At 41.8% G+C, this 57,671-nt stretch carries 39 protein-coding genes (2 of these 39 running past the window's edge); 21 read left to right on the top strand and 18 right to left on the bottom strand.

What is annotated here, in order from left to right:
* The 4 genes from OCU77_RS09195 to potA all read right to left on the bottom strand — a co-directional run.
* Window positions 1–619: the 5' portion of an extracellular solute-binding protein gene (locus OCU77_RS09195; protein ID WP_048898401.1), read on the bottom strand. It extends 413 nt beyond the left edge of the window; only the first 619 of its 1,032 coding nucleotides appear in the window; its start codon is at window positions 617–619; its stop codon lies beyond the left edge, outside the window.
* Between the two features lie 127 nt (window positions 620–746).
* Window positions 747–1,517 carry a spermidine/putrescine ABC transporter permease PotC gene (gene potC, locus OCU77_RS09190; protein WP_048898400.1) on the bottom strand — a complete coding sequence of 257 codons (771 nt, stop codon included), beginning with the start codon at window positions 1,515–1,517 and terminating at the stop codon, window positions 747–749.
* Window positions 1,517–2,374, bottom strand: coding sequence for a spermidine/putrescine ABC transporter permease PotB (gene potB / locus OCU77_RS09185; RefSeq protein WP_048898399.1), 858 nt, complete (start codon window positions 2,372–2,374; stop codon window positions 1,517–1,519). Before potB ends, potC begins: the two co-directional genes overlap by 1 nt.
* Window positions 2,358–3,476 carry a spermidine/putrescine ABC transporter ATP-binding protein PotA gene (gene potA, locus OCU77_RS09180; RefSeq protein ID WP_048898398.1) on the bottom strand — a complete coding sequence of 373 codons (1,119 nt, stop codon included), beginning with the start codon at window positions 3,474–3,476 and terminating at the stop codon, window positions 2,358–2,360. The genes potB and potA overlap by 17 nt, the downstream gene beginning before the upstream one ends.
* Window positions 3,477–3,846: 370 nt before the next feature.
* Between potA and OCU77_RS09175 the strand changes: the two genes are divergently transcribed.
* The 3 genes from OCU77_RS09175 (at window position 3,847) to pepT (ending at window position 7,092) form a co-directional block, all read left to right on the top strand.
* Window positions 3,847–4,665: a hypothetical protein gene (locus tag OCU77_RS09175; RefSeq protein ID WP_107302871.1), complete on the top strand. Its 819-nt coding sequence runs from the start codon at window positions 3,847–3,849 to the stop codon at window positions 4,663–4,665.
* A 172-nt stretch (window positions 4,666–4,837) separates the two neighbouring features.
* Window positions 4,838–5,497 (top strand): DUF2987 domain-containing protein, encoded by a 660-nt coding sequence (locus OCU77_RS09170; RefSeq protein WP_048898397.1) that lies wholly within the window; start codon window positions 4,838–4,840, stop codon window positions 5,495–5,497.
* Between the two features lie 362 nt (window positions 5,498–5,859).
* Window positions 5,860–7,092, top strand: coding sequence for a peptidase T (gene pepT, locus OCU77_RS09165; RefSeq protein WP_107302870.1), 1,233 nt, complete (start codon window positions 5,860–5,862; stop codon window positions 7,090–7,092).
* A gap of 84 nt (window positions 7,093–7,176) precedes the next feature.
* Here the strand turns inward: pepT and OCU77_RS09160 are convergent, their stop codons facing one another.
* Window positions 7,177–7,476, bottom strand: a complete 300-nt coding sequence (locus tag OCU77_RS09160; protein ID WP_371701326.1) for a hypothetical protein — start codon at window positions 7,474–7,476, stop codon at window positions 7,177–7,179.
* A gap of 292 nt (window positions 7,477–7,768) precedes the next feature.
* On the opposite strand from OCU77_RS09160, the gene OCU77_RS09155 reads away from it, so the two are divergent.
* The 11 genes from OCU77_RS09155 to OCU77_RS09105 all read left to right on the top strand — a co-directional run bounded on the left by OCU77_RS09155 (window position 7,769) and on the right by OCU77_RS09105 (window position 37,873).
* On the top strand, window positions 7,769–8,542 hold the full coding sequence (locus OCU77_RS09155; RefSeq protein WP_048898395.1) for a TerC family protein: 774 nt from the start codon (window positions 7,769–7,771) through the stop codon (window positions 8,540–8,542).
* Window positions 8,543–8,725: 183 nt separating this feature from the next.
* Window positions 8,726–9,826: a Fic family protein gene (locus OCU77_RS09150; protein ID WP_048898394.1), complete on the top strand. Its 1,101-nt coding sequence runs from the start codon at window positions 8,726–8,728 to the stop codon at window positions 9,824–9,826.
* Between the two features lie 241 nt (window positions 9,827–10,067).
* Window positions 10,068–11,693: an NAD(P)/FAD-dependent oxidoreductase gene (locus OCU77_RS09145; RefSeq protein WP_107302869.1), complete on the top strand. Its 1,626-nt coding sequence runs from the start codon at window positions 10,068–10,070 to the stop codon at window positions 11,691–11,693.
* Window positions 11,694–12,350: 657 nt separating this feature from the next.
* Window positions 12,351–14,429 (top strand): TonB-dependent receptor, encoded by a 2,079-nt coding sequence (locus tag OCU77_RS09140; protein WP_048898393.1) that lies wholly within the window; start codon window positions 12,351–12,353, stop codon window positions 14,427–14,429.
* 69 nt (window positions 14,430–14,498) lie between these two features.
* Window positions 14,499–25,856, top strand: coding sequence for a non-ribosomal peptide synthetase (locus tag OCU77_RS09135; RefSeq protein WP_107302868.1), 11,358 nt, complete (start codon window positions 14,499–14,501; stop codon window positions 25,854–25,856).
* Window positions 25,853–31,363, top strand: coding sequence for a non-ribosomal peptide synthetase (locus tag OCU77_RS09130; protein ID WP_048898390.1), 5,511 nt, complete (start codon window positions 25,853–25,855; stop codon window positions 31,361–31,363). The genes OCU77_RS09135 and OCU77_RS09130 overlap by 4 nt, the downstream gene beginning before the upstream one ends.
* Complete coding sequence (locus OCU77_RS09125) at window positions 31,356–32,426, top strand: NAD-dependent epimerase/dehydratase family protein (RefSeq protein ID WP_048898389.1); 1,071 nt, start codon at window positions 31,356–31,358, stop codon at window positions 32,424–32,426. Before OCU77_RS09130 ends, OCU77_RS09125 begins: the two co-directional genes overlap by 8 nt.
* The gene (locus tag OCU77_RS09120) at window positions 32,426–33,553 is read left to right on the top strand and encodes a Gfo/Idh/MocA family oxidoreductase (RefSeq protein ID WP_084711761.1); all 1,128 of its coding nucleotides are present in this window, start codon (window positions 32,426–32,428) and stop codon (window positions 33,551–33,553) included. Before OCU77_RS09125 ends, OCU77_RS09120 begins: the two co-directional genes overlap by 1 nt.
* Window positions 33,546–34,265 carry a thioesterase II family protein gene (locus OCU77_RS09115; RefSeq protein WP_048898387.1) on the top strand — a complete coding sequence of 240 codons (720 nt, stop codon included), beginning with the start codon at window positions 33,546–33,548 and terminating at the stop codon, window positions 34,263–34,265. Before OCU77_RS09120 ends, OCU77_RS09115 begins: the two co-directional genes overlap by 8 nt.
* A 69-nt stretch (window positions 34,266–34,334) precedes the next feature.
* Entirely contained in the window at window positions 34,335–36,128 is a 1,794-nt protein-coding gene (locus OCU77_RS09110; protein ID WP_084711760.1) for an ABC transporter ATP-binding protein, read from the top strand.
* The gene (locus OCU77_RS09105; RefSeq protein ID WP_048898385.1) at window positions 36,122–37,873 is read left to right on the top strand and encodes an ABC transporter ATP-binding protein; all 1,752 of its coding nucleotides are present in this window, start codon (window positions 36,122–36,124) and stop codon (window positions 37,871–37,873) included. The genes OCU77_RS09110 and OCU77_RS09105 overlap by 7 nt, the downstream gene beginning before the upstream one ends.
* Before the next feature lie 52 nt (window positions 37,874–37,925).
* Here OCU77_RS09105 and OCU77_RS09100 read toward each other — a convergent pair whose 3' ends face one another.
* Window positions 37,926–38,708 carry a 4'-phosphopantetheinyl transferase family protein gene (locus tag OCU77_RS09100; protein ID WP_048898384.1) on the bottom strand — a complete coding sequence of 261 codons (783 nt, stop codon included), beginning with the start codon at window positions 38,706–38,708 and terminating at the stop codon, window positions 37,926–37,928.
* A gap of 135 nt (window positions 38,709–38,843) precedes the next feature.
* Here OCU77_RS09100 and OCU77_RS09095 point away from each other — a divergent pair, with 135 nt between their 5' ends.
* Window positions 38,844–40,103, top strand: a complete 1,260-nt coding sequence (locus tag OCU77_RS09095) for an MFS transporter (RefSeq protein ID WP_048898383.1) — start codon at window positions 38,844–38,846, stop codon at window positions 40,101–40,103.
* Between the two features lie 75 nt (window positions 40,104–40,178).
* Here the strand turns inward: OCU77_RS09095 and OCU77_RS09090 are convergent, their stop codons facing one another.
* Window positions 40,179–41,663: a carboxypeptidase M32 gene (locus tag OCU77_RS09090; protein ID WP_048898382.1), complete on the bottom strand. Its 1,485-nt coding sequence runs from the start codon at window positions 41,661–41,663 to the stop codon at window positions 40,179–40,181.
* Window positions 41,664–41,999: 336 nt separating this feature from the next.
* Between OCU77_RS09090 and OCU77_RS09085 the strand changes: the two genes are divergently transcribed.
* From OCU77_RS09085 to OCU77_RS09075, 3 genes are all read left to right on the top strand, one after another.
* Window positions 42,000–43,190: a D-alanyl-D-alanine carboxypeptidase family protein gene (locus tag OCU77_RS09085; protein ID WP_048898381.1), complete on the top strand. Its 1,191-nt coding sequence runs from the start codon at window positions 42,000–42,002 to the stop codon at window positions 43,188–43,190.
* Window positions 43,191–43,346: 156 nt separating this feature from the next.
* Window positions 43,347–44,240: a tRNA 2-thiocytidine(32) synthetase TtcA gene (ttcA, locus tag OCU77_RS09080; protein ID WP_048898380.1), complete on the top strand. Its 894-nt coding sequence runs from the start codon at window positions 43,347–43,349 to the stop codon at window positions 44,238–44,240.
* A 210-nt stretch (window positions 44,241–44,450) separates the two neighbouring features.
* Window positions 44,451–44,822, top strand: a complete 372-nt coding sequence (locus tag OCU77_RS09075; RefSeq protein WP_239685920.1) for a hypothetical protein — start codon at window positions 44,451–44,453, stop codon at window positions 44,820–44,822.
* A gap of 84 nt (window positions 44,823–44,906) precedes the next feature.
* Here the strand turns inward: OCU77_RS09075 and uspE are convergent, their stop codons facing one another.
* From uspE to ccoN, 10 genes are all read right to left on the bottom strand, one after another.
* Entirely contained in the window at window positions 44,907–45,848 is a 942-nt protein-coding gene (gene uspE, locus OCU77_RS09070; protein WP_048898379.1) for a universal stress protein UspE, read from the bottom strand.
* A gap of 215 nt (window positions 45,849–46,063) precedes the next feature.
* Window positions 46,064–46,819 (bottom strand): FNR family transcription factor, encoded by a 756-nt coding sequence (locus tag OCU77_RS09065; protein WP_048898378.1) that lies wholly within the window; start codon window positions 46,817–46,819, stop codon window positions 46,064–46,066.
* A 73-nt stretch (window positions 46,820–46,892) separates the two neighbouring features.
* On the bottom strand, window positions 46,893–47,570 hold the full coding sequence (locus OCU77_RS09060; RefSeq protein ID WP_107302867.1) for a sulfite exporter TauE/SafE family protein: 678 nt from the start codon (window positions 47,568–47,570) through the stop codon (window positions 46,893–46,895).
* A gap of 3 nt (window positions 47,571–47,573) precedes the next feature.
* Window positions 47,574–47,774 carry a cbb3-type cytochrome oxidase assembly protein CcoS gene (ccoS, locus tag OCU77_RS09055; protein ID WP_048898377.1) on the bottom strand — a complete coding sequence of 67 codons (201 nt, stop codon included), beginning with the start codon at window positions 47,772–47,774 and terminating at the stop codon, window positions 47,574–47,576.
* Window positions 47,775–50,159, bottom strand: coding sequence for a heavy metal translocating P-type ATPase (locus OCU77_RS09050; RefSeq protein ID WP_048898376.1), 2,385 nt, complete (start codon window positions 50,157–50,159; stop codon window positions 47,775–47,777).
* A complete protein-coding gene (locus OCU77_RS09045) occupies window positions 50,156–50,647 on the bottom strand; it encodes a FixH family protein (protein ID WP_048898375.1) in 492 nt (163 codons plus the stop codon). Before OCU77_RS09045 ends, OCU77_RS09050 begins: the two co-directional genes overlap by 4 nt.
* 120 nt (window positions 50,648–50,767) lie before the next feature.
* A complete protein-coding gene (gene ccoP / locus OCU77_RS09040; RefSeq protein ID WP_048898374.1) occupies window positions 50,768–51,748 on the bottom strand; it encodes a cytochrome-c oxidase, cbb3-type subunit III in 981 nt (326 codons plus the stop codon).
* A 5-nt stretch (window positions 51,749–51,753) separates the two neighbouring features.
* Window positions 51,754–51,927, bottom strand: a complete 174-nt coding sequence (locus OCU77_RS09035; RefSeq protein ID WP_048898373.1) for a cbb3-type cytochrome oxidase subunit 3 — start codon at window positions 51,925–51,927, stop codon at window positions 51,754–51,756.
* An 11-nt stretch (window positions 51,928–51,938) separates the two neighbouring features.
* Window positions 51,939–52,547 (bottom strand): cytochrome-c oxidase, cbb3-type subunit II, encoded by a 609-nt coding sequence (gene ccoO, locus OCU77_RS09030; RefSeq protein WP_048898372.1) that lies wholly within the window; start codon window positions 52,545–52,547, stop codon window positions 51,939–51,941.
* Window positions 52,548–52,559: 12 nt separating this feature from the next.
* A complete protein-coding gene (gene ccoN, locus OCU77_RS09025) occupies window positions 52,560–53,987 on the bottom strand; it encodes a cytochrome-c oxidase, cbb3-type subunit I (protein ID WP_048898476.1) in 1,428 nt (475 codons plus the stop codon).
* A 277-nt stretch (window positions 53,988–54,264) separates the two neighbouring features.
* Between ccoN and OCU77_RS09020 the strand changes: the two genes are divergently transcribed.
* Window positions 54,265–54,708 (top strand): hypothetical protein, encoded by a 444-nt coding sequence (locus OCU77_RS09020; protein WP_048898371.1) that lies wholly within the window; start codon window positions 54,265–54,267, stop codon window positions 54,706–54,708.
* Window positions 54,709–54,813: 105 nt separating this feature from the next.
* On the opposite strand, the gene OCU77_RS09015 is transcribed toward OCU77_RS09020, so the two are convergent.
* A complete protein-coding gene (locus OCU77_RS09015; RefSeq protein ID WP_193391649.1) occupies window positions 54,814–55,542 on the bottom strand; it encodes an SDR family oxidoreductase in 729 nt (242 codons plus the stop codon).
* A 161-nt stretch (window positions 55,543–55,703) separates the two neighbouring features.
* Between OCU77_RS09015 and OCU77_RS09010 the strand changes: the two genes are divergently transcribed.
* Both OCU77_RS09010 and OCU77_RS09005 read left to right on the top strand, forming a co-directional pair.
* On the top strand, window positions 55,704–56,876 hold the full coding sequence (locus tag OCU77_RS09010; protein ID WP_048898370.1) for an FIST signal transduction protein: 1,173 nt from the start codon (window positions 55,704–55,706) through the stop codon (window positions 56,874–56,876).
* A gap of 3 nt (window positions 56,877–56,879) precedes the next feature.
* Window positions 56,880–57,671: the start of an ATP-binding protein gene (locus OCU77_RS09005; RefSeq protein WP_107302866.1), read on the top strand. The gene runs 1,296 nt beyond the window's last position; only the first 792 of its 2,088 coding nucleotides appear in the window; the start codon lies at window positions 56,880–56,882; the stop codon falls past the right edge of the window.

Genomic DNA, 57,671 nt, shown 5'->3' with positions numbered 1-57,671 from the left:
CCAATACGTTTGGCATTAGTTTCTCTAGCTCTTTTTTCGCTTCATCGATTTGTTTTGGATCGGTCGTGTTACCTGAGTAGCCCAGTTTACGTAATGCGATGTGGAATACTTCACGCGTATCGTCCATCAGCATTAGTTGACCTTTTAGTTCAGGGTTCCACAGATCAGCCCAGCTATCGAAATCTTCTGGAGCGTACATATCTGTGTTAACCGCTAAACCTGTCATCGCGATAACGTGTGGGATAGAGTAGTCGTTATTCGGATCAAAAGGTTTGTCTAAGTAGTTTTTATCGAGTTCTTGGAAGTTAGATAACTTCGATTTATCGATCTTCTGTAACATGCCTTCGTCGCGCATTTTTGCAACGAAGTAAGTTGATGGTACAACTAAATCGTAACCTTGTGGGTGTGCACGTAGTTTAGCGTACATTGTCTCATTCGATTCGTAAGTCGAATAAATCACTTTAATGCCTGTTTCTTTAGTGAACTGTTCACGTAGTTCAGTTGAGATATACGGACCCCAGTTCATAAAGACAAGTTCCTGATCTGCAGCTGTTGCCATGTTAGAGAACAAAGCAGCAGCACACGCAGTGCCGGCTAGAAAAGCGGACAATTTTTTCATGTTTGTATCAACTCCAAAACCTCAATGAGGTGTTAATAAAAAACAAGTGGCTCATAACGAATTATGAAGCCACTTGCATTTGCTTGGCTAACGCCAAATTTAAAACGGTTGTCTTAGAATAGACGAATTACTTTACTTTCTCTCTTGCCAGCAGCTGCGAACAGACCACAAGGAAAAGAGAAACAATCAGCATTACGGTTGCTAGCGCGTTAACTTCTGGCGAAATACCCACTTTAACCATAGAGTAGATCTTCAATGGTAAAATTTCGTACGTCGGCCCTGTCACAAATGAACTCACAATCACGTCATCAAGTGATAGGGTGAAGCTTAGTAACCAGCCACCAGCGATTGCAGGTTTTGCTAGCGGTAGGATAATTTTGCTTAAAATTACCCACTCACTTGCACCTAAATCACGTGCAGCTTCCAGCATTTTTACATCAAAGCCATTTAAGCGGCTATATACTGTTACCACAACGAAGGGTAGACAGAATGTAATATGGGCTAGTAACAAGGTGAGGAAGCCTAGTTCTGCACCCAATAGCAAAAATAGCGCAAGTAGCGAGATAGCCATGACAATGTCAGGTGACATCATGACGATGAACAGCATACCGTTAACAAACTTTTTGCCATGGAATTGGTAACGGTACAAAGCGACTGCCGTTAAACTACCAATTAGTGCGGCTGCAGTTGCTGAAAACACTGCGATGTTGATCGAGTGCCAAGCTGCCTGCATTAGGCTGTCATTCGTAACTAATTGCTCATACCATTTAGTGGTAAAGCCGCCCCATTTCATACCAAATTTGCTGGCATTAAATGAGTTAACAATCAGGATAATGATTGGCATATACAAAAATGCGTATACCAATGTCATAAAACTGAATTTAACAGAACGTCCCATTATTCCAGCTCCACTTTACGGTTTAGCAGTTTGCCTGCACGGTAGTAGGCATAAAGCATAATTGCCATCGCAGTTGTAAGTGCAATACTTGTCGCGGAACCAAACGGCCAATCACGCGCATTAAGAACCTGACTCTTGATAACATTACCAATCAGTAGGTTCTTCGCACCACCCAGTAAATCAGACACGTAGAACATGCCTAATGCTGGTAGCAGCACAAGTAAGCAGCCTGCAATCACGCCAGGCATGGTTAGTGGAATAATCACTTTAACAAACGTCTGTAGCTTGCTTGCACCTAAGTCGCGCGCTGCTTCAATGTAAGTGTTATCAAGCTTCTCAATCGCAGAGTAAAGCGGTAACACCATGAATGGCAGCAGAATGTAAACAAGGCCAACCATTACGGCATACTCGGTGTACATAATGCGTAGCGGTTTATCAATAATGTCGAGGTAGAGTAGGGTGTTGTTAAACACGCCACGGGTACCTAGCATGATTTTTAGACCGTAAGTACGAATTAGCGAGTTTGTCCAAAACGGTACAATCACCAAAAACAACATAAATGGACGCCATTTTTCAGGCATCTTCGCAATCACATAGGCAAACGGGTAACCAATAAGCAAACACAAGAGTGTTGCTATGATTGCCATGTAGAACGAGTGCCACATTACTTTTGCGTAAAGTGGATCGAACAGGCGGATATAGTTATCCAGCGTGAACGTCATCTCGATCAGGTTTGCTTCGGAACGAGTTAAAAAACTGGTGCCGATAATCATCAAGTTTGGGATGAAAACAAACAATAACAGCCATGAAACGATGACTGTAATGATGATATTTTGGAGATTAAGCTTCTTGTTCATCAGCCAATACCACTTCCCAGCTTTCAACCCAGGTAATAGCGACTTTTTGATCCAGAGAGTGATCTACATCAGGATCATCTTCGTTGAAGAATTCGCTAACCATAACTGACTTACCTGATTCAAGTTCTAAAACAGAATCAAGAGTCATACCCTTGTAAGTACGCTCACGGACATAGCCAATAATGCCGTTGGCTTGGTCACCGTTGTTCAGCTCTTCAATACGAATATCTTCAGGGCGGAGCAATACTTTCACTTTATCACCAGCTTGAACATCAAGATCACAGTGAACCAGTGAATCACGGCCTTCAACGTTTGCTCTAATGCGTTTTTCATCAAGACGTTCGATAACAGTGGCATCGAAGACGTTGATTTCACCAATGAAACGAGCAACAAACAAGTTCTTCGGTTCTTCGTAAATCTCACGTGGCGAACCATCTTGTTCAATGTGACCATCTCGCATAACGATAATACGGTCAGACATTGATAGCGCTTCTTCTTGATCGTGCGTAACAAAAATGAATGTAATCCCCAACTTACGTTGAAGTTGTTTTAATTCAATTTGCATCTGCTTACGCAGTTTGTAATCAAGTGCTGATAATGATTCATCAAGCAGGAGCACTTTAGGTTTATTTACGACTGCACGGGCAATGGCAACACGTTGTTGTTGGCCACCAGAAAGTTGGTGTGGCTTACGTGGTGCAAATTTGTCTAGCTGAACCATACGCAATGCTTCCATTACACGTGGTTCGATATCGCTTTCTGCCACTTTCTGCATACGCAAACCGAACGCAACATTTTCAAACACTGTCATGTGCGGGAAAAGTGCATAACTTTGGAATACTGTATTTACATGGCGTTGTTCGGCTGGGATCGCGGTAACATCACTATCAGCAAGAATAATCTGACCATTGTCAGCATTCTCAAATCCAGCAATTAAACGAAGTACCGTGGTTTTACCACAGCCTGAAGGTCCAAGAATGGTAAGAAATTCACCATCATTTACGTTCAGGTCTAAATCCGCGATGATTTGTTTGCCGTCGAAACTCTTACATAGATTCTTAAGTTGAATCACGGGTTTCTTTGAAGTGTGTGCAGCGTTCAATTCTACGTTATCTCCACCTTGGAACTTATGGGGAAGTCCCTAATATTTAGGCTAAAATTCAGGAGGCGCATAATAGACCCCCCGCCCAGCAATTTAAAGCGTTTTTTGCGTAAATTTATGAGAAAAATGTTTCCATTTAAAAGTGACTGATTAATAAAGGTTATTTCCATCTTCAAGATGGCGAATTATCACTATCTATCCACCATTTTGTACAATAAATGAATACAGGTTACATAAACCGTCAACCTTGTTATTATCGGCGAATAATTGAACAATACAAACGAAGTTAACCAACTTTTTATGGCCTTTGGGTGCTTTAGGCGCTTTGGGTGCGTACAATAATGCTCCCTGATGAAAAATGTGATCGGTTATGAGTGATAAAATAAAGAAAAACTTCCACCTTGGTGGCTCAATAGAAAAAGCCTTAAAAGGGGAGGCTGATTTACAAGCAGTGAGTGTGCTCCAAGAAGCATGGAAAATCACCGCACGACATTTTTTGACTTTTTTGCCGGCTATTATCGGGTTGTTTTTAGCACAAGTCGCGTTGCTGATGCTTGGCCTACAGGTGCAATTGGGTAGTCCTGCTGTTTTTTTTGACACCTTTACTAATGGTCAGGAAATGACAGCAGAAATTATTCAAGCTGGCTACATCTCCAATTTCTGGTCAGATGTTCTAAGCGCACCCTTGTATGTCGGTGTAAGTTTGATGGCGTTAAACCACGCAGTTGGCTTACCATCGAAGCCTAGTCATTTAGTGAAGGGGTTCCCATTCGCTATTGTATCTATCATTACTATGTTGCTGACATCGTCAATCCAAGGGATAGGTAATACGCTATTCCCATTAATTGGCTTATTCATGTCGATGGCTTTTGGTATGGCTATTATCTTGGTTTGTGAAAAGCGCACGCCGCCACTCAAAGCTATTCAGTATTCTTTAATGGCAACCATCCGCAAGTTAATGCCGATTACGGCCATTTACCTTGTGGTAATGATCATGTTTATGATCTCGTTTGCAACCGCTGGTCTTGGACTGTTATGGACAATTCCCTTCTTCTTTAACGTGAAAGGAATTATCTATCGCAACTTGTTTGGTATAACGCTACAAGTAACATCTGTCGCGAAGAAAGAGAATGCGAACGATGATGATCAGACTCCACCAAGCGTTAAAGGTGATGTGTTTAATGCTTAAGCTGCGTTGTTAACGCGGTAACCCATGAAGCCTCATCCATGATGAGGCTTTTTTGTGCTCATAGTACGCCTGTATTATCGGGTTTAGTCACGCTTTTATACCTAAGTCACTGCTACCTCAGACAAGAGTGGTATTGTGTGAGCTGAATTATCTTAAGGAGCCAAGTAAAAGGATGAAGGTAAGCCATTGGCTATTAGCGGGTATGTGCGCATCAACGCTATTCATGTCTCAAGCCGCAACCGCGAAAAATATAGAGCTACGCTACAGTGCATTACACGGTAAGCTCAAGCAGAACATCAAAGAAGGGCACGATGATGTCCGTATCGCTTTGTACTTGGTCAATCAAGCGACAGGTAAGGTTTGTGATGTTAAAAAAGGCTGGATGCAAAAAGAAGAGCACTACGAAGAACTAGTTATCCCTGAAAGCAATGAGCTTGTTGTTCCTGTAGATAAAAACCTTCGACAGGCAAACCCTGACGTTACCTTTGTGATTGATGATGGCATCACTTGTGATATGTCGATGCAAGTGATTGCGAATACACAATTTGATGACACGATCAGCAAGAGTGATATCGAAAAACTCGTACCGCAAATGAATAACATGATGTCGGATCTCGGCGGTATGTTCTCATCCTGGTTTATGCCAAGTGTTGAAGGTGTGGTGGTGCATTTTTCCGATGTGGCAAACAAACGAATTGTGACCAATAAAGATAATGCTTACACCATTAAAGATAACAAGTTAGTGCTTCAACTTAGCCAATTGAAAGATAACGAACAGGTTAGGCTACCCTCAGCACCAACTAAAATAACACCTTGGCTTCCTGCGCAATAAGCAAATATATAGGGCTTTCACTGAAAGCCCTTTTTTGTATTAATACGTTGTCTCATTAAATATAAGTGTTTTTCGCAGTAAAAAGGTGCTCTTGTCGTGGCGGATTTAAGCTTAATTTATTGCGAGTCCCCCTAAAAAGTGGTCGCAGTCATAAAAAATGTGAATTTTTATGTGGGTGTTTATGCAGCTTAAAGTGTTATAACATATTAATGAATAAGCACTTTTTATTTAAAGTGTGCTCTGTGTTTAACTTTTGCAGCTTTTTTTTATATAAAACTGACACATCTCAATGTTCATATTTGCTTAAGTTTTAGTATGGTCACTTCGAATTCTGATACATATTGAAACAATAAGAGCGGGACATGGATAAATTAATTGAGCGTTTTTTACGATACGTTAGCTTTGAAACTCAATCTAACCCTTCAGTTGCGCACTGCCCAAGCACGGCTTGCCAATTAGTGCTTGCTGAGCAATTAAAGCGTGAGCTAGAAGAACTAGAGCTTTGCGATGTAACCTTAGACGAACACGGTTACTTAATGGCACGCTTACCATCAAATGTTGATTTCCCAGTGCCAGCAATTGGCTTTATTGCCCATATGGATACAGCACCTGATGCATCAGGTAAAGATGTTAAACCTCAGATCGTAGAAAACTACATCGGTGGTGACATTGCATTAGGTATAGGCGACGAAGTACTTTCTCCAATTCAATACCCAGACCTCAATAAGTTACATGGTCACAATATTATCACTACTGATGGTACTACGCTTCTTGGTGCTGATAATAAAGCAGGTGTAGCGGAGATCATTACTGCGATTGCACACTTAAAAGCAAACCCAGAGATTAAACATGGTGATATCTGCATTGGCTTTACGCCAGATGAAGAAATTGGCCGTGGTGCGAATTTGTTTGATGTTGAAAAATTTAATGCTGAATGGGCATACACAATTGATGGTGGTCCAATCGGTGAGCTTGAATATGAAAACTTTAATGCGACCTCTGCGGATGTGATTTGTCACGGTGTTAACGTTCACCCTGGTACGGCAAAAGGCAAAATGGTTAATGCGATGAACATCGCAGCGCAATTCCAGCTAATGATGCCTGCAGAAGAAACGCCTGAGTGCACTGAAGGTTACGAAGGCTTCTATCACTTAAAATCAATGGAGCCTGCTGTTGCGAAAACTGAGCTTGGCTACATTATTCGTGATTTTGATCGTCAGGGTCTAGAGCAGCGCAAAGCCTTCATGCAGCAAAAAGTGGATGAGCTAAACAGCCGTTTAACAAAAGGCCGCGTTGAACTGAAATTAACAGATAGCTACTACAATATGCGCGAAATGGTTGAGCCACATCCGCACATTATCGAATATGCAAAAGAAGCGATGATTGCGTGCGATGTGCAGCCTGACATTAAACCTATTCGCGGTGGTACCGATGGTGCACGTCTGTCATTTAAAGGCTTACCTTGCCCGAATATCTTTACTGGCGGCTATAACTTCCATGGTATCCATGAATTTATTACTGTGGAAGGCATGGAATTGGCCGTTAAAGTGATTGTTAAACTGGCGGAAACAACAGCTAGCAAATACAGCAAGTAATTATCAGTATTGCTCCATTCAAAAACGTATTTAGGGTGGGGCGAATGCATAAAAAAAAGAGAGCTTTATAAGCTCTCTTTTTTATTATTTTTTTAGCTCGTTTTCAGAAATCTTCGCTAAATCTTCTATCTCTTGGTGTTTACCCAAGCCATCGACAACCCAGTCATTAAGGTGCTTTAAAATTGCAGTGACAGCCTGCTTTTTCGTGCCATGCTCACCTGCATCAATATCTAGCTGCTCTTTAGCATGTAAACCCGTTTGGTCTTCAGCAATGTGCAGCCATTCAGGGTGCCAATAGTAGCTATGACCATCTTGAGTCATCCAGTTGTGAACGCCGCTGCTTTCACCTTTGTAATCTAAATCGTGTGCTTTATATGTCATGATAATCCCTTGAAAGAATGCATATTACCTTATGATTATAGATAAGTTTCTCATTGTAATATGAAACGCACTTAACAGATTACAAATAAATTTGAACTCAGAGAAAGTAAATACTGGCTCGTAACCGTGTGTTCAACGCCTTTGCGAAGTTACAAATGGTTACACTTATCAGATTGCTGAATTTATCAGTAAGTGGATAAATACAGCCTCATTCTAACAAAAGGTTAAATACATATATGGACGACCCCTCGAGTCGCTCACCCCTTAGCAACTCCAGCTCTTTGGAGTACGCAACATGCTAGAACTTTTCCTTCAACCTGAATCACTAGTTATATTGGCGACTTTATTTACCTTAGAGGTAGTATTAGGCGTTGATAACGTAGTGTTTATCTCTGTTTTATGTGAACGTTTGCCTGCGCATCAGCGTAAATTAGCGCGTACTCTCGGTATCGCTTTGGCCGTTATAGCTCGCATTGGTTTAGTGTTCTCTATCAGCTGGGTTATGTCACTGACCGCACCATTATTTACAGTGATGAATAGCGCCTTTACTGGTCGCGATTTGATCATGATTTTAGGTGGCGCATTCTTGTTAGCAAAAAGCTTAAAAGAACTGTGGATGTGGTTAACACAAGATGAGACTCACACTGCAAGCACGGTTCGCGCTGGTATTGCCTTAGTCTTATTGCAAATAGTCGCTGTTGATGCTGTTTTCTCGATGGACTCAGTGATCACTGCAGTTGGTATGACTGATGAAGTACCCTTGATGATTGCTGCGATACTCGCGTCTGCAGTTGTCATGGTGCTATGTGCAGAGAAAATTAACGACTGTGTGACCCGTTACCCTGGGTTTAAAACATTGGCATTATTATTCTTAGTATTGCTTGGTGGTTTGTTAATGGCTGAAGGCTTTGCAATTCATGTTAACAAAGGGTATGTGTATTTCGCGATGGCGTTTGGTTTGATTATGGAAGGCTGCCATATTTTATTAAAACGTAAACGCAAAGCGGTGATTAGCCGTTTGTACCCTCAGCATTCAGGTTGGGCGGTAAAAGCGCGAATTGCGCGGTAACCACATACTGTAGTGTTGAGATGAGAAAAGGCAGAACTTAGGTTCTGCCTTTTTTGTAGAACAAAACCCTATATGATTCGAAAAACACATCTATTTGCTTCATCTTTTGATTTGAATGTGGCTTTCATTTGAATCATACTGTGATTTGAATGTGGGGTTTAATTGCATCATTGAGGTAAAAATATGTGGATATGGCAGCAAGAAAAATGGCCAAGCTTTACTTGGTGTGAGCCTCAGTTAGCTTCGCTATTACGTGATGTCCGCTTTAATCAAGGCATGTTGCTGGGAAAGGTGTTAGCTAAAGGTGAGGATGAACAACAAGCCATGCTTGATACGCTACTGGCAAATATCATTCATTCTAGTGCCATTGAAGGTGAGAAGCTGAATGCGTTTTCTGTTCGTTCATCATTGGCCAATAAATTGGGCGTAACAGAAGACAAACCTTACCCAACCTCAGAGCAAAGTGATGGTCTTGCTGAGATCATGCTAGATGCGGTCAATAATCTTGATTCGGCATTAACACTTGAACGAATTCTTGATTGGCATCGCTTATTGTTCCCTGAAGGCTATACCATGTTTAACCCAGTCGCAGGGGGCAAGCTACGCGGCGATGCACCTATGCAGGTTGTCTCTGGGCGTATTGATAGGCCAGTGATTCATTTTGAAGCACCAGGGCGACATCAGCTTGAACAAGAACTTGAACAATTTATCACTTGGTTTAATCAATCACGTGACAACGTCACGTTAGATCCGTTAATCCGAGCGGCGATCACCCACCTTTGGTTTGTTACTATCCACCCTATGGACGATGGTAATGGCCGTATTACGCGTTTACTTACCGATTTGGCGTTGGCACAAGCAGAGCAACAATCGGTACGCTTTTATGCTATGTCGGTGAGTATTTTGGCAAGGCGAAAATCGTATTACGAAATATTAGAGCAGACTCAAAAGGGTGATTTGGACATAACGGGTTGGTTAACTTGGTTCTTAGAAACCTTAAATCACACGTTCTGCGATGTACTGGCTGAGATAGAACAAACCGTAGCAAAAACCAATTTCTGGCGGCGTATCGATCAGACCCAATTAACAGCTGAGCAGATGAAAGTAATGAACCGAATGCTAGATGGTGATTTTGATATTGGTATTAATGCCAGCCAATACGCCAAAGTAGCCAAGGTGAGCCGTCCTACTGCAACTCGTCACCTTGCGGCGTTAGTTAAACAGGGCTGTTTACAGAAAACGGATGCTGGCGGTCGAAGCACACGGTATATCGTCAATTTTTAAGCTACCTCAAATAATGTCATCGTAAATGTCGCTTTGTTGCTTGTGAGGGCGTTAATGCACAATAAATAGTCTAAACCTGTGGCGTACGCTACTTTATAGGCCGGGTAGGAGGTGATCATCGATGTTATACAAAGCTGGAACAACACTATGTGGTTAATTCGTCAAATAATGTTGATTACATTTTTTATATAGATCACGTAAACTACGCGCTCATTTTTTTCGTCCATATATCAGGTAAATTATGATACGTCTCAACCAAGTGAAATTACCGCTGGATCACGGTGAAAACGCATTACAAGATTATGTTTTAAAAGCACTGTCAATATCTGAACAGCAACTGGTTGATATTCATGTATTTAGACGTGGTTATGACGCACGCAAGAAAAGCCAAATCTTCTTAATTTACACTTTAGATATTACGCTAAAAAATGTTGATGAAGAGTCACTGCTAGCAAATTTTGATAACGATCCAAACGTGCGCCAATCACCAGACACTGAATACAAATATGTTGCTAGTGCGCCGAGTGATTTAACAGAGCGCCCTGTCGTGATCGGCATGGGCCCTTGTGGCATATTTGTAGCGTTAATTCTAGCTCAAATGGGCTTTAAACCAATTCTGTTAGAACGCGGTAAATCAGTACATGAACGTGCTAAAGATACATTCCGTTTTTGGCGTACTAGCAAATTAAATACTGAATCGAATGTTCAATTTGGTGAAGGTGGTGCAGGTACGTTTTCTGACGGCAAGCTCTATAGCCAAGTAAAAGATCCAGGTTTCCTTGGTCTTAAAGTTAAACAAGAGTTTGTTCTTGCAGGTGCGCCTTCTGAAATTATTTACGTTAGTAAACCGCACATTGGTACTTACAAATTAGTAACCATGGTTGAGAAAATTCGCTCTAAGATCATTGAACTTGGCGGCGAGATTCGTTTCGAAACACGTGTTGAAGAGATCAATATCGAAGAAGTAAATGGCGAGCGTCAGGTTGTAGGTGTAACGCTTAACGGTGGCGAAGTGATTAACAGTAAACATGTTGTTGCTGCAATTGGCCATAGTGCGCGTGATACTTTCCAAATGCTGCATGATAAAGGTGTACATCTGGAAGCACAGTCTTTCTCTATTGGTTTCCGAGTTGAACACAAACAAGAGATGATTGACCAAGCGCGTTTTGGTAAAAATGCGGGCCACCCAATTTTAGGTGCTGCAGATTACAAACTTGTGCATCACTGCAAAAACGGTCGCTCTGTATATAGCTTCTGTATGTGCCCAGGTGGTGTTGTGGTTGCTGCAACGTCGGAAGAGCATGCGGTTGTAACCAATGGTATGAGCCAATACTCTCGTAGCGAACGTAATGCGAACAGTGCGATTGTAGTTGGTATTTCTCCTGAAGATTTCAATAACGATCCGCTACAAGGTGTAGAGCTTCAGCGTAAGCTAGAGCGCAATGCTTATGTCATGGGTGGAAGCAACTACGATGCGCCTGCACAAATGGTTGGTGATTTCTTAGCTGCTGGTAAAGGCAAGCCTTTTGAAGCGGTTGAGCCATCTTACAAGCCGAATGTTAAAATGACAGACCTAAGTGATGCATTACCTGATTTTGCTATCGATGCAATTCGTGAAGCACTTCCTGCATTTGCTAAGAAGATTCGCGGCTTTGATAGTAAAGATGCAATGCTAACGGGTGTTGAAACTCGTACATCATCACCTGTCCAAATTAAACGTGGTGCTGATTTCCAAAGTATTAACACACAAGGCTTATACCCTGGTGGTGAAGGTGCAGGTTATGCAGGCGGTATTTTGTCTGCAGGTATTGATGGCATCAAAATCGCTGAAGCGGTTGCGCTTGATATGCTAAAAAAACACAGCTAACGTCGTACCTCGCAAGGCGAGTATCGCTGTAACATTAAAAAAGCCGCTAATTTTAGCGGCTTTTTTACGTTTTGGTTTTTAGTGACCTTATCCTTCGAGGTTGATAGTCATTCGCTTTGAATGCGGCATACATAGGAAGTTTCGTTGTCATTGTGTAAGTTATTTATAAAATGAAAAACACACTTCGTTTGGGAAGAGGGGGATCTGATTGTTTGTGACTCTATTTCATTAATATGTATTTGGGTTGATCTAGTGTTTCTATTTTTTGAGTAGCTTAAGATGAAACGTTAACCTTATTAAATTAATTTTAGAATTATGCGTCGCTTTCATAATTCATGCGTGATTTATAAATTGTGATTATTTACATAAATATAAATAGCTAAATTTATAAATAAAAACGCAATCTTATTGGAAAATAAGATTGCTGGTTTGATAGTGCTTTTCTGCTTTTATTCTGTTTTTGAGAGGAGGATCTTGTTGATGTGATGGCTATGTAATGAGATTGCTTATCATTTACATTGATTTTCATGTTCCATCGATTTAATATTCATATCGAAATGCTTTACCGAAATAATCATAAGTAACTCCAGTTGTATTTAAGTACAGCTGGTGGTGGCATTTTTTATTCGTAATTTGTGTTTTATAAGGAATAGATGCATGAATTTCAACTACACAAAATTAGCTTTAGCAGTTTGTTTATCTTTAAGCCCCACTATTGCTATTTCAGCTGAAAATGGCAATAAACAGTTAGAAACAATTGTAATAACAGCTGAAAAAATAACAGCTGAATCACAAAAAACGCCTCTCAGTGTTTCAGTGTTATCGGATTACGATATTGAAAGAGCGGGTATAGAAAATACTTTCGATGTTGTGAAAAGAACACCTAACGTATCCATGATTAAAGCGGGTAACCCTTCTGATGCAAGCTTCCTTTCTATGCGAGGAATTACGCCAACAATGGAAGGTTCTCAGTCCGTTTTATTCTTGATTGATGGTGCAATGTATCAAACATTTGATACTGAGTTATTAGATATCGAGCGTATTGAAGTATTGCGAGGACCGCAAGGAACATTATATGGAAGAAATGCTTCATCGGGTGTGATAAGTATTCATACAAAAGATCCTGATTTATTTACAGAAGGTAGTGTTGGCTTAACTTACGGCAAATATAATCAGTTAAAAAGTAATATTATTTCTGGTGGCGCTATTGGAAAAAGTGATGAATGGGCGTATCGAACAGCACTTCAATATTCAAAGAATGATGGTTACTTCACTCGAGCCTATGACAATAAAGATGACGTTAATAAGGTTAAGGACTTTAATGGGCGAGTTAAAATTCGCTGGATGCCTTTAGATCAACCTTGGGATGTTATTGCGACTGTAGATGCGCAAAATCGTCGCAATGGGAATATGTCATTTGCTTCGTTAGAGCAAATTGAGAAAGATAGTCATAAGGTTTATTCTAACTTTGAAGGGGAAGCAAAAGCTGATATTTATACTAGCTCTATTCGTGCAACCTATGCTGCAGATAACTTCGACGTAACTTCTATTACGGTATATACCAAAGAGGATAAAGTTGATAATCAAGACCTTGACTTTACTCCGGCAGATGCTCAAGAACTCTTTATTGATTCCAACTTTTCTCGCGTTACGCAAGAGCTAAGACTGAGCTCTAATCAGGATGATTCGATTCGTTGGGTTGGAGGGCTGTACTTCTTTGATGAAACAGCAAAAAATAACATCGATATGAAGATGAAAGCCTTTGGGATGTTCAACACAACCAAAACGGAGTCAAAAGTAAGTAACTACGCTGTGTTTGGTAATATCAATTATCAATTTGCTGAAAAATGGGAAGCTATTGCTGGTTTACGTTTTGATTATCAAAAAGTTAAATTCAATTATGATGACAAATGGAATATGGGCTTCCCGAATTCAGAGGGTTCAGATGAAGCTAATTTCAATGAGTGGCTGCCTAAAGTTGGTTTGAATTATTACGCGACTAATGATGTGATGATGTACGCAAGTATATCTCGTGGTTATAAAAGCGGTGGTTTTAATATGCTAACACCGCCAAATCTTTCACCTAAGTTCGAGCCTGAGTACACAATGAACTATGAACTTGGTATGAAGAGTGAATGGTTTGATAACCGCGTCCGCTTTAATTCTTCCGTATTCTTGATTGATTGGAAAGATCAACAAGTCGAACAACAATTATATCCTAAGTCATTTACTCAAAATGCAGGTAGTACAGTTAGTAAAGGTATTGAATTTGAACTATCTTGGCTAATTCAGCCTGGCTTAACTGCATGGGCCAACGGTGGCTATAATGATGCAAGTTTTAATGACTTCATTAGTAAGGTATATGACAACAGCGGAAATGTTATTGGGCAAAATGATTACAACGGTAATCGCCCTGCTAATGCGCCTAAATATACCTATAGTTTAGGTATGGATTATAACTTCTTAGAAAATTACTTCGTGTATGCAGATTATAATGTCACTGGTGATTTTTACTTCGATAATGCCAATACCACCAAGCAAGATGCTTATGGAATTCTTAATTTAAGAGGCGGTTATACTAGTGATAACCTAGATCTTATCTTATGGGCGAAAAACGCACTTGATGAAGAATACCTTACTCGTGCCTTCCCTATGGGGGATGGAGCAAATAAAAAATGGTATGGCCGTTCAGGTGATCCAATGACATTTGGTGCCACAGTCAACCTTAAGTGGTAACCCCTCAATAAATATCCCCCTTCAAATATTGAGGGGGGAAACCATTACTCGCTAGTATAGGAAATTAAAATGCAAGGAATTGTAGCTGGTTGGGTGCAGCAAAGATTGCTACATCATTTTGAAAATAATGCATCAGAGATTGCACTGAATGATTGTACTGGTGAGAGTCATCAGAGTTATAGCTACCAAGATCTTTATTGTGAAGTTAGTAAAATTGCTCAGAAAATTAAACACCTAAATAGTGAACGAGCTTTATTACTATTACCAGGTGACACAAATTTTATTTTTGGTTATTTGGCGTGTTTGATGACGGGTATTACGGCTGTGCCAGTTAATTTACCTGGTGTTAAACGCCTTCAGCGGGTTAAATCCAACCTAGATCATATTTTGGTTGACTGTGAGCCAAGTTTAATTCTTTCTTTATCTTCGACTAAGGGAGAGATAGAAAAATACGGTTGGGGTAACAATCGAGAGGTTGTTTATCTTGATAAATTGTCAAATGATCATAATTTGCTTGAGTGGGATGATCTTTGTCCGCCGCTTGGGCCCGTTATGTTGCAATATTCATCGGGTTCAACGGGAAGCCCAAAGGCTGTTTGTAACTACGATAAAAATATTTACCATCAACTTGAAGTTATGCTTCGTATTGATCCGCAACTAAAGCGTATTCATACAGCAAATTGGTTACCGTTTTATCATGATTTAGGTCTGTTCTATGGTCTGATGTTTCCCTTGTTATGTGGGGGGAGCTGTAGCTTTATTCGCCCAAGTCAGTTTTCTGCTGAGCCAATAAAGTGGTTGAAAATAATAGAGCAATATCAAGCAACAATCACAGCGGCACCTGACTTTGCGTATAAACTTTGCGTAGATTCTATTTCAGCTCTTGAAGTAAAAGAGCTGAACCTTTCATCTTTGAAAGTTGCGATGAATGCTGCTGAGCCTATTCGCCCAACAACCATCCGAAGTTTCTCTCGCAAGTTCGAATCATCAGGGTTCGATTCATCCATGTTTTTACCAGCATACGGTATGGCAGAAGCCACTCTTATTGTGAGTCATAAACCAGCCAATACTTCGATGGTGATGAAAACCTTCGACATTAATCGCCTTGCGGAAGGATATGCTGTTGAGTCGGTTTCAGGGCGTGAATTGGTGAGTAGTGGCAGCCAGTTCAATTCTTGGCAAGTTGAGATTGTTGACCCCCATACAGGTATTGTTTGTGAATCGGGTCAGATTGGTGAAGTTTGGGTTCATGGTAATAGTGTTGCGAGAGGTTATTGGAATAAAGCTTCGCTAACGCAAGAAACGTTTAAAGCATGTATTCATTCGAGCAATGAGAGTGGTGAATATCTGCGCACCGGAGATCTCGCTTTCAAGTGGGATGGCGAGCTATATATTTGTGGTCGCAGCAAAGATGTCATTATCGTTTCTGGTGAAAACCATATGCCTAATGACTTAGAGGCTACGATTGAGAAAGAGTGTAGTGAAGTAGAGGTAGGTGGTGCTTGTTTCGTTCAAGATATTGAATCGGGTCAAATATATGGCTTGTGTGAAGTACATCGTCATACCGAAAAAGAGCAATTAAGAAAAATCACAAATACGATTAAGTCACTCATAGCTAAGCACCATCAACTACCAGTTAGTCAAGTAGCATTAGTCGTTAAAGGGAGCTTGAAAAAGACATCTAGCGGTAAAATTCGTCGTAGTTTTATGCTGTCAGAGCTTCAAACTCGAAAATTAAAACCATTATATATTTCGTTACAATCAGTATCCCCTGAGTTTATTACAGATATTTCAGATTACTTACGTCGTTCTCTTAAAGCGCTTATCGGCATTGAAAATGTTGATGATAAGCAAGGGTTCACCGATTTAGGGCTGACAAGCTTACTTGCGACACAGTGGTGCGCACAAATTTCAAGTCAACTTGGCTTTTCTATTTCACCAATTCAGTTATTTGCTTATCCAAATCTTGCCGCTTTTAGCCAATTTGTTAAACAACAGCAACAGAATCTACCTAAAGAATCACCAAGAGAAGAGGTTAAATCACGTTCTACTGATGTTGCGATTATTGCGATTAGCAGTCGTTTGCCAAAGCAGCAGAGAGCAAGTTGGTGTGATTACGCAGATTGGCTTGTTAAAGGTGAGTCAGCACTAGCGCCGATAAATGATGGGTTACGCAACTTCAATTTACCTGTAGGCACGATCGAGAATATTGATAAGTTCGATGCTAATTTCTTTTCAATTTCGTCTCGAGAAGCTTGTTTGCTAGATCCACAACAGCGCTGGTTAATGGAATCAAGTTGGCATCTTTTTGAACAAGCAGGTTGGTTACCATCGCAATTGAAAGGATTGCCATTAGGTATTTTTGTAGGTCAGGGAAGCCAAGATTACGGTGATTTATTAGTAAGTCAAAATGATCCGGAGTACTTAAAAAGTTACTTAATTACGGGTACGAGTCGCAGCGGAAGTTCTGGGCGTCTCGCTAAATATTACGGTACGAGTGGCCCGGCTATTACGTTAGATACCGCTTGTTCGTCATCTCTCGTTGCTATTGATATGGCTGTTCAACATATTCAATCAAAACGCTGTGAATCTGCAATTGCCGGTGGGGTAAACCTACTTCTTTCATCTCAAATAGAGCAAGCCTTACAAAAGGCTGGGATGCTTTCTCCTAAAGGGCGATGTGCCACTTTTAGTGATGATGCTGATGGTTATGCGCGTGCTGAAGGTTTGGGGTTGCTGCTGCTAAAAGATTATGACGCAGCGATGCGCGACGGGGATCCTATTTTAGCTGTTATTGAGGCGACAGGTGTTGCGCAAGATGGTGAAAGTAGCAGCTTGACGGCACCTAACCCTGTTGCGCAGCAAAAACTATTGAAAGAAGTATTAGAACGTAGTGGAAGAGCAGAGGCTGATATTGATGCAATTGAAATGCATGGCACAGGTACAGCGTTGGGCGATCCTATTGAGCTTAGTGCTATTGACGGTGTTTATCAGACACGCAGTCAACCGCTGCATTTGACTGCCGGTAAAGCTCAGTTTGGTCACCTTGAATCTGCAGCAGGTGTAGCAGGAGTGATTCGAGCTATTGCCCAAATGCGAGCGCAAACTGTTTTCCCTCATCCAACGTTTAAGTCGTTTAATATTGAGCTATCACCTTGGGTTGATCGTTATATCTTTAATCGTGGCGCTCGTCCCGCCCAGTTAGGGCGAATGGGGGTTAGTTCCTTTAGTTTTACTGGGACTTTAGCTCACCTGATCATTCGTCATCATCAAAGCGTTATGGATGCATCTGAGCAAACACTGCCACACGTTGGATACCTCCCGTTGACGGCAAGTCATATTGATAGTCTTAGCCAATTGGCAAATGCTTGGATTCAGACAATACAGTCACATCGTCGCAATGCTGTTGAACTCCTTCATGCTTGGCGAGGTAAACGTGAACACCACTTACCAATCAGACAATGTGTTCAATTTACTGATATTGAAGACTTGCTTTGTAAACTGGCCCAAATTGCTGAAGGTCATTTTCTTGCTACGTCAGCATTACCACCTGAGCTGGAACTGTGGTGCAATGGGGCTGATTGCGATTGGTCGCAATTTAGTGAGAAAGTGGCTTATCCAACCGAAATTTTATTGGCTTTACCGTTATACCCATTTAAACGGGAAAAATATTGGATTGAACAGCAAGGCACTGATACCAAAAGTAATATAGAGGAAGCCAGTTTACCCACGAAAGTAATCACTGATCATCAAACATTCTTAACTGAATGGCTGAGCGATGTGCTATTTATCGAGCCAGGAGACATCGGTCTGGACGATGACTTGATTAACCTAGGCTTGGATTCATTACAGATGATGGATCTTGTTGATGAAGCGAAAAAGCACGGTGTTATATTTGAACTTGCTCGGATGTATGAAGCGCCAACTTTAGCGGCTTGGGCTGCATTGTGGCAATCATCAGTAAGTTGTAACCAAGTTGCTGAAAAACATCTAGATGCTAAAAAAGTACAAGATACTGAAACAGTATTAACTCAGCCTTTCGCGTTGACTAGTGTTCAGCAAGCGTATTGGCAAGGTAGGAAGAGCGCACAAATTCTTGGTGGTGTTGCATGCCAGGTCTACTTAGAGCTTGATAGTGAGTGGATTAATAGTGACAAACTTCGTGTAGCGCTTGAGCGTCTATACATCCGTCACAGCATGTTACGAATGCGCATGAATAGCGATGGGCTTGGCTATATTACAGCGCATACTTCAGCGCAAATCCATGAGTATGATTGGAGAACCCTTGATCGTGAATTGGCAACAAGTAAACAGGCAGAGCTAAGGCGTAATTTAGAAGCGCAGATTCTGGATTTAGAAAATGAATCTGGCTTGGCAATTAATTTGAGCCATAGTCCGTTAGGTAGTCGTCTTCACTTCAATATTGATATGGTGGTTGCTGATGCATTAAGCATTCAAATCCTGCTTGATGATCTAGCGCAATTTTATCTTGATGAAAATTGCGAGCAACTTGCGCAACCAACACTGCATTTTCCTCAATATTTATCAGCAATACGTGAGCAAGCACAGCTAGAGGCAGATCGTCAATATTGGCTAGAACAACTGCCTGACTTGCCTTCGGCGCCGCAATTACCGTTGGCAAAACGACCCGAAGAAATCAAACAACCTGTGTTTGTTCACCGTGAGTGGTGTTTAGTTGCTGATAAATGGCGAGCATTACAGCAAGTATGCCGTCAACACCGCATTACACCATCAATGATGTTGGCGAGTTGTTATGCGGAGACCTTAAGAGGCTGGAGTGATAATAAAGATTTTTGTTTAAATCTTACGATTTTCAATCGACGTCATGCCGCCTTGGATGTGTCGGATGTTGTTGCTGATTTTACTACGCTGATGTTATTGGCCTGTCGTGACGGTGAAGCATCTAACATCTTAGATAATGCAAGTGCATTGAATCGCCAATTTATGGCGAATCTTGATCATAGTGACTTCGATGCAATTCGCTTGTTAAGAGAGCTCTCCAAGCAGAAAGGCTCACAAGTTGCTATGCCGATAGTTTTCACTAGTAACCTAGGTAATGACTTTCTTGGTGATAGTTGTCTGGGTGAGATGAATTATGTCGTCTCTCAGACGCCTCAGGTTTGGATTGACTGTCAGGTGATGGAGCGAAAAGGGGAGTTGATTATAAGTTGGGATACAGTCGATGATTTATTCCCAGCCAATATGGTCGATCAGATGTTCGCTAGCATGGGAAGGCTAATCACTGAAATATCGCTGCGACCTGACATGCTGAAACAAACGGTGCCCGCGTTTTTAACCGAAGAAGAGCTAAAAGATCGTACTTCGCAAAACAGCAGTGAAGTGATTTCGTACACCCCGCGCACTCTCCATCAACGATTCTTTGACTTGGCAGAGGCGCAACCAGATGCGATTGCGGTTATTGAAGATAAAGCGTCGATGTCTTATCGCCAGTTGTCAGATAATGCTGGTGAACTTGCCTATCGCTTACAGCAACAAGGTGTATTTGCTGGGGATCGTGTCGCGATTCTATTGCCAAAGGGAGCATCACAAGTTGTTGCGGTGTTGGCAATACACTTATTGGGCGCTAGTTATGTACCGCTTGATATTGAGCAACCAGTAGCTCGGTTGAATCAAATTATTGAGCAAGCAGCAATTAAAATCGTTGTAATAAATCAGGATGCAGTGGAGGCGATTGCCAACCAAGAGGTAATGGCTGGTTGGTCATTACTCGATATTGATGAGCGTGGGCAAGAGCACATCATAGCAACACAGATTGCTCCGGTATTACCACACAATGTTGCTTATATTATTTATACCTCTGGCTCTACCGGTATTCCTAAAGGTGTTATTACTACCCATCAAGCAGCGGCCAATACCATTGATGATATTAACCAGCGTTATCAGTTGGCTAGTGATTGTCGAACATTTGCTTTATCGGCACTGAACTTTGATTTGTCTGTCTTTGATATTTTCGGGCCACTTTCTGTGGGGGGCTGCGTTGTTGTTCCTCAACAGTCAGAACGGAAAGAAGCAAAAGCGTGGATTTCATTGATTCATGAATATCAAATTACGGTATGGAATAGTGTGCCTGCACTGTTCGAAATGTTGTTAATTGCTGCTGAAAATGACACTCGTCAATTACCAAGCTCGATGACAAATGTTCTGTTGTCAGGCGACTGGGTTGGTTTGGATTTACAACCAAGATTAAATGCTTTAAATCCATCAATTCAATTGACGGCATTAGGTGGGGCAACAGAAGCTGCGATTTGGTCCAACGCTTTTGATGTCAACTACGTAGAGGCGGATTGGACAAGCATTCCATACGGTTATTCATTGAGTAATCAAAGTTACCGAGTGATGGATGCCTTGGGCCGAGATTGTCCTGATTGGGTGATTGGTGAGCTCTGGATTGGTGGTAAGGGGGTTGCAGAGGGGTACTTTGCTGATCCTGAAAGAAAAGCAGCACAATTTATTTACCATGATGGGCAACAGTATTACCGAACTGGTGATATGGGGCGTTTTTGGTCTAACGGGATCGTTGAGTTTATTGGGCGACGAGATAATCAGGTCAAACTTAATGGCTTTAGGATTGAACTTGGGGACGTTGAGCATGCGGCAGAGCAATTTTCTGGGGTGCAAAAAGCGATAGCGCTATTGCTAGATAAACCACAGAAACATATCCAACTTTTTGTTTCTAGACAGCAAGGTGAGGTGAGTGCTCTTCAAACAGAGTATGAAGCTGATATGATGCTGCTTGATACAAAGATATCGCAACCCACACCACAAGAAACTGTCGATCACACCGCTATTGAGCAAGCAATGGCAACGCATGTTATGCGTTTGGTGCTCGATAAGATGATGATAGCAAATAATGTTAAACCGGATGCGTCACTGACGCTGGATGAGTGGCTATGTAGTTTGCATATTACACCTCGTTTTCAAGCTGTATTTGAAAGCTGGTTGCACGCTCTCGTTGAAACAAAGCAATGGTCAGCTGAGCAGGGGCATTGGCGTCAAGAGCAAGAAGTGGTTAGTCCAATGGCTGCCTACCAAGAGACAGTCGCGAATATGCCTGCTCATGCCTCAATCTTATCGGCATTAGAAAATCGGGTTGATTGGTATGTTGGCTTGATGCAGGGCGAGGTTAGTGAACTTACGCTTATTGATGATCCTGTGTTGACACCTGAAGCGCTAGCGTTAATCCACCCTGATTTTTCAGCAACGGAACAATATATTGTTGAAACAATAGTCTTGCTTTCTAAGCAATTGGGTCGAGCTGTAAACGTTGTCGAACTCAATGGTAGAACGGGTCTTTTAGCATCACAGATATTGAATCAATGTGACGCTAGCCAGATAAGTTATTGCGTAGTTGAGCAAGCTAAGTCGGTTCTTGATCAAGCGACATTCCGATTGGCGGGTTACGGAGAGCATGCTTTTACTTGTGCATTAAGCGACGTTGAAAGTCATCACGCTGATTTGGTGATCAGTAACAATGCACTCCATCGTTTTAATGATGTGAATGAAGGGATTAACCTAATGTCTTCACTTATCGCACCAAGTGGTCATTTTGTTGCGATAGAGACGCAAGCGCTTAGCCCTCTTGCATTATTAACGGTGACATTAATGCAGCCTGAAGCGTTAATGAGAAGCGTAGACCAAAGCCCTTATCAAGACTGTCGCCGAGGGGAGTCTTCACCTCTACTTGATGCCCAACAATGGCAAACTAGTTTACAATCTTCATCACTTAGCTTGAACGTCTTACCTGCAGTAAATAAAGCGAACTTATTAGTGATGACGGGGCGTCAGGCTGAAACCCTTGCTGTGTCTGATAGCTCTCAACTGGCTGATTGGTTAGCATTACAGCTACCCAATTATATGTTGCCTCAACACATTGTCGTGTGTTCATCAATGCCTTTAACAAACAATGGCAAAATTGACCGTGCTCAGCTGCGCTTATCGGCTGCCAATGTTTCTATGGTTACTCGTGAAGATAAACAAGATTGCGTAACCGACAATGAAAAGTGCGTTGCAGAGGTTTGGGCGCAAGTACTTGGTGTAACACCATCACGTGCAGATAATTTCTTCCTGTTAGGAGGCGATAGTCTTCATGCAACAAGAATTACGGCGGCATTAGGCGAGGTTGGCTTTAATAGTGTGAAGTTATCCGATGTCTTTTCGCGTCCAGTGTTGAGTGACTTTGCTCGCCATTTAGAATTTGATGCAGGTGAAATTTCATCACAAATCGCGTTAGTGCATAACGAGAATGAACGTTATGAGCCTTTTGCGCTGACAGACGTTCAACAAGCCTACATTATGGGACGAAACGAAGGCTTTGTGATGGGCGGTGTTGGCACACATTTCTATTCTGAATTTGAAGCTGATGGCTTTGATGTGACGCGTCTAGAGCAAGCGCTTATGTGTTTAATTGAGCGTCATGACACCCTTCGTATTGTGTTTGATGACAAAGGGCAACAAGCTTGTATTCCGTCAGCACTTTACTGTCCGCTGGATATTGTCTCTTGTACTGAAGAACAGTGGGAAGAAGTTGTTACTCATCAACGTGAGGTGCTATCTCATCGAGTGTTAAATCCTCAGGTATGGCCGCTATTCCACCTTACATTTATTGAGTCTGATTGTGGGAAAAAACGGCTATGTATCGGCTTAGACAATGTCATTCTTGATGGTCTTAGCATGCGGATTTTCTTTGCTGAGCTTGGAATTTTATATCGTGATTTGGAAGCCGACTTGCCAGAGTTGGGGATTACGTTCCGTGATTATCAACAGCAAGTTTACCTGCAAGAAGAGCATGAACCCCAAACATTAGCGAAGAATTATTGGTTAAGCAGACTGCCTAGTTTACCGGAGGCTCCGCGTCTGCCGTTAAGGATGGAGCCAAATCAATTAGAGAAACCACGCTTCGTTCGACGCCAATCCTGCTTGTCTAAAGAATTATGGAGCCGTTTAACAGAGAAAGCACGAGAGTGTGCGATCACGCCGTCTTGTTTGCTGCTTAACTGTTATGCGCAAGTATTGGCGAAATGGTCCGAATCATCATCGCATTGTATCAATGTTACTTTGTTTGATCGCAAGCCTGTCCATGACAATATTCAGCACATTATGGGGGATTTCACCTCACTCTTGTTACTCGAGACCAATCAAATTGCAGGTGAAAGTTGGTTGCAAAGTGCTGAGCGTTTGCAACAGCAGTTATGGCAAGACTTGGAATACGCCGATGTTTCTGCTGTTTGGGTGATGCGTGAGTTAGCCAAGTTAAAAGAAGTTACTGATTTGAGTATGCCTGTGGTGTTCACTAGTGCACTAGGTGCAGACACTAGCCTTGATGAGTCTTCTGAGTTAGGCATTACCCGATCTGTATGGGGCGTATCTCAAACACCTCAAGTTTGGATTGACCATCAAGTATTTGAGCAAGATGGAGAATTACACTTTAACTGGGATGTTGTCGAGGCGTTGTTCCCTGACGGCGTAATTGATGCAATGTTTAATGCATATTGCCAATTATTGGAACAACTTGCTGACTGTGATTGGTTACAGCCATCGCCAATAGCGTTACCTGCATCGCAGCGAGAAGTTCGCACTCTTGTTAATAACACTCAAGACGTGGTGCCTCTGCGAGCAATGCACATTAGTGTGTATGAAAAAATGCAAGCAACACCTGAGGCGACGGCGATTGTCGCTAATGGTCAGAGCTATAAGTATCGAGATCTGCATACAAAAGTGAGTCAGGCAGCGTACCAGTTGCAAAAACATGGAATTGCTAAAGGTGATTGCGTTGGTGTCATGTTGCCGCGCTCTATTGAGCAAATTGCTTCTGTCCTTGCAATTCAGTGGATTGGAGCGGCTTATGTACCATTAGCAACTGATTGGCCACAAACTCGGGTTGAGTCTGTATTGGCGCAAGCATGCATCAAGTTCGTGATTTGTGACCGTAATGAGTTGTTTGAGAATAGTGGCCAAGGGATCAATGTTGAAAGCTTGCAGGCTTCCGAAGAAGCTTTGGTTGAGCCGTTTCAGAGCGCGCTTGATGAGTTGGCTTATGTGATTTTCACCTCAGGCAGTACAGGAACACCGAAAGGGGTTGCGATCACTCATGGCGCGGCCATGAATACCATTGAAGCGATCAATCGCCAGCATAATGTAACTGCAGATGACAGTGTCTTAGCGTTATCAGCCTTGTACTTCGATTTATCGGTATATGACATTTTTGGCTTGCTGTCTGTTGGCGGGAAATTGGTGCTTATCAACGATGAACAAACCAGAGACGTTAGCGTTTGGTTAGAGTTGGTTCAGCAGCATCAAATTACCTTGTGGAATACCGTACCAGCATTGTTAGAAATGCTTTTGATGGGGAATGAGTCACAGGCTGAACGTCAGCTATTGACCTCGTTGCGCTGCGTTATGTTGTCAGGTGATTGGATCAATCTGGAATTACCTGAACGCTTACGTCGCAATAGTTGCCTTGCCAAATTCGTGGCGATGGGAGGCGCGACTGAAGCTGCAATTTGGTCGAACTATTGCGTTGTTCAGCAAGTTGAAAAGCAATGGTGTTCAATTCCTTATGGTAAGCCTTTACCAAATCAAAGTTTTAGAGTTGCAAGTGATATTGGTGATGACTGCCCTGATTGGGTTGCCGGTGAGCTATGGATTGGGGGAGATGGTGTCGCCCAAGGTTACATTGGTAATGAGGAATTAACTCAGCAGCAGTTCTGTGAATATCAATCGCAACGTTGGTATCGAACCGGTGATATGGGGCGCTACTGGCCTGATGGAACCATAGAGTTCCTCGGGCGTCGTGACCACCAGGTTAAAGTGGCAGGGCTGCGTATTGAATTAGGTGAAATAGTTAAAGCGCTTAAGTCATGCGCTGAAGTGAAAGATGCGATTGTATTGATTGAGCATCATGATTTTCGTCCTAAGATTCATGCTTATTTGTTGTCGAATATGGCAGTCGAACTGTCGATTATTCAGCAGCAATTATTAAATTATTTACCAAGTTACTCTATGCCTGATGGCTACGCCGTACTTCAAGAATGGCCACTCACAGCTAACGGTAAAGTAGATCGAAATGTATTAAAAACCTTGGAACTTTCAATTTCTAATGAGAGTGAGTTTGTTGCACCAAGTACAGATGAAGAGATTGTTCTGACTCAAGCAATGCAACAAGTTCTTGGTATTAATACGCCAATTAGCGCGAGTGATAACTTCTTTGCCTTAGGCGGAGATTCATTTGTTGCGATTCAGCTAGCCAGCATACTCCAACAACAGCACGGTATTACTTTGCCACTTCACGCTGTGTTTAATTTACAAACTATTTCATGTATTGCACTTGCTCTTGAAACCTCAGAAAAAGAGAGCAACGAGGTTGATTTTGAGGAAGGAACCTTATGACAAAAGGAACAACATTAATGTCACCATTAGCGTTACTGCAACATTTAGAAGCAAAGAAAGCCGAGTTTTGGCTTGAAGCTGAAGCCTTGAAGTTCAGAGCTCCTCAAGGCGTGATGACCAAAGAGGTTGTTGAGCAACTGAAAGCAGTAAAAAGTGAATTAATAACAATACTAAAAGAGCGTGAATTGGGCGCTGTTCTTTGTCCTAGTACAAAAGATAAACATGAGGTTTTTCCGGTAAATGATGTACAGGCCGCTTATCTTATTGGACGGCAAAATGTGTTTGAGTTCGGTGGCACAGGCTGCCACGGTTACTTTGAGCTCGAATTTGCACATCTTGATGTTGAGAAGCTAAACCAAGCTTGGAATAAGCTCATTGAACGTCATGAGATGTTGCGAGCTGTAGTCTTTTCTAATGGTACTCAGCAAATATTGTCACAAGTACCTGAGTATAAAATTGAATGTGATTTGCAAACTGATACGAGGTTAACGTATCGGGCCAACATGTCCCATCGCGTTTATGACACTGAAGCATGGCCTCTGTTTGACTTGAAAGTAAGCGAGTCGGAAGCTAAATCATACCTGCATTTTAGTATTGACCTATTGATTGCAGACTTTATGAGTATTCAGGTGATCTTGTCTGAGTTGATTCATTTTTATCATGAGTCTGAATTGGTGCTAGCGCCTCTTAGCTTATCGTTCAAAGATGTCATGGAGTTTGAAAAGCGACAGAAGCTGACAGACAAATATGCGCAAGCGAGACAATACTGGCAAGAGCGGGTGTCTCATTTGCCAATGGCACCTGAGTTACCACTTCTCGCTGATATTAATGATGTTTTGACGTCGGTAGCTAAAAAAGAAAAACCGCATTTCACTCGCCATGAAATGCAATTAGCGCCAGAGCAATGGGCAGAACTCGAAAGTCAATGTAATCATCAAGGGGTTAGTCCTTCATCGCTATTACTGACGCTCTTTAGTGAAGTGTTAGCTAAGTGGTCTAAATCAAAACATTTTTGCTTGAACATGACGGTAATGAATCGTGAGCCGATCCATCCAGATTTACTCAATATGGTGGGGGATTTCACGAGTGTTAACTTGCTGGAAGTGAATCTTACGGAGTCGCGAACCTTATTAGCACAAGTGAAAGAGCAGCAGAATCAATTGTGGCAAGACTTAGAGTATAAAGCGTTTAGTGGCGTTGAGGTTATGCGTGAAATAGCCCGACAACGTGGTGCTGATTATGCTCGCATGCCAATAGTCTTCACGAGTGCATTAGTCGGTAGTAATAGAGAGCAAGTTTCAGAGACCAAATCTCAGTATGAGATGGGGATGGAGGTTGCATATGGTATTAGTCAAACGCCTCAAGTTTGGATTGATTGCCAACTTATGAATCGAGACCGCTGTTTGTGCATCAATTGGGATGTACTTGACGGCGTATTCCCTGACTCAATGATCGAGTCAATGTTTACATGTTTTGAAGGTGCGATTGAACAAGTCATTGCTGGTGGACTTCAGCAATGGGATCAAGCCACTTGTCTTGCTTTACCTAATAAACAACAACAGGTTCGTGAACAGGTAAACAATACGGTTAAACCTGTTGCTGAATCTATGTTGCATCAACTGGTGTTAGAGCAAGCAGTGTTAACGCCATATGCGACAGCGCTGATTACGCCCGAACAAACACTGACATACGATGAGCTGATTGTTCGCGCAAAGTCACTTGCGAGCAAGTTACCTAAGGGAGCTCGTATTGCGATTGCGATTGATAAAAGTGTTGAACAAGTTGTTTCAACATTAGCAACGTTATTAGCTGATGGGGTGTATTTACCGCTTGACGTTAGTCAGCCGGTTTCTCGTATGAAGCAAATTCTGTTTGATGCCGATGTAGAGTTGGTGTTGACGCGCTCAAATGAACTTGCCCAACAGCTAGCTGACGATGGGTTTGAGGCCGTAGATATTTGTAATGCTCAAGCGCTACAAGGTCGTGTTAATAACATTGGCAGCGCAGAGCTAACTCAGTCATCTGAACGACTGGCTTACATTATTTATACCTCTGGTAGTACAGGAAATCCCAAAGGTGTCATGGTAAGCCATCAAGCGGCTGTGAATACAGTGGTCGATATCAATCGTCGCTTTGACATTACAGCAAGCGATGTGGTGTTTGGCTTGGCTAAATTAAGTTTTGATCTCTCTGTTTATGACATCTTTGGGACCTTGGCTTGTGGTGCTACATTGGTGTTACCTTGCGAGAAAGATATTCAAAACCCAGCAGAATGGACTCGTCAAATTCGAGAACATAACGTCAGTGTTTGGAACTCTGTACCTGCGCAGATGACAATGTTAACGCGATATTTAGCCGACGAATCACTACCTACGCTGGATAGTATTAAATGTGTAATGATGTCTGGTGATTGGATTCCGGTCGCATTACCTAAAGCGATTGCTACCTTGATACCTACCGCCCAACTATACAGCTTAGGTGGCGCGACAGAGGCCGCTATTTGGTCTATTTATTTCCCAATTGATCCTACCTTTGATTATTACACTTCTATTCCTTACGGTACTCCGTTATCAAATCAGATGTTTGCTGTACTGGATGATAAAGGTATGGCCTGCCCTGACTGGGTTGCTGGTGAGCTGTGTATTGGCGGTAACGGGGTAGCGCTTGGGTATTGGCAAGATGATGAGAAAACGGCTGCCCATTTCTTCCAAGATGCGGCTACTGGAACACCTTGGTACCGAACGGGCGACCGAGGTTATTACCGAGATGATGGTGTGATCGTGTTTGTTGGTCGTGATGACAACCAAGTAAAAGTTCGAGGATATCGAGTTGAGCTTGGTGAAATAGAATCAGCGCTTGAGCGTCAATCATCAGTATCTCAAGCTGTCGTCTTAGCGCGAGGGGATAAACATAATTATCACCTTCAGGCCTACGTTGAGCCGGCTATTTACCAAAACGATGCCAAAACTACTTTGTTCTCGCATCAATTTGCAGAGACTGAAACTGAGCTAACTTTGACGGCTGAATCTATTAGGCAAACAATGCCTGAGAAGTCAGTAACAGATTTTGTTTATTATTTAGATAGAGTCGCTTTGCTCCATATGGTTCAAGCATTGCAATCAAGTGGTGGGTTGCTTGATGGGCAACAAAAGACAATCGATGACATGATTGTTGATGGTCATTATGCGCCTCGTCATAAGCAATTATTAAGTCGATGGCTAAAAGCGCTTATTGAAAATCAGTTAGCACGACATGATGGAGAAACATACGCTTTACTTCAGCAAGTGAGCGAAGATGATATCTCGTTATGTTGGAAAGGATGTTACGAAGCACTGGAGTGTTTGGATGGTGATAAAGGCTTAGTTAACTACCTTGAGCGAAGTAGTCAATGTTTACCTGAGTTACTCCAAGATAAGGCCGATCCTCTTGATTTGTTGTTCCCTGATGGCAAGTTAGATGTCGCGACATCAACTTATCAAAATAACTTGATCAGCAAAATGATGAATAAAATGTTGATCACAGCGGCGTTAAGTAAAGTAAAGCATTTAGCTGAGCGTGATCAGCCAATTCATATTCTAGAGATTGGTGCTGGTGTTGGTGGCACAAGTAACGAGCTTATTCCGGCTCTAGCAGCACATAATGTCGAGTATACCTTTACTGATGTTTCATCATTTTTCCTCAATGAAGCCAAGCTTCGTTACCAAGGTTATGATTTTGTCGATTATCGCTTATACGATTTTAACCAACCTGCGTTAGAGCAAGGTTTTGATTGTGGTCAGTATGATCTGGTTGTTTCTTCTAATGTGTTACACAACGCCGTTGTTGCGCGTGGAGGGTTAAATCACTTACGTGAGTTAATGAAGCCAGGGGCTTGGTTACTTGTAATTGAGGCGACAAGAGATAATTACCAACTTATGACCTCAATGGAGTTCAAACATGGCTTGACCGCTCATAATGATGAACGTTTAGCATTAAATTCTCCATTTATGCCTCAGGAACGTTGGTTAAACGCAATGTCGGATGTGGGGGCTGAGCAGTTATTTGCGTTCCCTAATAATCAAGAAGCCTTATATCAATTAGGCCAGAGTTTTATGCTAGCCCAATTCAATGGTCAGAAGCATGAATGTGATAAGACTGAAATCTTAGAACACCTTAGTCAGGATTTACCTAGTTATATGGTACCAGCGCAATTGGCTGTCTTAGACCGTTTTCCGCTTACGAATAACGGCAAAATAGATAGAAAGGCGTTGCCTGAAATTATAGGCCATCAAGAGACTTTACAAAAAGAGGTATCAGAAGATCTTGATCAACTTGAGACGTTATTACTATCGTCATGTCGGGATGTGATTGGTAATCCTAACATGGGGCCAAATGATGATTTCTTTAGTGCGGGTGGTGACTCATTATTGATAACGCAGTGGGTGAGTAGGATCCGCCAAGAGTTAGGGGAAGAATCTGTTCCGTGGGAAGGGACACTTCGCCAAGTATTGCAAACTCCCACTATTAAAGAGCTTGCGATTTTCTTACGAAAACAAACGCCAATTCAGCAGCACAGCAATGCGATTGAAGATAGTTCAACTGCTTTGCAATGTATTAAAGAAGGTGATGGCGCACCTATCATTATTCTTCATGATGGTAGCGGCACTGTAATGCCTTGTTTAGCACTTGTAGAGCACCTTACAGGGCCAGTTTATGGCATAAGTGTTCAAGATAGACAGCAATATTTGACCATTCCAAGTGAGCATCTTATCGTTGAATTAGCTGAACAATACAAAGCCTTGTTGGAAGATAATTTTGACTTGTCTAAATGCCATCTTTTTGGTTTTTGTATGGGGGGATTAATTGCTTTTGAGCTGGCAAGACAAGCGATGGAATGTGGCTCTCCGTTGGCATCATTGACGATTGCAAGTAGTTATCAAATTCCGTACAAAGTAAATGATCCTATGATGACGGATGTTGCTCTTGCTAAAGAACTTAATGTACCAAACCCTTGGAGCGATATTGATCTACTTCAGCTTGAGCAAACTTATTTAGCTTTATTAGCCACTAAGCCTAATCAAATTAATATTGAAGATGTAGTGGCTAAAGCTAAACAGCTCGGTTTTGATAAACTCTCACTAAATTATGCGAGCTACGCAAAAGCAAATGAAGCACAGCGTATCGCTTATTTCCAAACAGTACTTGATATCCAATCAAATCAACAAAAGATAAAAGTTGGAGATATTTCCCAGCTCTATCCAGTGTTCCATCACAGTTTGCAGGCTGTGACTCATTATGAGCCATCTTTTTATAGTGGTGATTTCACATTCGCTTGTCAGCAAGATGAGACTTATTTACTGCCCACGCTTAAAGCCGATATGCATGACTTTTGGCAGCAATATAGTATTGGTGACATTAATGTTATTTCACTTGAAGGTGATCACTTTACCTGTATGCAATCATCTCAAGTTTTACCTCTAGCCAAGCACTTAAACACAGTTGCTATGCAAGGAGGAAAGCATGAATAGAGTCGCCATCTTCGGAGCTTGTGGTGAAGTGGGGCAACATATAGACCAAGCGCTTTGTGCGCTTGGCTATCAAGTTACTCGAATAGGACGACAGTCACGTCGGGACTTAACACATTATAGGGTTGTTGATTTGTTTGATCAGGATGAGGTGGCAGCTGTTTGCCATCATCATGATTTGATCATAAATGCAGCAGGACCTGCGTCGGCGATTAGAGACAATATAGCTCGCGTTGCAATAGACACTCACACCTTATATGTCGATGTGGGTGGTGAGCAGGATGTTTTCGATCACGTTCAACAGCAGTTACTGGGTCGAGACTTACCAGTAAGCTGTGTTTTTGGAGCGGGCTTTGTTCCCGGCTTTACTTCGTTGCTTCCTTTTATTGCCAAAGAGAAGCTACAAGAACTGCACAGTATTGAGCTTTATGTCGGGGGGATTGAAGCATTTACATCAACGTCTGCGATAGATTTTATTTCAAGCTTAGGGGGTAATGATGCTTTAAGCGGGGTGGTAATTAGAGATGATATAAAGGTGAGAGAGGGGACAAGAGAGGGGTATCAGCCACTACCTGAGGTAAAAGAATTTACCGCATTACCTTATTTGAGTGCTGAGCATCAACGCGTCGCTAACACACTTTCAATATCTAACTTCGCGGCCTTTAATTTAGTCGCTGATCGACAGTTACTAATGTCAGCACATGAAAGTGATAAGGAGCAAACTGCGGCGTTAGTTAGTCTGAGTCAATCCATGGTTCAGAAGCATGGTACTCAGCAATATTGCGTAATGGATGCGCAAGGTTGGATTGCTCAACAGCCAGTTAATTTAACGCTTCGTTGTAAGTTTAATGATGGCTATCGAATGACGGGACTGGTCGCCGCTTTTACTGCGCATCAATTGTTAACGCAATCATCGTCTCATTTAAATAATGGGGTGTTTTGGCTTTCTGAAATAATTGAAACAGGTAATTTAATCTCGTTTTTGCACGAACAAAATATGTTTAGTCATTGGGACCTCTCGATTGAGCCTAATTATGAATTGGCGTTTGAAGAGGGGGCTTTGTGATGAAAACATATCGTGTTGTTGTATGTGGAACGCTTTTTGGTCAGGTATACCTTTCCGCATTTAAACGCCAATTCCCAGGATTTGAACTTGCTGGAATTTTAGCAAGAGGAAGTGAACGCTCGTTAACAATAGCTAAGGAGTATGGTGTGCCTTTATATCGTGAGGTATCAGAATTACCTGACGATATTGATATTGCATGTGTTGTTGTTCGTTCTGCAATTGTCGGGGGGGCTGGGTCACAACTTGCCCGCGCATTATTAGAAAAAGGCATACATGTTCTGCAAGAGCATCCCGTTTATGAAAAAGATGTTGTGGAATGCTTAAAGTTAGCGAGGAAAAATGGATGTTATTACCAAATTAATACTCATTATCCGAATGTGCCAGCTGTTCGCCACTTTGTTGAGTACTTAAAGAAAGCGCGTGAAACTCAGCAGCCTTGCTTTATTGAAGCGACCTGTGGAGTACAAGTGATTTGCGGCTTGCTCGATATGTTGGGGCAGGCATTAGGAGGGGTTACGCCATTTGAGTTCCATTCTAATGTTGATTGGTCTGAGGTGCGAAAATTAAAGTCAGAGCTATTACCGCCTTATCAAATTATCCACGGTGTTTTTGCTGGGATACCGCTCATCTTAAAGATTCAGAATCAGTTGGATCCAGACGACCCTGATAATCATTTCCACATTATGCATCGCATTACTGTGGGGTTACCGAGTGGTAATTTGGTTTTAGTTAACACACATGGCCCTGTGTTATGGAATAGAGCTTTTCATATACCCCGAACCCCTGAGGAAAATGGGGTTCGAGAGTTGCTCGATAAACAACAAGCGCCAGAGTTTTATCAGCCCGCTTCTTGCGAGTTTCTGTATCAAGAAATGCCAAGTTTAGAAGAAATTATTGACGAGCACTGGCCAGAGGCAATCAGAACTGCATTACATGGCATGGTAAGTAATATTGAATCACCAAATCCAACATCAGCACAGTTCTTACTGGGGCAAGCATCAGTATGGCGATCTTTAATGGGCTGCATTGGTAACCCTGAAGTCATTTCGGCTCAAGAGCCAATGTTAACTAGCCCTTCTATTGAAGATTGGTTGGTTGAATATCATCAGGAGAGTGAAAATGCATAAGCAATTGAAACTCATTAAACCAGGTACACGTAGGCAGCTAATCTGTTTTCACTTTGCGGGAGGAAATGCGGAATATTTCATGCCATGGCGTGATCATATTGATGATCATACCGCGGTGTATGCAGTACAACTTGCAGGTCGTGGTCATCGATTATCAGAAAAACTCAAGACTTGCTTACATCAGTATGCAGATGAGGTTGTGCAAAGTTTATCGTTTTTGCCTCATCGCCCCACTTTCTTTTTTGGCCATAGTATGGGGGCTGCCTTGGCGTTTGAAACCGCAATACGCTGGGAACAGCAGGGGCGTAAATTATCGCATTTCTTTGCCTCTGGGCGAATTCCACCGCATAAAAGCAGAGGAACTGACTACCATAGGCAAAGTGATGATGCTTTGGTTAACAAAATTTTGGGGTTGGGGGGAACATCAGAGGTTGTGTTTGATAACCCTGCCCTTAGAAACTTAATGTTGCCCATTATTCGTGCTGATTTTGAGGCAATAGAAAAGTATCAACGCGATTCTTTACCAACACTTTCTTGCCCTCTTAGTGCTTTGCTGGGTGAGGGAGATACAGAAGTAACAGAAAGTGAGATTCAAGAATGGTCATTAGCGACCACGGGGGAGTTTGATTTTCAGCGTTTTTCTGGTGGGCATTTTTACCTTAATAAGCTTTGTCCAACATTGTTTGACCACCTTAAAAATAAAATGTCTTAGCTCTTTATTGGAATAGCGTAAAGGTAAGGCTTTACGCTTTTGTTTTTATTTCTTCACATAGGCAGAAAAATGAAAGGAACGCCGTTTTCATGGTTAATGGAATTGGTTGCAAACCAACGCCGTAAGCTTTTATCGTCTATGGTATTAGCCGTTGTTTATTCTTTACTTACGGTTGTACCATATTTAATTATTTATCAATTGGTAGATGGGTTTATAAATGACACTATTACTGACTCTTATATTATCTGGCAATTAGTTTTACTTGCTGCGATTGCATTAGTGATGAAAATGTTATTGCAACTAGCATCTGGATTATTGTCGCATAAAGCCGCTTTTCAACTGTTATTTGAAATACGCCAACAAATTGTTGATAGCGTAGGGCAGTTATCATTAGGTGAAAGTAATAAACAAGCTGCGGCATCAATGAAAAAAATTATTTCAGATGATGTCGACAGAATTGAGACTTTTATTGCTCACCACTTACCAGATATGGCTGCTGCGATTGTGAGCCCTTTAGTCGCGTCACTGCTTTTGTTATATATCGATTGGCGATTGGCACTTATTGTTCTCTTGCCTTTGCCTATAGCTTTGAGTTTACAAGCTCTTATGTTCAAAGGCTTTAACGTTAGAGTAGATGAGTACCATAAGGTTGTTTCAAATCTGCATATTAGTGTTGTTGATTTTGTCGCATCTATACCTGTAGTAAAAGCGTTTAATATGACGGTTGATTCGCATCAAAAATATCGAAATGCGGTGAATGAGCATCATACACTGGTGACGAATTGGTTGTTAGATACGAAAACGCCAGCATCTTTATTTAAGTTATCGCTTGATCTTGGTTTGCTGTTTTTATTACCTGTTGGTGTATGGCTATACGCTCAAGGTGATTTAACGTTATCTACATTATTTATTTTTATGTTGTTAGGTGTGGGGTTGATGGAACCTCTTTATAACCTTATTCAATTTGGTGGCATGTTCAGTGAGATGCTAAAAGGTGTTGAGAAGATAAAATCTTTCTGTGAAACGACGCCGCAGAGTGAAGGTGATAAAGAGCAAACTATAGCGCATACAGGTATAACTTTTGAGCGTGTAACGTTTAGACATGACAAAGCGATTAAAAGTACTGTTGATGATGTTTCTTTTACTGCTATGCAAGGAAAAATCACCGCGATTGTAGGTCCATCTGGTGCAGGTAAAACAACTGCTGCTCAGTTAATTCCTCGATTTTTTGAATATCAAAGTGGTGAGATAAGCATAGGTGATAAGCCTATAACGGGGTTTCCATTTGATCAATTGATGTCGTTTGTTAGTTTTGTTTTTCAGGATGTTTATATTTTTGAGCAAACGATCAAAGAAAACATTCGCATGGGGAATGATGAGCTCTCTGATGAAGACATAGTTAATGCTGCGAAAGCAGCTTGTGCTCACGAGTTTATTTTGTCATTGCCAGAAGGCTACGAGACGATAGTTGACCAAGGGAGTTTAAGTGGGGGGCAAGCTCAAAGAATAGCGATTGCTCGAGCTGTAGCTAAAGATTCACCTATTTTGATCCTTGATGAAGCAACGGCTTATGCTGATGCACGCAATGAAGTTCGTATTCAGCAAGCAATTTCAAGCTTAATGCGAGGCAAAACAGTATTAGTTATTGCGCATCGGTTAAATACGCTTACTCATGTCGATAAAATTATTGTTATGGATAAAGGTAAAAAAGTGTCAGAAGGTACACACAGTGAGTTGCTAGAACACTGCGAGCTATATCAGTCCATGTGGAATGCACACCAAGAAACTAAAGCTTGGCACTTTGGGCAATCATCAAAGGGTGAAGATACTATTACAGTGTCAGAGGGTGTTGAGTCATGTTAAGAATAAATACCTTAAAACGTTTAACAGGTACGTCTCTGAAAGGACTAAATCGAACTGTATTTCTGACGGTGCTTGACGCTTTTTTTGCTTCTGCTCCATATGGTTTTCTTTATTATATTCTGTTGGATATGTTATCAGAGACGCCAGATATACAACATCAATTTATGTTGGTACTCGGGTGTGCTGTCATGATGATCATACGGGTCTTATTGGCACGAATTATTCACGTGAACATCTCTCTTATTGGTTTTGATGCAGGAAAGCGAATTCGTCAGCATTTAGGTGACCATTTACGAAAAATGCCAATGGGTTTTTTCCAGCGTTCTGATTTTGGCAGTGTTAATAACACCTTGCTAAAAGACATTGATATGATTGAGCGGATTTTTACTCATTTGTATGCGCCAATTATAGCGACCAGTTCAGTATTATGTTTTTTTGCCTTAGGTCTGATAGCTAAAGATTGGCGAATGGGGCTGGCTATGATGTCAACTCTGCCATTAGCTTGTATCGCTTACTTATTAACACGAGCATATGCTAGGAAGTGGCAGAGTCACATGCAGCATTTGATGCATCAACTAAATGACGCTGTAATGGAATACATGAATGGCTTAAAAGAACTTAAGTCATATCGCATGATGGGGAAAGCTTTTTCACGTTTAGATGATGTTTTAACATCAACACGTAATCAAGCTCTAAAAGCTGAGAAAGCAGCAGTATGGCCTGTTTATAGTTTTAATATACTGGTGGAGTCTGGCTTAATTGTGTTGCTGGTTGTTCTTACTTGGGCTTGGCTAGAGCAAACTATAGCTTTACCTGAAGTATTATTATTTTTAATTGCAGCAGTTCGCTTTTTTAGGCCATTACTTAACATGTCAATGTTTTTGGCTGAGCTGAATTATTTAGATCTGGCTGTAAACCGTGTTGATGAAGTGCTGTCATTACCTACTATGCCACATGGTGAAAGCCGACCGAAGATTTCAAACATGGCGATTACCTTTAATGATGTGAGTTTCACTTATCCAGGTTCAAAATATCCGCTTTTTGAGAATTTAAACCTAACGATTCCTCATAATAAAGTAACCGCTCTTGTTGGGCCATCAGGTTCAGGTAAATCGACAATTGCGTCATTGATTGCTCGTTTTTGGCAGCTTGATTCAGGCTCAATCTCAATAGGAAAACAAGGGAGTCAGGTTGATATTGCATGTATGCAAGTTGAGCATTGGCTTAAGCATGTCAGTATTGTGTTTCAATTAAATTATATTTTTAATGACACACTGGCGAATAACCTTCGTGTTGCTAAACCAGATGCGGGGGATGATGAATTGTGGCGTGTTATAGAGCTCGCTAAACTTAAAAATTTAGTGTTGGAGATGGATAAGGGGCTTGATACCGAGATTGGTGCTGGTGGCGTACACTTATCAGGTGGTGAAAAACAAAGACTTTCAATTGCTCGTGCACTTCTTAAAGATGCGCCACTTGTTATCTTAGATGAAGCCACAGCTTCTTTAGACCCTGAAAATGAACGAGATATTCAGGTTGCAATGCAAGCTTTAGTTCAGAATAAAACCGTACTGGTTATAGCCCATAAGTTATCAACAGTTCAATACGCTGATCATATTGTTGTTTTAGATGCAGGGAAGATCGTCGAGCAAGGGGAGCACGACACCTTACTGCAACATAAACTGCTTTATAGTGAGCTTTGGAACCTTCAACAGCACGCTCAAAGCTGGCATTTAACTGCTTAGTATTTAGATTGAGAAAGAAGCTGCCAAAGCTGCGTTCTTTGGTAGCTCTATTTTATAGGTTGGGTTCATAAACGCATAGAGTGAGTATTTGCGCTCTATTTATGTCATAACGATAGTTGCATTCGATAGTTTCATTAATGTTGAAGTTATTTATAAGATTTGCTGATGTAGAAAAGGTCATTGTTGATGTGTGGTAATTAATCGTACTTAACTTAATGTCATCAAAATCAAGTATTTGATATATGTGTGGATAGATTGCTTTGTAAATGCTCTCTTTAGCAGAGAATAACAATGTAGTGCAGTATTCACTAGAGTAGCCATGTGCCTTTAATAGTGATAATTCTGTTGTGACTGCAATAAGTGGCTGTATGCTTTCACTCTGTAGAGTTGATATTAAATTTTGAATATCAACACCAAGTGAAATTTTACTATTTAAATGTTCTTTTTTATAAATTACAGCAACGGCACTATCATCCGTATGTGAAATTGAACCTGTCATTTCATTAGGCCATTTAGGTGAACGATCTGACGAAATAGGCACGTTGATAGAGTAACCTTGATCAGCTTCCATTAAGTACTTCGCACAGAAGCGTCCGGCAAAAAATTCAGCCTGTCTTTTAGGAACAGATGTCTGAATTGGCTTCGGACACTCAATATTAAACTTCGAATATAAGTTTTTCTTATAATCGTTTAGATCAAAGTTAACTTGCATTAGCTTCAGCGGTATACCTCGGTAATCGAAAGCAAAGTTACAGAAGTTCTTGATAAAGCCATAGGTGGAATTATTGATCTGTTGTTCGTTTGTTTCTGTGAGGGGGGAGGCGACCACTAGCATAATAAGTACCACTTATAGTAAATGAAAATCATTATCGTTTACTTTGCTTGTCAACTAAAGCATAATTTGTCTGTTTTTTAACTCATCAGTAAATTTAATTAGAAACGCACAATAAAAAAGTAAGGATAGTTTTCTATGGTAAGTTTCAATAATCATAATATAAGTAAGAGCCATAAAATAAAGCCAAAAAGAAATAATGCCTTAATCCTCATTATTTGCTGTCTCTACTTTGTTCAAGGTATTCCTATTGGCTTAACCTTTCATGCTATCCCGACGTTATTAAAAACCTTAGGGTTACCGTTAGAGCTTATTTCAATGGTTCCACTTGCTGGGATCTTTTGGGCTATCAAATTTTTATGGGCTCCGTTTGTCGAAAATCATTGGTTAAAGTCGGTTGGGCGAAGAAAGTCTTGGATTATCCCAATGCAACTGATGATGGCAGCTACACTGACTGTCTTGGCAATGGTTAAAATTAGTGAACAGACACTAATGTTAGTCACACTTTTACTAGCTGTAACTTCAATAGTGGGTTCAACGCAAGATATTGCGACTGATGGATTAGCGGCTGATCATTCTGACAAATCAGATCTTGGTTTGGTGAATGCGATTCAAGTATCAGGGATTATCATCGGGATGCTACTTGCTGGGCCTTTTGCCATGATTGCTTTTGAACAAGCCGGTTATCGAGTTACTTTACTTTTATTGGCTGCAATCACATTTACAGCTTTAATTCCTGTTTTGCTTTGGCAAGAGCCAAAAGTACAACATGTCACAGAAAAGACCAAAGCCTCGTTAATTAAATTCTTTAAAACACCGAGAGCGGTATCAACCTTGATTTTATGTTCATGCGCCACGTTATGTGGGGTGATCATTATGGCGTTATCAAAGTTTATCTTGGTTGATTTATCTTGGTCTATGTCTCAAGTCGGAATGCTGACCGGTGTTGGTCATTTAGTCGTAATGTTAGTTGGCTGCTTCGTAGCAAGTCACTTTATCAAACGACAAGGTTACCGCGTAACATTGCTAACCGGTTTGAAGATGGTATTGTTTGGTGGGTGCTTATGGATTGCGATTGTAGAAAACTGGTTAGCTGGTACTTGGATTGTATGGGGAACAGCGATTATTGTCGGCTTTGGGATGGGGTTTGTTGCCGTTAGTACATATACATACTCTATGCGTTTTTCTCAACAGACCATGCAACCCGCAACGAACATTGCTTTTTTCCAAGGAACGCAAACTTTTGGTGAGATAATTTTTTCTACTGCAGCAACGAGCCTTGCTGGTGTTGCAAGCTATAGTGTTGCTCTGGGGATGGGAGAGTTGATTGCGTTATTATGCTTGTTTGCGCTGCTGAAGCTTCGTCATTATAGCCATTGGCACGATGCTTATTGCTAATTGATGATTCAGGAGAGTTTTAATTGCCCATAAATAAATGGTGGAATGCGGGATATTATATCCCGCAATGTTTCACTATCGAAGATAGCGTGCTTCTAAGTGCTCTTTAAAATAACGAGGATTAAGTGCTTCACCCGTTGCTTGAATCACAAGTTCATCGGTCGAAAGTGTAGAAGCTTTTGACCAGATGTTCGTTTTCAACCAATGAAAGATAGGCGTGAGGTTATTATCACTAATGAGTTGCTCAATATCCATTTCTTTGCGCATTGCTGCCATGAATTGTGCTGCGTACATAGCACCAAGCGTATAACTTGGGAAGTACCCAAAACTGCCATCTGTCCAGTGAATGTCTTGCATGCAGCCATCGGTATAATTACCTTCCGTATTTACACCTAAGTACTCTGTCATTTTCTGATTCCAGAGTGATGGAATATCAGCCACTTCAATCTTACCTTCAATTAAATCCCGCTCGATTTCATAGCGAAGAATAATATGGGCAGGATAGGTGACCTCATCAGCATCGACACGAATAAACGCAGGTTTAACTCGCGTATTAAAGAGAGTGATGTTGTCAGCTGTAAACGCAGGATCGTCTTCACGGTTGAATAAAGATTGTGCGGTAGGTGCTAGCAGCTTAATAAATTCAGGGCTGCGCGAAAGCTGCATTTCAAATAACAAGCTTTGTGATTCATGGATCCCCATTGAGCGCGCTTCACCTGCAGGTAGTTCGGCCCATTCTTCTGGTAGACCTTGCTCGTAACGTGCATGGCCCGTTTCGTGGATAACACCCATTAGTGCGGAGGTGAAATCCGCTTCATCATAACGGGTCGTCATACGAACGTCAGTTGGTACACCACCACAGAAAGGATGGACGCTAACATCAAGGCGACCATGGTTAAAATCAAAGCCGAGTAGCTTCATCATTTCAAGGCTGAGTTCTTTTTGCTTATCGATAGCAAAAGGGCCTTGCGGGGTAAGCACACTTTCTGATTCTTGCTTCTTCTGAATTTGTTGAATTAAGTCAGGAAGCCAAGATTTTACATCAGCAAAGATCGCATCAAGTTTTTCTGTCGTCATACCTGGTTCGTATAAATCTACCAAGGCGTTATAACGACTAAGGCCTGTTGCCTCTGCTCGGATCTGCGCTTCTTGGCGAGACAGGTCGACTACCTTTTCTAGGTTAACTTGGAAATCAGCCCAGTTATTGTCTTTGCGTTGACCGCGCCACGCATGTTCACAGACCGAGCCTGCTTTTGATTGTGCCTCGACAAGATCTTCTGGCAGTACCGTGGCTTGCTGCCAGCGGCTTTTCATTTCACGTAGGCTAGCTAGAGCGCCTGCAGATAACTGTTCAGATTCAGCTTGGGTGAATAAGGCTTCTAGCTTAGGGTCTGTGAGTAACTGATGAGTATAAACGGCTAATTCAGCCATCGCTGCTGAACGAGCATCATTACCACCTTCAGGCATCATTGAAGCTTGATCCCAGCCACACATAGCGCCTAGGTGGTTAAAGCGAGCAAGCTTTTTAAAATGTTTCTCAAGCTGTTGATAGTTAGACATCTTCTTTCCCTGTAATAATTCCTGTTGAATGGCGATTTTTTATGTGGGTATCCACTTGTTTTAATGTGTTGCTATAAATGGTTTAACGTAATGATATTAAATTTATCTTTAGCATAGTAGCGCGTTTAGAATTAATGGCAACATCCTGCTTTATGGAAAGTTAAGAAACTAACAATCGCAACAAAGTGACTCAGAGCACATGCTTTATAATGTAAATTAGCGTGAGAAATTGTCAGAATTTAACCTCAATCGTAATTGTTGATGAGCAATGCATGTATTCATGAAATCCTTATATATACTGGATGTATCTTTTGGTTAAACGGAATATGTTGCACAATGAGTACCATTCCACGCGTTTTATCCTCATTGCCTGTTTGCTCGCTGACAGCCGCAATGCTTTTAACTTTTTCTCTTAACGCTACAGCGGCACCAACTGTCATTCCTGATGCTCCGGTATTAGGTTCGAAAGGGTATGTACTTATTGATTACCACACAGGAAAAGTGTTGGTAGAAAAGAATGCACACGAAAAACTAAACCCAGCCAGCTTAACTAAGCTAATGACTAGTTTTGTGGCGGGCAAAGAAATGCAGCAAGGCAATATTAACGCTGACGACTTAGTTGTTATTAGCCGTAATGCTTGGGCGCGAAACTTCCCTGATTCATCAAAAATGTTTATCGAAGTGGGAACCGAAGTAAACATGATGGACTTATACCGTGGGCTGATTGTTCAATCGGGTAACGATGCCAGTGTGGCCATTGCAGAACATGTGGCTGGATCGGAAGGGGCTTTTGTTAGTCTGATGAATTCATGGGCTAAAAAGCTTGAGATGACGAATTCTTCATTTTCGAATCCGCACGGTTTAGATGCAGAGAACCTGTATAGCACACCTTATGATATCGCTTTGTTGGGTAAAGCTTTAATTCATGATTTACCAGATATCTATTCTATCTACAGCGAACGTTCGTTTAACTATAACAATATTACACAGCGTAACCGTAATGGTTTGCTTGGTGATCGTAGCTTGAATGTGGATGGCATGAAAACGGGTTACACCAGTGGTGCAGGCTTTAGTTTAGCCAGTTCGGCTACTCAGGATAACATGCGTTTAATCTCGGTTGTGATGGGGGCAAGTAGTACCAAGAGCCGTGAAGCCGAGAGTAAACAACTGCTGAACTATGGGTTCCGTTTCTTTGACACAGTGTCACCTCATAAGCAAGGTGAGTCTATCCTTAGTGAAAAAATATGGATGGGCGATCAAGATGAGATTCAGCTAGGTGTTGGTGAGGACACGTTTGTTACCGCGTCACGAAATAAAGTAAAGTGGCTTAAAGCACATGTTGAACTTGATGAAGAGCTTGTCGCACCAGTTAGAAAAGGGACGGTTGTTGGTAAAGTTATCTATCAAGTGAATGACAATAGTGTTGGTGAAGCGCCTTTGGTTGCACTTGAAACGGTGGAAGAAGGTGGCATCTTTAGCCAAATAGTTGATTACATTAAACGCTTCTTTTTGAGCTTATTCAAATAACACATTAAGACGCTAAAAAAGCTGCTAAATGCAGCTTTTTTAGATCCCATCATAGAGATGTTTCAACATCGCAGAAAAATCCGTATAATCCTCGCCCTACAAAGCATCCATCTAGGAAATCTACAGTCGATATCTTCGACAGTGTGAGAAGTCGCAATGAATCAGAATGATAATAGAAAAGAGACACTTGAATTCAACAAACTCCAGAAACGTCTAAGGAGAAATGTTGGGAATGCAATTATCGATTACAACATGATTGAAGAAAATGATGTTGTGATGGCATGTATCAGTGGCGGTAAAGATTCATTTGCGATGCTCGATATCCTTTTGAACCTTAAAAAAGCAGCACCGATCAACTTTGAAGTTGTTGCTGTAAACTTGGATCAAAAACAGCCTGGTTTCCCTGAGCATATTCTACCTGAGTACTTTGAAAGCCTGAATATTCCTTACTACATCGTAGATAAAGACACTTACTCTGTAGTGAAAGAGAAGATTGAAGAAGGCAAGACGACATGTGGTCTGTGTTCTCGCTTACGCCGCGGTACACTTTACTCGTTTGCTGAAAAAATTGGTGCAACCAAAATTGCGTTAGGCCACCATCTTGATGATATCGTTGAGACTATGTTCCTGAACATGTTCCACGGTTCCCGTTTAAAGGCGATGCCACCTAAGCTACGTTCAGATGATGGTCGTAACGTGGTGATTCGTCCACTGACTTACTGCCGTGAAAAAGATCTGATCAAATACGCTGAACATAAAGCGTTCCCAATCATTCCATGTAACCTATGTGGTTCACAAGAAAATCTTCAGCGCCAAAGTATTAAAGCGATGCTGATTGATTGGGATAAGAAAACACCTGGTCGTGTTGATAGTATTTTCAAATCAATTCAGAACATTAGCCCAAGCCAATTGGCAGATAAAAATCTGTTTGATTTTGTTAACTTACCGCTCGATCGCGAAGGTGAGCGTGCGGAGTATGCATTCAATGAAGCAGAAATATCATCAACGAACATTGATGAGTCGATGTTTATTGATGTGACTAACGTTTAATAAACGTTGTGATTTTAAGAGGCGGCCCTGTTGGTCGCCTTTTTTATATATTTTTTATGTCGAGAAGACGTAAAGGCAAAGCGCTATTGCTGAAAGCTCGATTAATCTCTAAATTCATAAAGACGTTAACTCGCAATAACAGCAGACTTAGGTAGAATGGTTGTAAATTCAACAGGGTAGTAATCTACTCGTTATGGCTTTTAGGGATTTATGGCTATCACTAAATCAGCACAGTTAGTCGCAGTAACATTGTTCAGTGTTTTTACATTTAGCGCACTTACAGGGTGTTCATCCCAACAAACCCAACAGCTTGGGTTACGAAGCAGTACAGTGACTTCAGTGCCACAGCAAATGTCGAATCAAGAAATTTGTGACATTTATGTTCATGGCCGTGATTCCGTACATACACGTTTTGCGATTGCGAGTGAGTGGAATAGACGTGGGCTAAGTATTAAATATTGTAAAGATAAGAACCAAGAGCTATTTATTACAACGCTAGCTAAGGCTTTGGTTGGCATTAGTTCAGAGACTAAGAAAGAAAATGCTAATGCGGTGCAACCCGTTCAGCCTGTTGCAAAGTAATGCAACGTTACTAAAATAAAAACGGAACCTAGTAGGTTCCGTTTTGCATTTGGAAGGTTTGGAGCACAAGCTAGAAGCTAGAAGCTAATCAATGTTAGGTGCGAGAGGGCTAATGTAGCCTTCTGGTTTTAATGCTAATAAATCACAGTTCAAGCTATCGATCGTATGCTCTGCCGTATTACCGATAAAAATAGCAGATAACCCTGTTCGACCTGTTGTGCCTAAGATCACCATTTCTGCATCGAGCTCTTCTGCAACTCGAGGGATTACGTCCTCAGGTAGCCCCTCAACAACACAGGTTTGTTCTTCAGGAATACCATGTTTTTGGCGCAGCGCCTTCATCGAGGTGAGGTGGTGGCCTCGTACTGCATCGGTGTAAGATGCGGGATCAAATTCAGGTAATTCAATCGTGATATTCACAGGTGTGGATGGATAAGCGTTAACAATATTCACTTCGGCATTAAGCGTATCAGCAAAGCGTTTGGCTTCGTTAATAATGCAATCATTTAACGCTTCGTGGGTCTCACTATCGGCTGCTAAGTTAACACTGGCAATGATTTTACCTTTATCTGGCCACTTATGTTCTTTCACCATTAACACAGGGCAAGGGCATTTGCGCAGCAAGTGCCAGTCTGTTGGCGTGAAAATCACAGAGCCGAGTTTATCGTGCTCATGCGTCGCTTTTATCACTATGTCATGATGATTGCTGAATACTTCGGCAATCACAGCCTCATAAGGTCGATTATGCCAAACGACTAATAACTCGATGGATAATCCATCCTCAATGAAAGGCCGAATGATATCTTTTAGCCACTCTTCACGTTGTTGCACAACGCCTTTTCGCATAGCTTGCCGCTCGTCAGACGAGAGCATGGATGTCATTTCATAGGAAAAGTCATAAATTGCTAGAAATAGCGTAATTTTAGTCTCTGGTGAGCCTTGAGCAAGGTGTACGGCTCGCGAAAGCGCGGGTTGATTGTCTTGCGCCGGATCGGCAACAACCAAAATATTCTTGTACTGTGTCATAACTGCCCCCTTACACAAACTGTCATCACGACTGTGTTGGCAACTGCAATATAAACGTGCAAATAAAACTACAGATACCTAGTATAGATTTAAAACAGGTATAACTAACTGTAACGCAAGTGGGGAGAAAAGGGGATAAATACGAATGGCAAATATAAAAAAAGTGATACGCATCAAAAACGTATCACTTTTTGTTTTCATTGAAAAATAGAATTTTACAGGTTGTTGTTTTTGCTCACACCTGCTAATCGTGCTAGTTCTTCATGATCTATAATGGTGATGTACTTGCCTTTTACGCTCAGCATTTCAGACTTTTGGAAACGACCCAATAGACGACTGATAGTTTCAACCGTTAAACCTAGGTAGTTACCAATATCACCACGTGTCATCGTTAAACGGAACTCACGAGGTGAGAAACCACGCTGAGAGAAACGTAGAGATAAGTTGTACAAGAATGCTGCTAAACGTTCTTCTGCATTCTTTTTCGAAAGCAGCAGAATCATTTCTTGGTCGCCTTTAATTTCGTTACTCATCAAACGCATGATTTGTTGACGAAGTTTTGGCATTTTACCCGAAAGGTCATCTAAGATTTCAAACGGAATCTCACAAACCATAGACGTTTCGAGTGATTGAGCAAAGCTCGGGTGTAGCATTTCATTGATCGCGTCGAAACCAACCAAGTCACCCGCAAGATGGAAAGCTGTAATTTGCTCATCACCTTGTTCGGTGATGGTGTAGCTTTTAATCGTGCCTGAGCGAATAGCATAAAGCGATTTTAGTTCATCGCCTGCTTTGAAAAGCTCTTGGCCTTTCTGGATTGGTTTTTTACGCTCGATAATTTGATCGAGCTGATCTAATTCAGACTCATTCAAAGTGAATGGGATACACAACTGACTAATACTACAATCCTGACAGTGGATTGCACATCCGCCTGACTGGATACGTTTGGTTGTAAGTTTGTCTGAAATCATAAGCCTGTCTAACCAATTTGATGTAGGTCAATATTTTAACATATTATGAAGCAATATGACGAGTATTAAAAACCTACATTATTTGATTGATTGCTATGTAACCAGTATGAATGCCATAACCCAATAACAACAAGGCATTTGCACGTTTAAAATACAGGTTACTAAGCAACTGTTTAAGCTGAGAGGCTAATCCACCAACAGCAAGCATGGCTGGTAGTGTTCCTAAACCAAAGGCAAGCATGACTAAGCTGCCACTCATTAAGCTACCTGAAACTGCCGCCCAACTTAATGTAGAGTATACCAGACCACAGGGTAGCCAGCCCCATACCATACCAAAGGGCAGTGCTGCGAGGGGCGATCTTAACGGTAATAGCCGGTTTGCTTTCGGGGCAATACGTTTCCAAATAACTTGGCCAAATTTTTCTATCTTTGTTAGACCTTGCCACCATTGCCCTAGGTATAGCGCAAGCACTATCATCATAAAGGCAGCAAATAAACGTAATATTATCAGTGGGTAAGATGAACCGCTTAAGGAGGCAACGCCTGCAAATGCCCCTCCAATGATAGCGCCTGCAATCATGTAAGAGAGTAGCCGTCCAGTGTTGTACATGAGCAAATAATGCCAACGGCTGTGTTGTTGCTGCGTAGGCATTCCCATGGTGAGTGCAGCAGCAACGCCACCACACATTCCTAAGCAATGGCCAGCTCCCATCAGACCAATAATAAATGCAGCATAGAAATCAATATTCATGAATTACTCTGGCTTGCTAGATTCTGCTTCAGCATCTGATTTGGGTGATGACTTGGCTTTATTCTCGTTTTCATCGAATAAAATATCAAAACCTTGGCGTTCTAGATCCTCAAATTGTTCAGATTTAACCGCCCACAGAAAGATAGCCACAGCGATACAAACAAAGATGATGGCAATCGGGATCAAAATGTAAAGACTAGCCATTTATTTTAATAACCTTAAAGAATTTGATACAACAATGATCGAACTCGCCGACATTCCCACTACTGCGATATAAGGTGCAACAAATCCTGCGACAGCTAATGGCAGAATAATTAAATTATAACCTAGCGCCCATGCTAAATTTTCTCGGATGATTTTCTTGGTTCTCAGCGCGAGCTTACGTGCGTTAAGAATACGCGTTAGTTGATCACCCAATAGAACCATATCAGCTGATGACTTGGCAATGTCGGTACCACCACCCATAGCGACAGAGAGGTGAGCGCCCGCCAAAACAGGTGCATCGTTCACACCATCACCAATCATAAGTGCAATGTCATCGGTATTAAGGCTCCGGAGGTATTGAAGCTTGCCTTCTGGGGTGACACCAGAAACTAATTTGTCGATACCGAGTTCATTCGCAACCCGTTGTGCACTGATAGAGTTATCACCTGTCAGCATAGTGACACGGATCCCCGCATTGTGAAATTGCTGAATGAGCTCAGCACTGTCTTCACGAATTGGGTCTTCTAATTTAAAGGCTGCAACCAAGTTACCGTCACAGGACAACCAGACTTGAAATTGATTATCCATTTCTCGGCTCAGTTGCTCTGCGTTTGGGTTACCTTCAAGGGCAAAAGCAAGTTGTCCGATACGCCATTTTTGTTCTTCTAGTTCACCTATCAAACCTTGTCCGATCGTATTCTCGACATGGTTAAATAAAGTTTGTTCGTTGCGGTGAGGCTTAAATGCATTCGCAATCGGGTGGTTAGCAAACCGTTCTAGTTCAGCTGCTACCATTAAAGCCTGCTGTTCTGTGTGATCATCAAACAGACGAGTTTCAACAAGGCGTACATTTCCTTCTGTTAATGTGCCTGTTTTATCAATGACAAGCTGGTTCACTGTGCATAGTGTTTCTAACACATGCCCACGGCGTAATAAGATCCCTAATCGACCAAGGCTAGATGTTGAGCACGTTAATGCCGTTGGCGTGGCAAGTGATAGGGCACACGGACAGGTAGCTACTAATACCGCTAATGTGATCCATAAAGCATCATCGGGTTGCTGCTGATGCCAGTAGTACCAAGTGCCTGCAGCAACAATTAAAATGACAGCAACAAAATATCGAGCAACGACATCTGCTAGCACTGCCACTTTAGGTTTCGACATTTGTGCTTCATCTTGCAAGCGGACAATGTTTGATATTAATGAGTTTTGACGATCTTGTGTGACACGAATTTTAATATTACCGTCACCATTAATGGTACCCGCATAGACGAGGTCATCTTTATTGCGAGGCACTGGCATAGGTTCGCCAGTCAACATAGATTCATCGATATGGGTTTCACCGGAAAGTACTATGCCGTCGGCCGGTAAACTTTCCCCTGGTAACACAGACACAATATCATCTACTTTTAGAGTCTTAGCTGCGACTTGCGTACCGTCTTCTAAGGTTGCCATTGCTGGCACTAGTTTAAGTAAATTGGCACTGGCTGCTGCGGCTTGACGACGGGCTCGCATCTCAAGAAAACGCCCGAGCAATAAGAAGAAGGTAAACATGGAGATAGACTCAAAGAAAACTTCTCCTGTTTCAGTGACTGTCGCATAAACACTGGCAGCATAAGCGAATAACAAGGCGATAGAAACGGGGACATCCATTCCAAGCGTCAGTGCCCGCAAGTTTCGCCATGCGTTTAAATAAAAAGGCAGTGCGGAGTATAAAAGAACAGGGGTGGCAAAAATTAAACTCACCCAGCGAAGGTAATTTCTAAACTCTGTATCTAAATCACCAAATACTTCAAAATACAAAGCTACCGCCAGCATCATCACCTGCATGGTTGCAATTCCAGCAATACCCAGCTTATAGAGATATTGCTTCATGGTTTGGTGGTAATGCTGTTCTTGGGCATCGGCTTCGAATGGTGCAGCCTTGTAACCCAATTTATGGATACAAGAAAGAAGGTGGCTAAGCTTTGTTTGTTCAGGGTCCCATGCAAGTATGGCGCGGTGGGTTGTGGTGTTAACTCGAATAGAAATAATTCCAGCTTCACGCATCAATTGTTTTTCAATCAACCATGCACAGGCTGCACAAGAAACACCTTCGAGTGACAGTGTCACTTCCTTGCTGTTTTCATTATTGCGTACAAACTCTTGCTGCACTTCTTCGTGATCATATAAAAGGAGTGATTGAAGCTGCTGCGGAACAAGGTCGGCTTTTTCAGCTGGGGCGGTGCGGTATTCATAATAGGATGTAAGGCCGCTTTCAACGATAGTCTGTGCAACAGCCTCACAACCTGGGCAACACATGTCGCGTGTTTCACCCAGGATTTCAACTTGAAATTGGTCACCCGTTAGAACAGGGTCACCGCAGTGGTAACAATCTTTTGTCATTCCTTGATCTGCCCGTACAACGAAATCGGGTCGGATGTTGGAAGGGCTACAGGGCCTTGCAACATCCAGTCGCCTTCAAATGGTTCAACTTCAACAAACCAAGGACCTTGAACTGGTGCTGTTGTGTTGAAGTGGTAGCTGCCCTTAAGATCAGCGCTAACCATTTGAGTAAAGTCTCTGTCTGCAAGAGTACGGTGGGTAAAAGTGACACGCAAGTTTGGATATTGCGTAAGTTCACCTTTATCGAAATTAAGCGTGATTTCATCATCGACCACTTGAAGGCTTGCTTTTAATTTAAGCGCATCAGCTACTTTTAAGCGTGATAGGTCGAGGTTAATCGCTTTGCCTTTCTTGTAGTAATCTTCAGCAACAAGGTCGACTTGGTTTTGTGAGAATACATAAACAATGCTGAGGCTATAGATAATTGATGTTGCAGGAATTGCCATAAGGAACCAAGGCCAAAACTGCTTATACCATGGTTTTTTCATGCTGATTACCTTTGAAGACTTCTTGGAAAGAGCCCCTGAGAGTATCAGGGGCTATAGGTTATGTCTCAGTTAAAAATGTTAATGTTCTGATTAACTGTAACTGATGATGAATAGCGGGATTTATTTGCTATTTGACTCGCTTAGGCTCCATACATAAGCAGAAATAAGTTGTACTTTTTCTTCACCAAGTACATCTTTCCATGCTGGCATAACACCTTGGCGGCCATGGGTGATTGTTGCTTCAACAGCACGACGAGAACCACCGTATAACCAAGTGTTATCCGTTAGGTCTGGCGCACCAAAAGCAGGGTTACCTTTACCGTCTGTACCGTGACAAGCTGCACACACAACAAAGCGTTGCTTACCCGCAGCTGCTTCTTTGGCATTTACTTTTCGACCTGACATAGAAAGCACATAACTTGTGACTTCTTTCACGCCGTCTTTGCCCAGTGAATCAATCCATGCAGGCATTACACCAATACGACCATTCATGATGGTTGTTTTGATAGTTTCTGCTTCTCCACCGTATAACCAAGCATTATCTGCTAGGTTAGGGTAGCCCGCTTGGCCGCGTGCATCAGAGCCATGACACTGTGCACAGTTTTGGATGAATAGACGTTGGCCGACTTTAATTGCTTCATCGTTTTCAGCAATTTGCGTAATTGGCAGTAGAGTATGTCCCGTACTGTCGTATGCCAACGCTTTGAATGTTTCACCAAAACGTGCTTGTGCATCACCCAGTTCTTTAGCGTATTGATCCAGTGTTTTCTCTTGACGAGAACGCTCCATCGACGCTTGAGACTCAGCCATTGAACGTACTGTTTGGTCTGAGCTCGTCCAGCCTAGTACGCCTTTAAAATTACCTAGGCCAGGGTATAGCACTAAGTAAACTGCGCCAAAGATCAGCGTGCCCCAAAACATGTAGGACCACCACTTTGGCAGTGGGTTATTAATTTCACGAATACCATCGTATTCGTGACCCATATCTTCACCTTCTTCGACACCCATCTTGTCTCGGCTACACCAATAAAGCAGGGCAGCAATACCAACAAAGGTCGCGATAGTGATGATAGTAATCCATAGACTCCAAAACGTCGTCATGCTTCCTAGCTCCTGTCTTTATCGCGCGTTGCCACATCTTTTTCTTCATCAGCAAACACAAGATTCGCCGCTTCATCAAAGCGCGCTTTCTGACGTTTACTAAAAGCCCATACGACAATGCCGATAAAGCTAGAAAATAAAATGACGGTCCAAATACTGTGAACGGTTCCAATATCCATAAGAACGCTCCTTATTTCATCGCGTGACCAAGAGACTGAAGGTAAGCAACCAGTGCATCCATTTCAGTCTTGCCTTTAACCGCTTCACCCGCGTTGGCAACTTGCTCGTCAGTGTATGGCACACCGAAGTTATCTTTAAAGATTGCAAGTTTCTTAGAAGTTAACTTACCGTCAAGTACGTTCTCTTCTAACCAAGGGAAGCCAGGCATGTTTGACTCAGGAACGACAGCACGAGGGTCACGAAGGTGAACACGGTGCCAGTCATCAGAATAACGACCACCTACACGTGCTAAATCAGGCCCTGTACGTTTTGAACCCCATAAGAATGGGTGTTCCCAAACACTCTCACCTGCTACAGAGTAATGACCGTAACGTTCTGTTTCAGAGCGGAATGGACGGATCATCTGGCTATGACAAACATTACAACCTTCGCGGATGTAAATATCGCGGCCTTCCATCTCTAACGCCGTGTAAGGACGTAGGTTTTCAACAGGTTCAGTGGTTTGGTCTTGGTATAGCAACGGCGTTATTTCTACTAGCGCACCAAAGCTGATCGCGATAACGATAAGGATGGCTAGGAGGCCGACATTTTTTTCTACAATTTCATGACGATTGCTCATCTGTCGAACTCCTTATGCTGTTTGCTCAATGGCTTTCAGGCTTTCTTTCGGTGCGGCAATGGTTTTGTATGCGTTGTAAGCAAGCAAGAACATGCCAGATAGGAAGATTAAGCCGCCAATGAAGCGAACGAAGTAGAATGGGTAAGACGCTTGTAGCGACTCTACGAAGCTGTAAGTCAATGTACCGTCAGTGTTAACCGCACGCCACATTAGACCTTGCATTACACCTGATATCCACATAGCTACGATGTAAAGTACCGTACCGATCGTTGCTAGCCAGAAATGCACGTTAATCAATTTGATTGAGTACATGCGTTCTTGACCGAACAGTTTGGGAATGAGGTGGTATAGGGCACCGATAGAAACCATTGCAACCCAACCTAAAGCACCAGAGTGTACGTGACCTATGGTCCAGTCTGTGTAGTGCGATAAGGCGTTAACCGTTTTAATTGCCATCATTGGGCCTTCAAAGGTAGACATACCGTAGAAAGACAATGAAACAACAAGGAAACGTAGGATAGGGTCGTAACGTAGTTTATGCCACGCACCTGATAGCGTCATGATACCGTTGATCATACCACCCCAAGAAGGAGCAAATAGAACCAAAGACATCACCATACCTAATGATTGGGTCCAATCAGGTAGTGCTGTGTAATGTAGGTGGTGCGGGCCTGCCCAGATATAAAGTGATACTAATGCCCAGAAGTGAACGATAGAAAGACGGTACGAGTAAACCGGACGACCAGCTTGCTTAGGTACGAAGTAGTACATCATACCAAGGAAACCAGCAGTCAGTAGGAAACCTACCGCATTATGGCCATACCACCACTGAACCATTGCATCAACTGCACCTGAATAAGCCGAGTAAGACTTAGTCATTGAAACAGGTACTGCAAGGCTGTTAACAATGTGTAGAACCGCTACCGTGAGAATGAAGGCACCGAAAAACCAGTTAGCCACATAGATATGTGACGTTTTACGTTTTATCATTGTACCGAAAAAGACAATGGCATAGGCTACCCAAACAGCTGTAATCGCGATATCAATCGGCCATTCCAGTTCTGCGTATTCTTTACCGGATGTCCAGCCCATCGGCAATGAAATTGCCGCAGACAGGATAATAGCTTGCCAACCCCAGAAGGTGAACGCCGCTAATTTCCCACCAAATAGTCTTGTTTGACACGTACGTTGTACTACGTAATAAGACGTAGCAAATAACGCACTGGTACCAAATGCGAAGATCACTGCATTAGTATGCAATGGTCGCAAACGGCTGTATGTCAACCAAGGTAGGTCGAAATTTAGCGCCGGCCATACTAGCTGAGCGGCAATCAATACACCAACACCCATACCGACAATACCCCAAAGAATAGTTACTAAGGTGAATTGACGAACGACTGTATAGTTGTAGTTTTGTTCAAGCTGCTTTACTTGGCTCATGTTGCATGCTTCCACTATTTATTGTTCAACTACACTCTTTACTTTCCTTGTGCGAACAACAAGTTGTCGCAATACCACCCAGTAGCTAAATTAACGTCATATTGTTTTTTTGAACAACTTAACAATCAAATTGCTATTTTTTTGTAAAAGTGGCATTTTCATTGCGCATAATACGTTAGATAACAGGTGATTAACAGTGTGAAGACCACACTATGTTTACGGTTAAGCAACATTTATGTGAAAACTTTGAACTCTGTAACACGGGATGTACGAATACATGGCAGCACAAAAACTTACCAAAGGCAGGCTTGCTCAAATAATCATCTTGATGGTGGTGTTAATTACAGCATTTGTTTGGAGAACAATAACCTACGATCAAACATCACGAGAAAAAGAGACCGCCCTAACATGTCAATTATCAACAGTAGGGTGTTTAGATGAAAACTCAAATGAAAAGCTAGGCATTTCATTTGTTTCAGAAGCGTTAAAATCTGACATGCCGATTATCATACAAATTGATAACAATCATGTTAAACCTACAGCTGTCGTGGAAGGTGTGAGTATGTACATGGGGTCTGTACCTGTTATCTTCACTAAAAATGGCACAGGTTGGCAGGGCGAATTTATGGTGCCAGCGTGTATGCACGATAAAATGGAATGGGTGATAAAAATCAACAAAGATGGAAAAACAACAAATGCACTTTTCACTGTTGAAAAGTGATTAATTTTCAATCAGTAGACGCTAATAGATGACACAAATAGAGGCTTAAGGAATAAACCTCTATTTGTGGAATGAAACCTGACTTCACATTACGTAAAATTAGCCCTAATCAGCATAGATCATCTTTTTAGTCATACCGCCATCTATTGTAAAATTCTCTCCAGTAATAAAATTGGCTTTATTACTCAATAAAAATTCCACCATATTTGCAATATCTGCGACGTTACCTACTTGCCCAGTCAAATGTTGACTGTGATCGAGAGGGCGCAAAGTTTCATTTTCATTAGTATGAATCCAACCCGGCGAGATACAGTTAACACGCACACTAGGACCAAGGCTCACCGCTAATGCTTTGGTTAATGCAACTAAGCCACCTTTAGAGGCGCAATAGGCTTCGGTATTTGGTTCGGCTTGAGCTGCTCGTGTAGAAGCAATATTAACAACAGCCCCTTGTGTTTGATTAAGTAGATTTAACGCAGACTGGGTGAGCATCAAAGGGGCTGTAAGGTTAATTTCGATCGTACGTTGCCAATCTTGCAAATTAAGATCAGCTAATGGTGCATTATAGGGATCCGATATAGCCGCGTTATTTACCAGGCCATCAAGTCGACCATACTGGCTTTGAATTTCATCAATCACACACTGAATCTGAGTTTGACTCGTGACATCGGCCTGACGAAAACGTATCAGTGGATTATTGGCAACCAATTCAAATCCGGCTTGTTCATTTATATCAACGGCGAAAACAACCGCATCACCTTGACTTAATAAATCGCATATACCTTTTCCGATACCTTGGGCACCACCGGTTATTAAAAACACCTTGTTTGCCATTTCTATTCCTTTATTTCGCTGATTAAGCAATCGTTTTCATCCATAACGGCACGATAAATAAATTCTTAACATTTATTTAAGCAAAACACCGATAGAGTGCTGATTGTTAGATGAAAAATGACTATTATTAATGAAAATTCATCCTAAGAATAATGAAAACTATGGATATTGCCACTAGCTTCTCAGCCTTTCATTCATCCGATCAAGCGATTTCAGACGCTATTCGCAAACTGAATATTAAAATTGCAAATCCTAAGTTGGTTTTAGCGTATTTTTCGGAACATTACGACGAATTAGCCATTCAATCTCGACTAAAAGAAGCCTATCCAGACAGCCAAATATTAGCCTGTACTTCCTGCCAAGGTGTGATGACCGATGACGGGTATAAGCAAGGTGAGGGCATTGCACTATGGGCGCTTTGTGATTATAGCGGTGCATACGGTACTGCAATTGTTTCTTCAAATCAGTCGCCATATGACATGGCAAGGCAAGCTGTATTGCAGGCCATCGAAAATAGCAATCGGCCTGGTGAATTACCGGCACTAATCTTGCTTCATGCTACTCCAGGTGCAGAAGAAGATGTGTTAAAAGGCATTGAGGACGAGCTCACCGTCCCTGTTCCTATCATAGGTGGCAGTGCTGCAGATGATTATGTGAAAGGAAACTGGAAGCTTTTCAATCAGCTGCAAAGTACACAAGAAGGTGTCGGTATTTGCGTATTTTATCCTTCGTGTGAAATTAGTTTTTCGTTTCACTCCGGTTATGCAAGCACTGGAAAGAATGCATACGCGACCAAAGTTGAAGGGCGTGAAATTATAGAACTAAACGGTCGCCCAGCCAGTGAAGTATATTCGGGCTGGCTGGGAAAAGAGCTAACTGTGTCTGGAATCATGCGTGAAAGCAGCTTGAACCCATTAGGGCGTATCGCTGGCAAAGTACATGATCTACCGTACTTTAAGTTATCACACCCATGTAGACTGACAGATCGTGGTGGTATTGAATTTTTCGCCACGGTGAAGGAAGGTGAAAAGCTATTCTTCATGGAAGGGACAGAAGAAAGGCTAGTTAGTCGAGCAGGGCGTGTTATTGAATCTGCTAACGAAATAGGCAGCAGTCAGGCACTTGACCCTATTGGTGGCATCGCGATTTATTGCGCCGGTTGTATGCTACGAGTGCAAGATAAAATGAATAATGTTGCCACTTATATTAATAAAGCAATGCATGCCGCTCCGTTTATTTGCGCATTTACATTTGGTGAACAAGGCCAGTTTACAGGTGGTGAAAATGCTCATGGAAACCTTATGATTTCAGCCGTATTATTTCACAGGGACTAGCCAATGCCACGTTTTGAGTCTGAGAAGTTACAAGAAACATTACTCGATTTATTACGTAGTAATGAAAGAGAAAGACAGCTACGAGATGAAAATGCTGCAATTTTAGCTGGTATTTCGGCCATGGCTGGCGCTAACAATAAACGTCAAGTATTCAATAGCTTACTATCAGTTCTTCGTAAATATATCGGTTTTGAAAATGCCATTGTATTAACTCGAGAAGATGAATCGTCACCATTACTTGAACTGGTATCGACGTGCCCAGTTTTCCAATCCAGCGTTTGGGATGTTTCCAGCACCTTTATTCGGTGTATGAACGGAGAAAGTATAGTCCTGTTCTCACCATCTCGTGTTGAAGAGTTTTCAATGCGCTCAACTGAACAAATGATGTACTGCCAATCAGCATTATTAACAGGCGTTAAAGTCAGTACCGGTGACGCATTACTTATCTTTATTCATTCAGATAAAGGGCAATTCACACCACATTGCCGACGTGTTCTTGATCGTTTTCGACCGTTATTAGAGCGCGCTATCATTGATATCGATTACAGAGAACGGCTACAGTCGCTTGTTGCTGCAAGAACACAAGAACTAACATATAGCCAGCAACGATTTAAAGATTTCGCGAATACTGTAGGTGACTGGTTCTGGGAAATAGATACAGATTATATCTTTACCTACATTTCAGCACCTGAACTCGCTGGGCACATTGTCGATAATGAAAATATACTCGATATTTTTGGTGACCAAGAGGAAGTACGTCAACTCTTACTTACAAAGTTGTGTAGTCAAGAACCC

The organism is Photobacterium swingsii (genome assembly GCF_024346715.1).
In the GTDB taxonomy this organism is placed as follows: domain Bacteria; phylum Pseudomonadota; class Gammaproteobacteria; order Enterobacterales; family Vibrionaceae; genus Photobacterium; species Photobacterium swingsii.
Note: the sequence above shows the minus strand (reverse complement) of the source record. Positions and strands in the feature narration are given on the sequence as shown.

Excerpts from the sequence above, each read along its gene's own strand:
- OCU77_RS09170 (WP_048898397.1), top strand. The coding sequence starts at position 4,838 with ATGAAGGTAAGCCATTGGCTATTAGCGGGTATGTGCGCATCAACGCTA.
- OCU77_RS09155 (WP_048898395.1), top strand. The coding sequence starts at position 7,769 with ATGCTAGAACTTTTCCTTCAACCTGAATCACTAGTTATATTGGCGACT.
- ccoO (WP_048898372.1), bottom strand. The coding sequence starts at position 52,547 with ATGAGCAATCGTCATGAAATTGTAGAAAAAAATGTCGGCCTCCTAGCC.
- ccoP (WP_048898374.1), bottom strand. The coding sequence starts at position 51,748 with ATGACGACGTTTTGGAGTCTATGGATTACTATCATCACTATCGCGACC.
- OCU77_RS09120 (WP_084711761.1), top strand. The coding sequence starts at position 32,426 with ATGAAAACATATCGTGTTGTTGTATGTGGAACGCTTTTTGGTCAGGTA.
- OCU77_RS09150 (WP_048898394.1), top strand. The coding sequence starts at position 8,726 with ATGTGGATATGGCAGCAAGAAAAATGGCCAAGCTTTACTTGGTGTGAG.
- OCU77_RS09050 (WP_048898376.1), bottom strand. The coding sequence starts at position 50,159 with ATGACAAAAGATTGTTACCACTGCGGTGACCCTGTTCTAACGGGTGAC.
- OCU77_RS09145 (WP_107302869.1), top strand. The coding sequence starts at position 10,068 with ATGATACGTCTCAACCAAGTGAAATTACCGCTGGATCACGGTGAAAAC.
- OCU77_RS09095 (WP_048898383.1), top strand. The coding sequence starts at position 38,844 with ATGGTAAGTTTCAATAATCATAATATAAGTAAGAGCCATAAAATAAAG.
- OCU77_RS09090 (WP_048898382.1), bottom strand. The coding sequence starts at position 41,663 with ATGTCTAACTATCAACAGCTTGAGAAACATTTTAAAAAGCTTGCTCGC.
- OCU77_RS09010 (WP_048898370.1), top strand. The coding sequence starts at position 55,704 with ATGGATATTGCCACTAGCTTCTCAGCCTTTCATTCATCCGATCAAGCG.
- ccoN (WP_048898476.1), bottom strand. The coding sequence starts at position 53,987 with ATGAGCCAAGTAAAGCAGCTTGAACAAAACTACAACTATACAGTCGTT.
- OCU77_RS09130 (WP_048898390.1), top strand. The coding sequence starts at position 25,853 with ATGACAAAAGGAACAACATTAATGTCACCATTAGCGTTACTGCAACAT.
- OCU77_RS09105 (WP_048898385.1), top strand. The coding sequence starts at position 36,122 with ATGTTAAGAATAAATACCTTAAAACGTTTAACAGGTACGTCTCTGAAA.
- OCU77_RS09085 (WP_048898381.1), top strand. The coding sequence starts at position 42,000 with ATGAGTACCATTCCACGCGTTTTATCCTCATTGCCTGTTTGCTCGCTG.
- OCU77_RS09100 (WP_048898384.1), bottom strand. The coding sequence starts at position 38,708 with ATGCTAGTGGTCGCCTCCCCCCTCACAGAAACAAACGAACAACAGATC.
- OCU77_RS09140 (WP_048898393.1), top strand. The coding sequence starts at position 12,351 with ATGAATTTCAACTACACAAAATTAGCTTTAGCAGTTTGTTTATCTTTA.
- OCU77_RS09125 (WP_048898389.1), top strand. The coding sequence starts at position 31,356 with ATGAATAGAGTCGCCATCTTCGGAGCTTGTGGTGAAGTGGGGCAACAT.
- OCU77_RS09175 (WP_107302871.1), top strand. The coding sequence starts at position 3,847 with ATGAGTGATAAAATAAAGAAAAACTTCCACCTTGGTGGCTCAATAGAA.
- OCU77_RS09115 (WP_048898387.1), top strand. The coding sequence starts at position 33,546 with ATGCATAAGCAATTGAAACTCATTAAACCAGGTACACGTAGGCAGCTA.
- uspE (WP_048898379.1), bottom strand. The coding sequence starts at position 45,848 with ATGACACAGTACAAGAATATTTTGGTTGTTGCCGATCCGGCGCAAGAC.
- OCU77_RS09110 (WP_084711760.1), top strand. The coding sequence starts at position 34,335 with ATGAAAGGAACGCCGTTTTCATGGTTAATGGAATTGGTTGCAAACCAA.
- potC (WP_048898400.1), bottom strand. The coding sequence starts at position 1,517 with ATGGGACGTTCTGTTAAATTCAGTTTTATGACATTGGTATACGCATTT.
- OCU77_RS09060 (WP_107302867.1), bottom strand. The coding sequence starts at position 47,570 with ATGAATATTGATTTCTATGCTGCATTTATTATTGGTCTGATGGGAGCT.
- ccoS (WP_048898377.1), bottom strand. The coding sequence starts at position 47,774 with ATGGCTAGTCTTTACATTTTGATCCCGATTGCCATCATCTTTGTTTGT.
- pepT (WP_107302870.1), top strand. The coding sequence starts at position 5,860 with ATGGATAAATTAATTGAGCGTTTTTTACGATACGTTAGCTTTGAAACT.
- ttcA (WP_048898380.1), top strand. The coding sequence starts at position 43,347 with ATGAATCAGAATGATAATAGAAAAGAGACACTTGAATTCAACAAACTC.
- potB (WP_048898399.1), bottom strand. The coding sequence starts at position 2,374 with ATGAACAAGAAGCTTAATCTCCAAAATATCATCATTACAGTCATCGTT.
- OCU77_RS09020 (WP_048898371.1), top strand. The coding sequence starts at position 54,265 with ATGGCAGCACAAAAACTTACCAAAGGCAGGCTTGCTCAAATAATCATC.
- OCU77_RS09065 (WP_048898378.1), bottom strand. The coding sequence starts at position 46,819 with ATGATTTCAGACAAACTTACAACCAAACGTATCCAGTCAGGCGGATGT.
- OCU77_RS09045 (WP_048898375.1), bottom strand. The coding sequence starts at position 50,647 with ATGAAAAAACCATGGTATAAGCAGTTTTGGCCTTGGTTCCTTATGGCA.
- OCU77_RS09135 (WP_107302868.1), top strand. The coding sequence starts at position 14,499 with ATGCAAGGAATTGTAGCTGGTTGGGTGCAGCAAAGATTGCTACATCAT.
- OCU77_RS09015 (WP_193391649.1), bottom strand. The coding sequence starts at position 55,542 with ATGGCAAACAAGGTGTTTTTAATAACCGGTGGTGCCCAAGGTATCGGA.
- OCU77_RS09035 (WP_048898373.1), bottom strand. The coding sequence starts at position 51,927 with ATGGATATTGGAACCGTTCACAGTATTTGGACCGTCATTTTATTTTCT.
- OCU77_RS09075 (WP_239685920.1), top strand. The coding sequence starts at position 44,451 with ATGGCTATCACTAAATCAGCACAGTTAGTCGCAGTAACATTGTTCAGT.